At 33.6% G+C, this 57,671-nt stretch carries 52 protein-coding genes and 1 tRNA gene (1 of these 53 cut by a window edge); 15 read left to right on the top strand and 38 right to left on the bottom strand.

Translation table 11 applies throughout. The features are described from left to right. Window positions 1–754: 754 nt before the first annotated feature. The 16 genes from DDF69_RS12850 to DDF69_RS12770 all read right to left on the bottom strand — a co-directional run bounded on the left by DDF69_RS12850 (window position 755) and on the right by DDF69_RS12770 (window position 15,948). Window positions 755–1,612 (bottom strand): EboA domain-containing protein, encoded by an 858-nt coding sequence (locus tag DDF69_RS12850; protein WP_114821131.1) that lies wholly within the window; start codon window positions 1,610–1,612, stop codon window positions 755–757. A 107-nt stretch (window positions 1,613–1,719) separates the two neighbouring features. Then, complete coding sequence (locus tag DDF69_RS12845; RefSeq protein WP_162800927.1) at window positions 1,720–2,583, bottom strand: hypothetical protein; 864 nt, start codon at window positions 2,581–2,583, stop codon at window positions 1,720–1,722. 58 nt (window positions 2,584–2,641) lie between these two features. Then, on the bottom strand, window positions 2,642–3,220 hold the full coding sequence (locus DDF69_RS12840; RefSeq protein WP_114821129.1) for a hypothetical protein: 579 nt from the start codon (window positions 3,218–3,220) through the stop codon (window positions 2,642–2,644). Then, window positions 3,207–3,755 carry a hypothetical protein gene (locus DDF69_RS12835; protein WP_114821128.1) on the bottom strand — a complete coding sequence of 183 codons (549 nt, stop codon included), beginning with the start codon at window positions 3,753–3,755 and terminating at the stop codon, window positions 3,207–3,209. The genes DDF69_RS12840 and DDF69_RS12835 overlap by 14 nt, the downstream gene beginning before the upstream one ends. Before the next feature lie 22 nt (window positions 3,756–3,777). Then, window positions 3,778–4,335: a hypothetical protein gene (locus DDF69_RS12830; RefSeq protein WP_114821127.1), complete on the bottom strand. Its 558-nt coding sequence runs from the start codon at window positions 4,333–4,335 to the stop codon at window positions 3,778–3,780. A gap of 48 nt (window positions 4,336–4,383) precedes the next feature. Beyond that, entirely contained in the window at window positions 4,384–4,974 is a 591-nt protein-coding gene (locus DDF69_RS12825; protein WP_114821126.1) for a hypothetical protein, read from the bottom strand. Between the two features lie 43 nt (window positions 4,975–5,017). Continuing rightward, window positions 5,018–5,527 carry a hypothetical protein gene (locus DDF69_RS12820; RefSeq protein ID WP_114821125.1) on the bottom strand — a complete coding sequence of 170 codons (510 nt, stop codon included), beginning with the start codon at window positions 5,525–5,527 and terminating at the stop codon, window positions 5,018–5,020. Window positions 5,528–5,536: 9 nt separating this feature from the next. Continuing rightward, window positions 5,537–6,397, bottom strand: coding sequence for a DUF4138 domain-containing protein (locus DDF69_RS12815; protein WP_114821124.1), 861 nt, complete (start codon window positions 6,395–6,397; stop codon window positions 5,537–5,539). Then, complete coding sequence (locus DDF69_RS12810; protein ID WP_114821123.1) at window positions 6,394–8,751, bottom strand: TraG family conjugative transposon ATPase; 2,358 nt, start codon at window positions 8,749–8,751, stop codon at window positions 6,394–6,396. The genes DDF69_RS12815 and DDF69_RS12810 overlap by 4 nt, the downstream gene beginning before the upstream one ends. Window positions 8,752–8,805: 54 nt before the next feature. After that, window positions 8,806–9,978, bottom strand: a complete 1,173-nt coding sequence (gene traM / locus DDF69_RS12805; RefSeq protein ID WP_114821122.1) for a conjugative transposon protein TraM — start codon at window positions 9,976–9,978, stop codon at window positions 8,806–8,808. Between the two features lie 3 nt (window positions 9,979–9,981). Beyond that, window positions 9,982–10,389 carry a M23 family metallopeptidase gene (locus DDF69_RS12800; RefSeq protein ID WP_162800926.1) on the bottom strand — a complete coding sequence of 136 codons (408 nt, stop codon included), beginning with the start codon at window positions 10,387–10,389 and terminating at the stop codon, window positions 9,982–9,984. A 133-nt stretch (window positions 10,390–10,522) separates the two neighbouring features. Next, the gene (locus DDF69_RS12795; RefSeq protein WP_114821120.1) at window positions 10,523–12,487 is read right to left on the bottom strand and encodes a type IV secretory system conjugative DNA transfer family protein; all 1,965 of its coding nucleotides are present in this window, start codon (window positions 12,485–12,487) and stop codon (window positions 10,523–10,525) included. Between the two features lie 51 nt (window positions 12,488–12,538). Further along, window positions 12,539–13,231 (bottom strand): hypothetical protein, encoded by a 693-nt coding sequence (locus DDF69_RS12790; RefSeq protein ID WP_114821119.1) that lies wholly within the window; start codon window positions 13,229–13,231, stop codon window positions 12,539–12,541. 48 nt (window positions 13,232–13,279) lie between these two features. Next, window positions 13,280–13,534: a hypothetical protein gene (locus DDF69_RS12785; RefSeq protein WP_162800925.1), complete on the bottom strand. Its 255-nt coding sequence runs from the start codon at window positions 13,532–13,534 to the stop codon at window positions 13,280–13,282. Between the two features lie 203 nt (window positions 13,535–13,737). Beyond that, complete coding sequence (locus DDF69_RS12780) at window positions 13,738–14,034, bottom strand: hypothetical protein (protein ID WP_114821117.1); 297 nt, start codon at window positions 14,032–14,034, stop codon at window positions 13,738–13,740. A gap of 762 nt (window positions 14,035–14,796) precedes the next feature. Further along, window positions 14,797–15,948 (bottom strand): hypothetical protein, encoded by a 1,152-nt coding sequence (locus DDF69_RS12770; RefSeq protein ID WP_162800924.1) that lies wholly within the window; start codon window positions 15,946–15,948, stop codon window positions 14,797–14,799. Between the two features lie 696 nt (window positions 15,949–16,644). Between DDF69_RS12770 and DDF69_RS22075 the strand changes: the two genes are divergently transcribed. Then, window positions 16,645–16,860, top strand: coding sequence for a hypothetical protein (locus DDF69_RS22075; protein ID WP_162800923.1), 216 nt, complete (start codon window positions 16,645–16,647; stop codon window positions 16,858–16,860). Window positions 16,861–17,003: 143 nt separating this feature from the next. Next, complete coding sequence (locus DDF69_RS12765; RefSeq protein ID WP_114821114.1) at window positions 17,004–17,216, top strand: hypothetical protein; 213 nt, start codon at window positions 17,004–17,006, stop codon at window positions 17,214–17,216. 468 nt (window positions 17,217–17,684) lie between these two features. On the opposite strand, the gene DDF69_RS12755 is transcribed toward DDF69_RS12765, so the two are convergent. From DDF69_RS12755 to DDF69_RS12730, 6 genes are all read right to left on the bottom strand, one after another. Then, entirely contained in the window at window positions 17,685–18,122 is a 438-nt protein-coding gene (locus DDF69_RS12755; protein ID WP_114821112.1) for a DoxX family protein, read from the bottom strand. 60 nt (window positions 18,123–18,182) lie between these two features. After that, window positions 18,183–18,923, bottom strand: a complete 741-nt coding sequence (locus tag DDF69_RS12750; protein ID WP_114821111.1) for a DUF2063 domain-containing protein — start codon at window positions 18,921–18,923, stop codon at window positions 18,183–18,185. Beyond that, the gene (locus DDF69_RS12745; protein WP_114821110.1) at window positions 18,913–19,749 is read right to left on the bottom strand and encodes a DUF692 domain-containing protein; all 837 of its coding nucleotides are present in this window, start codon (window positions 19,747–19,749) and stop codon (window positions 18,913–18,915) included. The genes DDF69_RS12750 and DDF69_RS12745 overlap by 11 nt, the downstream gene beginning before the upstream one ends. Before the next feature lie 70 nt (window positions 19,750–19,819). Further along, the gene (locus DDF69_RS12740) at window positions 19,820–20,125 is read right to left on the bottom strand and encodes a hypothetical protein (RefSeq protein WP_114821109.1); all 306 of its coding nucleotides are present in this window, start codon (window positions 20,123–20,125) and stop codon (window positions 19,820–19,822) included. 487 nt (window positions 20,126–20,612) lie between these two features. Then, entirely contained in the window at window positions 20,613–21,227 is a 615-nt protein-coding gene (locus DDF69_RS12735; RefSeq protein ID WP_228411986.1) for a carbonic anhydrase family protein, read from the bottom strand. 139 nt (window positions 21,228–21,366) lie between these two features. After that, the gene (locus DDF69_RS12730; protein WP_114821107.1) at window positions 21,367–22,002 is read right to left on the bottom strand and encodes a peroxiredoxin; all 636 of its coding nucleotides are present in this window, start codon (window positions 22,000–22,002) and stop codon (window positions 21,367–21,369) included. 580 nt (window positions 22,003–22,582) lie between these two features. Between DDF69_RS12730 and DDF69_RS12725 the strand changes: the two genes are divergently transcribed. The 3 genes from DDF69_RS12725 to DDF69_RS12715 all read left to right on the top strand — a co-directional run bounded on the left by DDF69_RS12725 (window position 22,583) and on the right by DDF69_RS12715 (window position 25,231). Beyond that, a complete protein-coding gene (locus tag DDF69_RS12725; protein WP_114821106.1) occupies window positions 22,583–23,800 on the top strand; it encodes a hypothetical protein in 1,218 nt (405 codons plus the stop codon). Window positions 23,801–24,154: 354 nt separating this feature from the next. After that, window positions 24,155–24,607, top strand: coding sequence for a PA2169 family four-helix-bundle protein (locus tag DDF69_RS12720; protein ID WP_114821140.1), 453 nt, complete (start codon window positions 24,155–24,157; stop codon window positions 24,605–24,607). Window positions 24,608–24,697: 90 nt separating this feature from the next. After that, window positions 24,698–25,231, top strand: a complete 534-nt coding sequence (locus DDF69_RS12715; protein WP_114821105.1) for a type 1 glutamine amidotransferase domain-containing protein — start codon at window positions 24,698–24,700, stop codon at window positions 25,229–25,231. Window positions 25,232–25,527: 296 nt separating this feature from the next. On the opposite strand, the gene DDF69_RS12710 is transcribed toward DDF69_RS12715, so the two are convergent. The 3 genes from DDF69_RS12710 to DDF69_RS12700 all read right to left on the bottom strand — a co-directional run bounded on the left by DDF69_RS12710 (window position 25,528) and on the right by DDF69_RS12700 (window position 28,443). After that, window positions 25,528–26,847: an aspartate kinase gene (locus DDF69_RS12710; protein ID WP_114821104.1), complete on the bottom strand. Its 1,320-nt coding sequence runs from the start codon at window positions 26,845–26,847 to the stop codon at window positions 25,528–25,530. Between the two features lie 271 nt (window positions 26,848–27,118). Beyond that, the gene (locus DDF69_RS12705; protein WP_114821103.1) at window positions 27,119–27,802 is read right to left on the bottom strand and encodes an MBL fold metallo-hydrolase; all 684 of its coding nucleotides are present in this window, start codon (window positions 27,800–27,802) and stop codon (window positions 27,119–27,121) included. Window positions 27,803–27,855: 53 nt separating this feature from the next. Continuing rightward, complete coding sequence (locus DDF69_RS12700) at window positions 27,856–28,443, bottom strand: Crp/Fnr family transcriptional regulator (RefSeq protein ID WP_114821139.1); 588 nt, start codon at window positions 28,441–28,443, stop codon at window positions 27,856–27,858. Window positions 28,444–29,501: 1,058 nt separating this feature from the next. Between DDF69_RS12700 and DDF69_RS12695 the strand changes: the two genes are divergently transcribed. Then, the gene (locus DDF69_RS12695; RefSeq protein WP_114821102.1) at window positions 29,502–30,326 is read left to right on the top strand and encodes a hypothetical protein; all 825 of its coding nucleotides are present in this window, start codon (window positions 29,502–29,504) and stop codon (window positions 30,324–30,326) included. A gap of 581 nt (window positions 30,327–30,907) precedes the next feature. Here DDF69_RS12695 and DDF69_RS12690 read toward each other — a convergent pair. The 4 genes from DDF69_RS12690 to DDF69_RS12675 all read right to left on the bottom strand — a co-directional run bounded on the left by DDF69_RS12690 (window position 30,908) and on the right by DDF69_RS12675 (window position 34,056). Further along, window positions 30,908–31,138, bottom strand: coding sequence for a hypothetical protein (locus tag DDF69_RS12690; RefSeq protein ID WP_114821101.1), 231 nt, complete (start codon window positions 31,136–31,138; stop codon window positions 30,908–30,910). A 260-nt stretch (window positions 31,139–31,398) separates the two neighbouring features. Continuing rightward, the gene (locus DDF69_RS12685) at window positions 31,399–33,159 is read right to left on the bottom strand and encodes a hypothetical protein (protein WP_162800922.1); all 1,761 of its coding nucleotides are present in this window, start codon (window positions 33,157–33,159) and stop codon (window positions 31,399–31,401) included. 129 nt (window positions 33,160–33,288) lie between these two features. Next, window positions 33,289–33,615 carry a hypothetical protein gene (locus tag DDF69_RS12680; RefSeq protein WP_306595443.1) on the bottom strand — a complete coding sequence of 109 codons (327 nt, stop codon included), beginning with the start codon at window positions 33,613–33,615 and terminating at the stop codon, window positions 33,289–33,291. A gap of 129 nt (window positions 33,616–33,744) precedes the next feature. Continuing rightward, the gene (locus tag DDF69_RS12675) at window positions 33,745–34,056 is read right to left on the bottom strand and encodes a helix-turn-helix domain-containing protein (protein WP_114821098.1); all 312 of its coding nucleotides are present in this window, start codon (window positions 34,054–34,056) and stop codon (window positions 33,745–33,747) included. Window positions 34,057–34,516: 460 nt separating this feature from the next. Here DDF69_RS12675 and DDF69_RS12670 point away from each other — a divergent pair, with 460 nt between their 5' ends. The 6 genes from DDF69_RS12670 (at window position 34,517) to DDF69_RS12645 (ending at window position 41,701) form a co-directional block, all read left to right on the top strand. After that, window positions 34,517–36,268 (top strand): tetratricopeptide repeat protein, encoded by a 1,752-nt coding sequence (locus DDF69_RS12670; protein ID WP_114821097.1) that lies wholly within the window; start codon window positions 34,517–34,519, stop codon window positions 36,266–36,268. 517 nt (window positions 36,269–36,785) lie between these two features. Then, window positions 36,786–37,580, top strand: a complete 795-nt coding sequence (locus DDF69_RS12665; protein WP_114821096.1) for a hypothetical protein — start codon at window positions 36,786–36,788, stop codon at window positions 37,578–37,580. A 35-nt stretch (window positions 37,581–37,615) separates the two neighbouring features. Next, window positions 37,616–38,149 carry a hypothetical protein gene (locus DDF69_RS12660; protein WP_114821095.1) on the top strand — a complete coding sequence of 178 codons (534 nt, stop codon included), beginning with the start codon at window positions 37,616–37,618 and terminating at the stop codon, window positions 38,147–38,149. A 108-nt stretch (window positions 38,150–38,257) separates the two neighbouring features. Beyond that, window positions 38,258–39,181, top strand: coding sequence for a DUF5677 domain-containing protein (locus DDF69_RS12655; protein ID WP_114821094.1), 924 nt, complete (start codon window positions 38,258–38,260; stop codon window positions 39,179–39,181). Window positions 39,182–39,196: 15 nt separating this feature from the next. Beyond that, window positions 39,197–40,708, top strand: a complete 1,512-nt coding sequence (locus DDF69_RS12650; RefSeq protein WP_114821093.1) for an LA2681 family HEPN domain-containing protein — start codon at window positions 39,197–39,199, stop codon at window positions 40,706–40,708. A 3-nt stretch (window positions 40,709–40,711) separates the two neighbouring features. After that, entirely contained in the window at window positions 40,712–41,701 is a 990-nt protein-coding gene (locus DDF69_RS12645) for a hypothetical protein (RefSeq protein ID WP_114821092.1), read from the top strand. A 334-nt stretch (window positions 41,702–42,035) separates the two neighbouring features. Here the strand turns inward: DDF69_RS12645 and DDF69_RS12640 are convergent, their stop codons facing one another. Next, a complete protein-coding gene (locus tag DDF69_RS12640; protein ID WP_114821091.1) occupies window positions 42,036–42,935 on the bottom strand; it encodes a hypothetical protein in 900 nt (299 codons plus the stop codon). 162 nt (window positions 42,936–43,097) lie between these two features. On the opposite strand from DDF69_RS12640, the gene DDF69_RS12635 reads away from it, so the two are divergent. Together DDF69_RS12635 and DDF69_RS12630 are read left to right on the top strand one after the other, a co-directional pair. Continuing rightward, the gene (locus tag DDF69_RS12635) at window positions 43,098–44,057 is read left to right on the top strand and encodes a hypothetical protein (RefSeq protein ID WP_114821090.1); all 960 of its coding nucleotides are present in this window, start codon (window positions 43,098–43,100) and stop codon (window positions 44,055–44,057) included. Beyond that, window positions 44,038–44,835, top strand: coding sequence for a hypothetical protein (locus DDF69_RS12630; protein ID WP_114821089.1), 798 nt, complete (start codon window positions 44,038–44,040; stop codon window positions 44,833–44,835). The genes DDF69_RS12635 and DDF69_RS12630 overlap by 20 nt, the downstream gene beginning before the upstream one ends. Window positions 44,836–45,143: 308 nt before the next feature. Here DDF69_RS12630 and DDF69_RS12625 read toward each other — a convergent pair whose 3' ends face one another. From DDF69_RS12625 to DDF69_RS12610, 4 genes are read right to left on the bottom strand one after another with little or no spacing between them, the layout of a single operon-like run. Next, complete coding sequence (locus DDF69_RS12625) at window positions 45,144–47,006, bottom strand: UvrD-helicase domain-containing protein (RefSeq protein ID WP_114821088.1); 1,863 nt, start codon at window positions 47,004–47,006, stop codon at window positions 45,144–45,146. Next, window positions 46,999–48,990, bottom strand: coding sequence for an ATP-dependent nuclease (locus tag DDF69_RS12620; RefSeq protein ID WP_114821087.1), 1,992 nt, complete (start codon window positions 48,988–48,990; stop codon window positions 46,999–47,001). Before DDF69_RS12620 ends, DDF69_RS12625 begins: the two co-directional genes overlap by 8 nt. Before the next feature lie 36 nt (window positions 48,991–49,026). Further along, window positions 49,027–50,802 (bottom strand): ATP-binding protein, encoded by a 1,776-nt coding sequence (locus DDF69_RS12615; protein WP_114821086.1) that lies wholly within the window; start codon window positions 50,800–50,802, stop codon window positions 49,027–49,029. After that, a complete protein-coding gene (locus tag DDF69_RS12610; RefSeq protein ID WP_114821085.1) occupies window positions 50,799–51,998 on the bottom strand; it encodes a hypothetical protein in 1,200 nt (399 codons plus the stop codon). Before DDF69_RS12610 ends, DDF69_RS12615 begins: the two co-directional genes overlap by 4 nt. 421 nt (window positions 51,999–52,419) lie before the next feature. On the opposite strand from DDF69_RS12610, the gene DDF69_RS12605 reads away from it, so the two are divergent. Then, the gene (locus DDF69_RS12605; protein ID WP_114821084.1) at window positions 52,420–53,910 is read left to right on the top strand and encodes a recombinase family protein; all 1,491 of its coding nucleotides are present in this window, start codon (window positions 52,420–52,422) and stop codon (window positions 53,908–53,910) included. Window positions 53,911–54,248: 338 nt separating this feature from the next. Here DDF69_RS12605 and DDF69_RS12595 read toward each other — a convergent pair. From DDF69_RS12595 to DDF69_RS12580, 4 genes are all read right to left on the bottom strand, one after another. Then, a tRNA-Arg gene (locus DDF69_RS12595) sits at window positions 54,249–54,320 on the bottom strand. Between the two features lie 69 nt (window positions 54,321–54,389). After that, complete coding sequence (locus DDF69_RS12590; RefSeq protein WP_114821082.1) at window positions 54,390–56,153, bottom strand: TonB-dependent receptor; 1,764 nt, start codon at window positions 56,151–56,153, stop codon at window positions 54,390–54,392. Window positions 56,154–56,188: 35 nt separating this feature from the next. Beyond that, window positions 56,189–56,680: a hypothetical protein gene (locus DDF69_RS12585; RefSeq protein ID WP_162800921.1), complete on the bottom strand. Its 492-nt coding sequence runs from the start codon at window positions 56,678–56,680 to the stop codon at window positions 56,189–56,191. A 3-nt stretch (window positions 56,681–56,683) separates the two neighbouring features. After that, window positions 56,684–57,671, bottom strand: partial view of a tetratricopeptide repeat protein gene (locus DDF69_RS12580; RefSeq protein ID WP_114821080.1) — the final stretch only. 1,976 nt of this gene lie beyond the right edge of the window; only the last 988 of its 2,964 coding nucleotides appear in the window; its start codon lies off the right edge, out of view; it ends in the stop codon at window positions 56,684–56,686.

Here is a 57,671-nt window from a genome sequence, read left to right as displayed (position 1 = left end):
AAGAATCATTTAACATTCATTCTATTTAGCTGCCTGTATTTTTACGATGATACAGGATTAAGATGGGCTCATTGAGCTCATCTTTTTTTTATTCTACCCTTAAATCAAAAACTACTTCACATGGCAATCTATAACTTCATTGATGTGGTTTTATATCTACACCTTCTATTTCTTATTACTTAAGCTATTTTAATAAGTTTGTCATCATTAAGTTGTTGATGTATACTTACTATTAATACTCAAAGTAAATAAAAGTTAGAAGGACTTCTTTAAGTATAAAAAATATATCCACATGATCAATTTCCGATTTTTAGTACTATCATATTATTCATAACACTAAATTTCATCATTTTAAGCCTTATGGTATTGAAGTCGGAATAAGCCAGGAAACTTTTTAAGGATATAGTGTATTATTAGTATGTAAGTGTACAATGAAAGATGGGCGTTATGCCCATCTTTCTTTTTTCATCCCCTATTCATTTCAGCTGCTTCTATTTATTTACTTTTACAGATATAAAAGATATTTCCAAAGCTTCTACACAAAAAAAGAGGCAAAAACCTCTTTAGATGATTTTGCCTCCCAATGAAAAGTAAAAATTTATATGCTATCCAATCCTAGAGCAATAATTGAGACACTTACAAACTCATAAGGAACGTATTAATATTTTTATTGTCAAAATCTAAATCTTACTATTTATTAGTTTAAAATACACGTTATTTTGAGATCAACAAAACTCATCATTTTGATCAATTTTTACATTTCTCTATTTTGACGGTAATATTGTTCTCCGATATAGTTCCACAAGGTAATATTGATAGGCCTTAATATATTATTGCATGTATTGGAAGCATTTTCTCTGAGCACAATAATGGCTGCGTGCTTTGACAGCCGGTCGCCTGCTTCGATGACTTTCACCAGACATGCTGTGACCTCCTTATTGACGTATCCATCCATTAAACGCCATACCTCCGGGGATACTGTTCTTCCTGCAGCCCATTCTTCGCGAATATACTGAGTAACGATAAAAACCAGCTTTTCATTTTTGCGCAGATCCAAATTGGTGATCTTATACAGTGGACGTTGCATGAAGAGAGCCTTAAGAACTAACTGATTCCAGGAATCCACAGGCAGATATTTAGTGGCAAAAGGGTTTAAAAGGGCTATGGAATCAAAAACAGAAGTGATATTGATACTGATACCTTCTTCAACAAGAGGAACAAACTCACAGGCATTTTCAAGGAAGAAAATTCCTTTGTAGATACTGATCAGTTCACTGATATCTACTAGCTGCGTTAGTTTTTTTATGACAGCTACATTCTGATCTTCAGGAATATAAATCATCAGTAAACACCGGCAGAGCTGCTGAAGGTTCCATTGTCCGGAGGTAAGGCCCGGATACAATTGTTCAAGGTTAATTTTTTCAGATGAGCTCCATTCTGGTGAAACGGGTGAGATCATTTGGGAAATCAGTCCGAAGTTCTCGAAGAAATGGGTCTCATCTTCAAATAGCATCACTGTTTTCATCCAATCCATCTGGACATCTGAAAGCCTGGCCTGAAGTATTGAGTATACTATTTCGCAGGCATTATTTTTAAAAGTATTCTCTGTCATCTCAGAGTAGTGTTTTTTGAATTGTTATATAATTGTTGTATCTATTGGAGTTTCAAGTATTCATTCTTTGTGCCTACTCTATCACTCAAAGCGCTTAATAAGATTGATTATTTTCCTCTTATTTTATTAACAATTTTTCCGGCTGTATCATAAGCTTTTCCAGGTGCGCCTCTTAGAACAGAACCGGCCTTATTACTAAATCTGTTACCTGACTCAGGATCTACCAGAAGATTCGCAAATTGTGGAACTTTTAATATCATAAGGATCATAATTACCTGAAAAGCAACAGAAAGGAGAACATTAGTAAATGCTGTATTTCCAACAGGTAAAAGAACGATAATCACCTTCATAATCGTTAATATGGGTTCCCATAACAGTATTGACAAGAATCCGAAGAACCATGACTTCAGAATTCTTTCATTAGATATAATCAGTGAAAACGGTAAAGCAAACATTCCCAAAATATAATAGATGAATATCATCAATAATTGTCTCATTAATATATATCCCCCAACAACAGAAGCAACAAAGTAAATAATGATGTGGATAAATTCTAAAAAAGGATTGACCTGCAGCAGATCATATACTCCATTTCCGTCTGCTCCTGTTCCCTGCACATGGGTGATCCCGCTTTGAAAGGCCTGTTCAAAATCAGCAGGGCTACGTCCTGTCACTCTATAGGCGCCGTGTTTTACAATTTCTGATACAATATCCACTGTATCAAATAATAATAATTTTACCAATGGAATGTATAATGTAATAGCCATAAGAGTGAGAATAGGCCTTAAAAGAGCATCCCGGCCCATTTTTTCATCCGGATCAGACATTGCTTTCATTACTTTATACCCTACGAAAACAAAAGTAAGTGTAACAGCCATGAGAAGAACATAGGGTCTCGACTCGTTAATAAAGAGATCAATTCTACCTTGAAGAATTGATCTGTATTGATTTAAAATTTCTTGTATTGTCATTTACTTTGTATTTTTAAACATCACTGCTTTTTGCATGTTGCTCATCTTACTCCTGCTATTATTTTATTAAGACTTTATTGATTACCGACAGAGACTGCAGATCCTTTTTTATAGACAAAACAGCGGCTCTGATTTTCAAAATCCTTGTTAACAGTTTTCCAAAAACTGTATAAACCTGTCCCAAACCTCCGGAAAGGATTCCTGATGCTAAATATCTGTAATAGTCAGATTGGGCTTCTTCCAAATATCTGTTTTCAGTGGCCAGATCGTCGGATTTCTTTCCCAGTGAATGTTTAATAAATAATGGATTGTATTTTATGATGCTTATTACCTTTCTGAGATCCTGTATATCATTTTTGGTGCTTTCAATCGTAGCAATGGCAGCAGCAGCAAGCGCGAGGCTTTGTACACTTTTAATGCTTTTTTTGTCATCAATCTCTTTTTCCAGTTTTATAAGTTTTTCAAACAACTTATTTTGTTCGTCTTTGAGATAAATTTCTCCCCCTAATCCTAGAACAATTCCAGCTTTGCTTGCTGCAACGGTATAATCATTAATATCAAAAGACCAGGTCTGAGTGTAAAAAAAACTAAAGCTAAAAAGCAGCAAAAACGCGGATATTGATTTAATATGTTTCATCTTCCAGTGTTACTCGTATTACTTTGTCTAGTGCCTGCTGAATAAGGCGCAGCCTTTCTCCTTCAGGAATATAGTTCGCAGCATCCAGATAATTGGTGATATTTTCTTTCTCCGAATCAAATTTTGTTTTGAATCTTCTTCTTACCAAAACATTGGAAAGTTTACCACTTGAAAGCGGGGAAACAGCCACTATCGGATACTTATACTTTATATAATCATAGCTTGTTCCGGATACAAAGTTCAGGATATCGCTTTTTTTTGAAGTTAAACCTGATGAGATACGGGTAAGCTCCTGATTAGGTTCTATATAAATATCTTTTGTTCTTTTCATAAGACCTGTTTTTAGTGCCGCATACCCATTCAGCTTTCTATGCGCTGTGGCCATATCCTTGTAATACTCCTTTGACAGAAGATCATTAGCTGACCAGCTCCATGTCCAATTAATTACAATCTGAGCTTTGAAGAATACAGACAACAATAACAGTCCTGCGAAAAATGTCCTAACACCAAGTGATTTGATGTATAATTTATTCATGACTTTAAAAATTTTAGATTAACTATTTAGCAGACTGCTGCACTAATTTCCTCTTGAGGGTACTTCCTTTGATATTATCTTCTACCCTATCAAGCTTGCGGTTAATTGCAGACAGTGAGGATCTCAGGTCTTCATACAGATTAAATTTTTCTCCCATAATGGCAGCTTTTTCACCATTTAAAAAATGGGAAGACATATTCTCAATCTGTCTGTCTGCTGAAAGCAAATACACTCTGTTTTCTTTCTTTTTTGAATAATACAGGAAAGAAAGCTGCTCATTATCCTGTCTGAGTTGACGGGCTCTGTCTTTAACATTGTTGATGATACCATCTACTGTAAACAGCCAGGCAACAGATCCAGGATAATAAATAAGCCTTTTTCTATATTCTTTTAAAAAATCCTTAGTCCTTTGTTCGGTTGTTTCTTCCCTTCCCTTCAAAGCATATTTTTCAAAAATAATTGCACCTGATCCAAGATTGGAAGGAACATCTGAAATCGGACCGATAGGGTTATTGGAAACCGGTTGAGAGTAAGCTCTAATCGAAGTCAATAGTAACAGAACTATCAGAAACCTAAACATATTGAAATAACTTTATCATTGTGTTACAAACAAAATAGTATCGAAAAACTAGAATACAATTTCAAGTTTCTTGATCAACTGGATAAGTTCCGGGCTGCTCTGTATCAGAAATGCCAAAGCAGGCAAAGCCATCACACCGAAAACTTCCTTATCATTTTTAGAATATACTCTTAATAACTGATCGCGAATTCTATAAATTTCCTGTCTCTCAGATGCCTTTATTTTGGAGACATCAACATACTGGAGGGAAACAAGTGCTGCCTTATTTAATGCTAAAGATTGTAAATAATTATTCTTAACATTGGTTATATAGGGAAGTTTTTTAAACTTGTTCAATATAACCGGCCCTGCACCTAAAGCTCCGGTCTTTACAGAATTAGCAATAAAGCTGTTTTGCTTATCAAATTGAGCTGACTTTTTATAATTCCTTTCTAAAAATTCTTCATCGTTCTTAATCATTTCTTCCAGGTAATCATTTTGAAGCTTTAGCTGTATAGCTCTTGCCGCCGTATGCCCAGCAATTTCTAAAAGCTTTTTCCTGGTATCTGAATCGGTATTATTCAAATGAATGGCAAGATGTACAAACTGAGCTGAAAACAGCTGAAATGTAAAAAAACACAAGATGGTTAATACTTTCATAATACTGTATTATTAAAACTTATTATAGATGTAAATATTGAAGTTACTTAGGGATAAGACCTAATCTGTAGAATAGATTACTTTGTTCTGCCTCATATTTCATTGCTTCCAGTTCCTGAATCAGAAAATTTAACGTATTCATAAATCCTGCATCCAGCTTTTCTCTGTTCCCGCGGTTAATGTTTATCCCTACCCCTGCTATAAATGCTTCTTCCAATATGCTGTTCGCAGCTTTAATATATGCCAGTTTCTTTCTGCACTTGCTTTTCTTAATGGGATTATAATAAGGGTTGCAGACGTTGGAGTACCTGGCAAAGTTGATAAGGTCTTTTTTAGAAATGGTAGTCCTCGCTGCATTTTCAACTTCATTGATCGCTGCAATCTGGCCCAGCTCATCCAGGCTTTTTTTGGTAGCTTTTTCATAATCATCAGTGGCATTGTTCTCTAAATACCTTTCCAATAGACCTATGGGATCAATGTAGGGTAACTGTCCTTTATACTGCAATGAAAAAAACAGAAATAGCAGAATCAGGTATTTCATAAGTGAATACATTAAATATCTTTATATATATTCGGGAAACAAAAGTTTCTTTCTGGGAATACGGATATTGACGCTTCTGCCTCCGGCATATTCCCCTACCTCAAGACTTAATATCTCATCTTCGTTTAATGTGAATTTGTCGAAGATGAAGGTAATAACCCTTGTTTCACCCAGTTTAATATTTCGCTGCTCTCCACAGATTTTAACGGGAGTCAGTATTCTTTCCTGATAGACATAATCTTTTTTTGCCGCATTATTATTTTTAAGTTTTGATCTGAAAAGAATCTGGTCTATATCCAGAGTGATTTTAGACGTATTATAGATTTCTACGCGCAAGACAATTTTATTCTGAAAGTTCCTGTAATAGATTCCGTTTAAGGTCAGGTTCAATCCATCATTATTATCTTTAATCTTTACGGTAGAAGGAGCACTTTCAGAGAGCATACACAATTCCTGAAGATCCTGTGCCGTCTTTTCTTCCTTTTCAGCTTTATAAATACTTTCCTTTGCAAAATAATCTATGGTGGTAATGGTTTCAATGGCCTTATAGGTTGTGATATCCGGATTTCTGTTATAGTTCATATCAATAGAATAATAGCTTCCTTTGCCATTAATCACGGTAAGATTCGCCTGCTGGCTCTTTAAGTTCTCCAATTCTTCACCGGTATGCTTTAATTTGAGCATATTTCCAATGGTGTCTGCAACGAAAAAAGTAGATCCTACATCCACATACTTTATTTTTTCATCAAAAATAATGTGGGTTGTCTTCACATCTGAAACATCAATGGCCTGACGCTGATATAAGGGTTCCAATATTTCCTGGGCGAAAGCTCCCTGAGAACAGATAAAAAATAAAATAAATAATATAATGTGTTTTTTCATTTCTTTTGAGAATTTAAATCAATAAAATCGTTAATAGCCACCGACATGTTTCCTTTGGCTTCGTATATTCCCCGGATTACTTTGTTTTCGTCGGCATTGGAAGAATAGCAGGCATATCTTTCGGGAGATACTTTTACTTTATATACATTAGACATGCTTCCTACTTTAACGTACACCTCTCCTTTGTCTGTAGAATAAAGTTTTTGAAGATCAGCTTCACTCAGTGATAAATATTTGGAAAACTTATCTTTAGATGCCATTTTCTTTTTATGGGAAAGCATGATCAAGGTATCTGTGTTATTCACCATAGCAGGCCCGGCAGCAGTATCTAAAATATCTTCCAGATCCTGGGTTGCAATAGCAACTTCTCCATAAAACTTACGGACGGTCTTGTACAAATACTTAATGAATTCAGCCATTTCTCCTTTGGAAATAGGCTTCCAGCACTCGTCTATAAATATTGATTTCTTTACTCCCGGAATCTTTTGTATTTTAGTCATCACCAGATTAATACACAACATGGTAACTAAAGGGAACAATGTAGGGTGGTCTTTGATATTGTCCATTTCGAATACAATGAAACGCTCGTGAATCAGGTTGGCAGGTTCTGCTGCATTGAGTATATCTTTATAATGTCCATCGTAAAAATCTCTAAGAGAGAGTTTAAAGCTGACCTTGTCAAAATAAGTTGATTCTTCTTCAACAGCGGTATTTTCTGAGATAAATTCATAGAAAGTAGACATACTTGGAAAAACATCATTATTGACGACATGCTCGTAATAAAGATCCAGATAGCTGGATAATATTTGTTTTTCTTCTCTTGAAGCTCCCTCTTCTCCTTTCCACAAGAAAAAGATCAGTGACAGGAGAAAGGTTTTCTTATCTATGTTAATTTCATCTTCATCATAGTAATAGAAAGGATTGAATTGTAAAGGTGAGTTTAAGTCATACGTAAAGTAAACACCTTCCACCAATTCGCATAACTTTTTATAGGAGTTTCCTATATCTATCATGACGATATGGTGACCCTGCTCATAATACTGGCTTGCAATATGATTGATCAAAAAGGATTTCCCGGTTCCTGAAGGCCCGAAAATTAATCTGTTTCTGTTTACGATGATTCCTTTTTTGACAGGCTCATCCCATAAGTCCAGACGTAAAGGAGATTCGTTTTTACGGTCACAGAAAAGAATTCCATCTTTATTGCTCTCGTAATAGGACTCAAAATTCAGTAATGAAGAGGTTTGCTCGGATATACCGATAAATTTATGATTCTCCGAAATATAAGCAGGTGCGCCGGGGCAATTGTTCATATATAAATCATTCAGAGCATACTTTACCTGGTAAGGAGTAATTCCCAGATCCCTGAAAGCATTTTCCAGTAAGTTGACATCATGTTCCAATCTCTTTTGCGAAACATTCCAGACGATAACACTGAAATGCTGATAAACAAACACAAGTTCCCTTTCCAACACATCTTCTACAAGATCTTCTACCTGAGAATAAGTCACCTGATTTTCTCTTGAAAGAATCGCCATACTTTTAAACTGATTCATCTTGGTCTTCAGGGAAGAAAAAACTTTTTCCGAATCCTCAATAAAAATCACCTGATTATAGATATGGTTTACATCCAGACCTGTAGAGACCGGCTGTATAAAAGGAATTCTGAAATCGGTTTTGGGTGTGGAATATTCAATGCTTTTGATGGTACTGTTAATGGTAATAGGAAGCTGGTTATTGGAAGATATCGTATACAATTCTGCAAATTTATTTCCTACCTGTAAGTTCTTATCAAAAAATATATCTCTCAGGTTCGTCTCCCCTTCCTTTGAGAGAGACAAATACTTCCCTAAAAGATTAATAATCTGATTATTATTCAACCTTTCTACGGTGAAAAAGCTTTCTTTTGTTAAAAATGAAAGACTTGATTCTACGCCCTTGATAAAATCATCTATTCCATCTAAAAATTTATTATACTGACTGGAATTATTAAGGATACTTACTTTACTTTTAGAGTCCTTTATGATGGTGAGATAACACTCGTGGCTCATGGTCGGCTTTTCATGGAAAAACCTGTTATCACTCGATGCTAAAAAATTAGGACTGTCCGATACTTGCTCTGTGATAGAGTCTACAAAAAAGAAATCCTGTTTCTGCAGAATTGTTCCGGCAGGCAGAGATCTGATTACTTTATCAAAAATAACACTGATCTGTTCAATCTGATCGCTGTCAAGCGAATATATCTGAGGAAGCATCACCTTATACACTAAGCCAACATCTCCCTTTTTACTGATTAACAAATCATCATCTACTGCCAATATGTTAAATGCTTTTTTGATATCTATATCTTTCATAATCTTAGGAAATAATTATTAAATCATTTTACTTTACTTTCGCAATAAGAGACTCTAATTAAAACCGGAGCCATTATTTACGGATCTTATATTGATCCACAGCTGGTATTTTTTAGGTAAAAACACTCTCTTTTTCTCGAACACTTCTTTGCTTATTTCTTTTCCTGCTGATAAAATGGCCAGGTTTCTGGCCTCTTTTAAATCTATCCCGGTATTGGCTCCACCGCCTAAAACAGAACTGCCTGCATTGGTTCCTCTTTTAATGGCATAATCAAAGACATCCTGCGATACGGTGGATGGAATTTTCAGCCAGGAATGATTATTCATATGAATACCTTCTCTTCCGTCATAGTCATAAACTCTGAAGTTTAACAGATACAGGACATTATCTTTTTTATAACTTTCAATATCAATACTGATCCGGTCTTCCTTTAGAGATATCCTTCCATAAACAATGGTATTCTTAGGGATTACCAGCCCACCCGGCACATCTGAAAGCCTCATATCTTCTTTTATTCTGATAGGGATAATATTTTTATCCAATATTCTCTTCTGTTCTATGGTTTCTGAAGGAATCAGCTGTAAGATCTTATTATTGTTTCCTCCTGTTGTTCCCTGGAAAAAATTCTTTTGATCACGAACTTCATTCTTAACCAAATCCTTTTTATTTTCCCTGGTTTCTAAAGTATCTTCCAAGCCCGCGGCATTACGGGACGCAGCACCTTGCGTTAAGCCTGCACGAATTTTATCCTGAAGCTCAAATATTTTGCTAAGGCTACTTTCACTGCCGGAACCATAATCGGAACCATATCCGGAACTATACCCGGAACCGGAAGAGTAGCTTCTTCCCGGTGAAGCGATATTGGATAAAGCTTTCATATAGCGTTCCTGCCTTTTGGTATAATCATTTTCTTCCGTTTTGCCATCAAAATTCTGAAACTGTCCCTGCAATAATTTTTCATCTTCAGGAAGCTCTGTATCTATACCATACTTTCCATCCTTTGAAAAGTATTTCTTTAAATCCCTTTCATCCTGATTATAAATTTCCAATTTTGACTTCTCTTCAAGCTGCTTCTCATCCACATTAGGAGTTACAATCAACTTGTCATCTGACTCTTTCATTTTCGGGAATAATATCAGACTCATAATCAAAGTAAGAATACCCAGAGCAGCCACGAAAACAACTCCAATAATGATCTTCTTTTTTTTATCCAGATTTGCAAACATATTTTATAAACTATTTTTACACATAATATTCAGAAACAATAAGGGGTCAATTCTTTTCCCTTCAACTATTATTTCATAATGTAGATGTGGACCTGTAGAATGTCCTGTATTTCCGCTCAATCCTATCAACTGTCCGGGTGTTACATATTCACCTTTCCCAACAAACAAAGACATTAAATGTCCGTACCGGGTTCTGAAACCTCCCTGGTTATCAATTAAGATTGTATTTCCATATCCTTTTTCAAAGGTTGAACTTAATACGATACCGTAATAGGTAGAGAATACAGCAGTTCCGCTAGGTACAGAGAAATCAACGCCCTGATGCTTTTTAAGTACTCTATCAATAGGATGTTTTCTATACCCATAATGGGATGAGACAATTTTCTTATAGGATTCAACCGGCGGTATCATCGTTTGTGATTTAAATTTCTGATAAGGAAATAGGATAAAAAAAATAAAACACACAGGAAGCATCCTGTTTCTTTTACTAAGCCTTACCTCCATAATACGTTATCATCATTTTATATTTTTTCAATTACAGTAATCAATTCTGTTGAGTTTCCACATCTGAGGATGGATCACTGTCCATATGAGCTTCTTCCTCCTGGGAAATTCTGTACAATTCGTTTTCAATAAGAATATCAACCTCTTTTACAATTCTTTCAAAGTTTCCATTTAAAACCTCATTGATCATTTCTCCTTCTATAACTGTCGGGATCTCCTTCTTGATCTGATCTGTACGTTTCTCTACTTTTATTTTTCCTCTGAAAATTTTTCTGTTAATTTCTTCTCCGAAATTATCGGCAATAACCCCTACAAATTCTCCCTGAGAAAGCTGGGATATTGCGGATACCGGAATGGCATACTCTAAATTCTCGTTGATAGAATATGAGTTATTGGTATCAATGGTTACATTTTTTAATTTTTGTTTTTTCTTTCCGAATATTTCCTGAAGCTTGCTTGCAGTCTCACTTCTTACTGAACCACTAAAAATATTACCTACGATATTAAATATTGTTTCAGCTACTTTATCCCCGTAATCGCGCTTCAGCTGTTCAAGATCCTGCATTCCTATGGTTGTAGAAACTTTGTTGGATCTGGCGGTTGCAATCAGATTATCTAACCCCATAAAATACATGGTTGGCAGCTCATCGAGGATCACGGAACAAGGTTGTCTTCCCTGCTGATTAATTTCTTTCAGAAGCTGGGTAACCACAAGCCCTAAAGCAGGAGAATTTGTGGTCTGGGTACTTGGTGAGTTGGCAATAATTAATATGCATGGACTTTCCGGATTATTGATGCTTAATGAAATATTCTCTTCAGGAAAAACATTATTACCCATTACCCAAAACAATTCCTTGGTTGCCAACTGAGACAGCGGTATTCTCGCAGATGCTGTCTGACCAGAAAGCTGCTCGTAAGCCTGCTTGGCTAATGCATCTGCAAAGGGAGTCATAAAGAATCTCAGTTCAGCATATTTCCCAAAAACCTTAAATACTTTTTCATCCGGCAAAGAAGCTAAAGATATGGCATGAGGCAGTGTACAAAACTTCCCGTCTTCATAAATTCTCAGGAAATAAATACAGGCAGCGAAATAAGAAATCGCTGATTGTGCAAAGAAGTCTTTTTCCGTAATCCATTCCTTATTCAGATTGAATAAGATGGTTTGTGATGCTTCGATGGCATCTGCTGCTTTTCTTATCAATTGAGGATCCAGAGGGTTCACAAAATTTGATTTCTCCAGATCATCTAACGAAACCACACAAAAACGAGGTTCAATTTTGTATTGCTCTTTATAGTATTCATAAAAAGCAAATGTTTCCTTTGCCAATGCGGGAAATTTGAAATCATACACCATCATCGAAAATTGCTTTTGAATATGCTGTCGTATATATTCTTCAACTACCGAGTAAGATTTTCCTGATCCCGGAGTTCCCAGAACCATAGTAGCCCTGAAAGGATTCACTACATTAATCACCCCGTTTTCTGTTTTAAAATTTACAGAATAAGGATTTTTCTTAACGACTTTCTCTTGTTCAAAGATTTGATTTTTATCATTAAACTCATCCTTCTTATCATAAAAATTGAAGTATTTTCTAAATTTTAAAAACCCAACGATATAAACAATATAAGAAACAAAAGATATGATGGTATAAGAGATTATCTCAATCTTCACAACCGATATACTTAGGAAAATGATAAGAGATGATCCTACTATGACAACATTCCTCATAAAAGAAGAATTTTCTCCTACTTCTCTCTTCACTTCAAAGCCAAAGCAACAAAAGGTAACAATAGCAAGACTTACAGTTCGCAGTATTAAAGGATTTTTAATTAACGGGAAGATTACAAATAACTTGATGATGAATATATTGATATATTCGCTACCCAATCCCTTCTCAACTACATAACTGTATTTAGAATAATAAATATCTACCAAAATCAATAGTATACTTATTAAAAAGGAAAATATAATTAAAATATCTAAAGAATATTTGTCATTTTTCATTATACATAAATTATAACAGAATTCCGATTGAAATTCCGGATTATCACCCTATTAATTATCCTCTGTCTTCTGAGAACCTTCTGTTTCCTCTTGTCGGTTATTGACCGCTTCCCGGGCCGAATTATCTTCAAGTCCTTTGCTTTTGAACAGATAGTTTTCAACAAGTAAACCATGAGGATTATTTTCAGTTCTTGCCACATTATATACATCAAATGAGGCATAGAACAGGTTTTTTGTACTCACGTTCTGATCCACTCTGGAAACACTCAGTTTTCCATAAACAGAGGCGTGATAAGGGTATTCTTTTTCATTAACTTTTATGGAATCTATATCCAGTTTTTGAACAAGATTCTGAGATTGTATCCTCGCAAAATGTCCGTTTGCTTTAAGCGATAAATACAATTGTTTTCCGGAATTTCCGATCAGATAAAGAGCCTCATTGATATTCTTATCGTAACTAAACTGATCATATCCAAAAAATAACCTGTGAAGCACTTTAATATGATTCTTAATCTCAGGCAGTCTGTAATTTTCATAGTCCTGATCGTTATTCATAGAGTTTGCAATCGCAGCCTGCCCTTTTTCAGTAATAACATATATCTTTTTGGTAAAAACCTTACTTACATAAACCGCCCAGAATGAACTGGAAATGATTGCTATTATTGTGATAAAAAAGCTGAGAAACAGTGCTTTTTTAACTAAAGAATAAGTAGAAGGAATCTCACGTAATTTTTTTAAATCCATTGTTTTTTTAATATTGATAAATGATGATACAGATAACAGAAAAGCATTCTATCTGAATATTTTAACTTTAAAAGAAGCTTTTCTACAGTTTTCACATAAAGGATATTGATTTTCATCTTTATTTTCTGATAGAGGAGCAATATTAACCAACTTAACATCCTGGTCACTTTTGCATTTTACACACAACATTTTATTGAACAGGTTATTTTTAGTTTTCGATGCATTATTTCCAGGTTCTCCTGAAGCTAACTTCACTTTTTCTTCTTCATTATTTGAAGGTTCAAGAAAAGATTTAAATTCCATAGGTAAAATAAAGACGTTCTTAACAGGCATACGATGAGAATATATGCCGCAAACAAAATTTCAGGAAGAAATTGCAAAAAAATAATATTGAAGATTATATGTTTTAAAAATATCCAATATTCCTGCAGAGATCGTAGTGTTGAGTTTAGATTTAAGCTATGAACTCCTTAAAGTGTATAGCTTAAACCTAAAGAGCTGTTTTTCTAAATGAATACATGAGTAATAACATCAACCAAGCCAAAAATAGCTAAACCTATTACAAAACGGACAAAATTCTTTTGAGCCTGTTCGTTACCCTGCATATACTGAACAAATATCAGAAAAGCCCCCACAACTGCAAAAGCTGCCACCCCTGCATTCAATGAAGTTTTTAGAGTGGTTGTCCATCCGGAAATTTTTGCATCAATTGTTCCTGCACCTCCTGCTTGAGAATATAATAAATTACCTATAGGCAACAATAATGCGATCAAATTCCTTCTATTAAATTTCAAATTTTTCATTTCTATTCTATTTTAAAACTAAATTTTAATTTTTGTTTGTTTATGTTTATTTGTAATCGGAATATGTGTTGAAAATGTAGTATCCTATTTTTTTGTTTTAAATTCCCTGTTATCTTTTGAATTGTTACTAATCAAATTTTCTAGTTTTTCATCAAATCTGATACATTGTACTCCCATCTTAAAATCAAAAAAGTATTCCTTAAACTCTCCTTTTCTGGGATATTTTTTTATGATGTATAAATACAGTACGGGAATTACCAAAAACACTAATGATAAGAGTACCTTTTTAAAGACAATAAAAAGAAACAGCATCAGACATATAACAATTATCATCGCTGTAATTACGGGATAACCAAAGATTAAAGGGACCCTTTCTAAGGTTTTTGGGGTTTTATATTCCATATAAATGTGTTTATTTTACCAGAAAAAGTTCTTTACATCACAAAAAATCACTTATGAAATCTGGTCTGATCGTAAAGAATGGCAGGCTGATCAGGAAGCATATCCCTATTTTCTCAGCCTGCACATTACCCTAACCTATATTGAGTGAATACTAAAGGGCTTTAAAATTGCAAAACTTTTCAGACTTAGCAGCGACAGGTTTATCTCACAACTTCTGTCCATCCTGCTTTTTACTGTCCTGCTGTGAATCCTTTGAGTGTATAGCAAATTAATGATCATCTAGAAATACTATTTTTAAATCCAACAGTACCTTATCAATAAGTACCATTTTTGCTTGTGTTTTTATTGATTCAATATCTCTTAACGCATTTTTGGAGATCTTGGAGGAAGTGCAGGAGCTGACTCAACTTTACCTCTGGGAGGAATTGCAGGAGCCTGATTTGCTTTAGTTCTAGAAGGAACCGGAGGCGCTTGATCAACTTTACCTTTAGGAGGAAGTGCAGGAGCGTTAGGATCAACTTTAGGGGATCTAGGAGGGAGTGCAGGAGCAACCTGAATGTTATCCATTCCTTTTGAATGAGACGCCTGAGCTCTAACTCCCTGTTCTCTATTTCTTTGTGGTTGATTCTTAGTTTCAGTAAACATTGAAAGATTTCCTCTCATATTATTTTTATCGGTAGAGAATACATTTTCTTTATATTTATGTTTACTTGAGTGAAGCTCCCCTTTATTATCACGATATGCATACAACCCCTCTTCCTCTTCTGTGTTTTGATTTTCCACACTCTCACGTGGATTAACTTTCGCAGAAACAGACTCCTGTTTACCAGATTTCTTTTCAAGTGTATTTTCAATCTCTTTCTCAAGACTCTTCATTACTTTACCAATCCCATCAGGTGTTAAAATTCCAATATTAGTAGCCGGATTTCTGCTTTTGGTAAATACTTGAATATTTTCCTTACTGTCATCAACAAAAATATTATGAACAGTATGCAGCTCTTTATCTTTTAATCTTTGATTTTCTTCATATTTTTGTATTTCTGTATTCTTATCTTCAGCCATTTTAGTACGATTAGTATTAATGGGAACAGAAATTATTGAAATATCCTTTAAATGAGTTAAGCCATTCATTTCATATACTGCTTTAATCGCATTCGGAAACATAGAGGCCGTTAATACAACAACATCAACACCCTGACCTTTGCTTTTACCAGCTAATTCATTCAAACCCTCTGCATCAAAAAAATCAAATGTATGAGCTTTATATTTAGGATTATTCTTAGCCTTTAAGACATCGATCTTTGCGGAATCCGCTAAAGCCTCCTGAACTGCATGTTTAGATTCCTCTGAAAGAGGTCCTCTACCCATAAGCTCCTTCATTAACTGCTTTTTTGTTAATCCGGGAATGTCATGATCTTCGTACTCCCCTGTATATCTAATCATAGTATTATGAAGATGGCCATCGAATTGTGTGTTATCGAAGTCTAAAAAGACATTTGTTTTTGTTTTCATTTTTTGTACTGATTTTATTAATACTGATTTTTTGAAAATAGCTCCCCAATACATTTATTTTAAGCAGAACATCTGTTGCGCAACGTGTAATTAAAATCCGTTATTGTTTAACTATTAATCATTGGCAAAATTAGGAGGTGTTAGAATCCACTGAAAATTAATACCGTAAGAATAAACCGTTACGCCTGTAGTTTTTATTCGTGTTGATGAGCTGAAAAAAAATGACATTACCTTCAGCAGATACACTTAAGAGACCCTGTGTTTTTGTAGCTCACTACTCACCTCTAAAATATACAATCAATGATTCATGATGGATTTAAAAAGCTATTATAAGAAGATTACCTATTACATAAAATGTAATTAAAACGACCTATTTTTTAATTATTAATAATTTGCAAAATTAGGGGATCCGATAATTCGCAAGAAAATAAAACTGTAAGAATAAACAGGGAATCATGTAGTTTTTATTCGTGCTGATAAGTAAAAAATCATACTGTATCTCTGAGGTTATTATATTATTCGTCAGTAGTTTAATCTATGTACAAAACCACCCCATATATTTTCATCCCGGCAGTATAATAACTACAACTAATCACCTGTATTTCAAATATTTAATCAATAATTTTACCCACTATATAATAGACCATTGATCTTGAATAATATAACGATTCAAACTGGCTAAAAATAAAAGATACTATGAACGATTTACTTACTATTGCAATTGTAACTGCATCCGTTGTTCTCTTTTCCTATTTAATGACGAGTCTCAGAACCAATAACAATTTGCGGGAAAAACTATTACTTCAACCCAAACAAATGACAGCAATCAAAACGAAAGTATTGCATATTCTTTTTAAAAGGAACCTCAGGCATGGAAAAATTACTTTCAAACATCAAAACCACAGAAGATAAACCAACAGATCCGTTTCTTTGATAATCAGAAAAAATTATTGACTTAACCCTTCTTCGCGGGCTCAGTCTGACAACGCTTGAAAATGTTGATTGGTATTCAGATTGTCACCTGAGCCTGTCGAAGGGGGATCTATAATAAACCTTTGTTAACCATTGATCTCTCTTACGCTTCTCCCTATATAAAAGCGGAATTAGCCAGCCTGGGACCCTGGGGCAAAGGTGCCCATACAGAAAACGAAACTTTAGAAATTGAAGCTCTGACTATAGCAACACAACGGACAGCCTTATTCATCCTTAAGTATGTAAACTGCAGAAAGAAAGAAAGAAAGAAAGAAAGAAAGAAAGACAATAAATAATGTCATCCATGTAGTTTTATATCTACTGGCTTTTATCTTCAAATGATAACAATTTCCCTAAATTTACCATTATAAAAATCACTTATAAATATTTTTCTTCACACCAATAGTGCTTTGGGTTCAATAATCTGAAACAATTTTCAAAAAAAAATCTGTAACTGAACTAACCTTACCAGCAATGGTATGTTTTTTAGATGAGAGTGAACCCAAGCCCTATTAAAACTGATTTTTATATTTCTATAAATAACCTTTTTTCAGAGAATTACAAATCATATCGCCGTAAAAGATTATAAAAAAAGCAAGTGTAAGAACGCCTGCTTTTTTCATTTTATGATAATCTAACAAATAGTATGAATCTCTTCTGGTAATAGTTGCTTCGACAGGCTCAGCATGACAACGTCCAAAAATTTCAGTTGGTATACGGGTTGTCACCCTGAGCCTGCCGAAGGGGGATCTATAAGGATAGATTCAGTTTTTAATTCTGTTTAGTTTTAGAAATTGATCTAAGCTGCATTTTCCAGCTCCAAAAGATAAAAGAGTAAGGAGCATCATAATATAATACAATGGGATTTCCAAACCATTATCTCCCGCATCAAAACCATTACCCCAATGTACAGTAACAATTGCAACAATCATCGTGATGATCAAAGGAATTGAAATCCATCTGTTAAGCAGGCCTAAGGTTAACAGAATTGCTCCCAAAAGCTCTGTTCCTGTTGCTACATAAGCATTCAATACAGGTAAAGGAATGTTTATACTTTCAAACCACTCCGCAATACTGCCGATATCTTTCAACTTCATTATTGCCGGATTAAAAAAGCCATATGCCAGCACTAAACGTAAACCTAATAAAACAAAATCTTTTATTCTATAAGATCTATTAATTATTTCGTGTATTTTTTTCATTTTAATGTAATAATGTTAAGAAAAGACCATAACAATGATCCTTTATAAAAGTAAATCAGGCTATATCCGATATCCCAAAAAAATAGTATTCTGCAGTGCAAACTGTTCAAAATCCTGATATAATTTCACGATTTTTTCCCTGTCGTTATCATATCCGGCCAATAATTCTATGAAATCCTTTCTGCTAAAGCAGCCTTCATTGGCTTTTAAAATAATTTCCACAAAAGGATATGAGAGATCGTTGAACTGTATTTGTTTTGTATAATAGTCCCGATGTACAGAAACAAAATACTGACCTCTGTCTTCTTCTGTAATTTCTTTCCCATTTTTTAGGTGAATAGGATATTCTGTAGATAAAATCTTAATTTCCGGGTTAGGGATAATGCCATTTTCCTGTGATTTTTTTTCTCTGCCGAATTCATCAATGGGCCAATCCTCCATCATAAAAACTTCAATCTCCAGCCATTCATACTGTAGAAGAGTGACAAGAAAGGAAAACTTTTTCTTAAAAGGAAAACCATGTTGCTGATAATAGTCTGAAAATTCCTGCGGAAGCTTCCATACCTGAGGAGTCTGACATTGGTGATGTTCAAAAAAATGCGTTACCATTTTTTTCCATCTTCTTTTACCTATCAGTTCCCTTGTCATAGGAAATGCTCTTTTCAATGTGTCTTTTATCACATTATACACCAGTTTTCGGTAGTGAAATGTATGCTCCTGAATACTGGTTTGAGGTTCAAGTAAGCCGGTTCTGCAATACAAAGCAAGGTCTTTTTGAAGAGAAGATGTTTTATTGACCATATTCAGTATCCCAATGAAGTTCTAAGATTTCGTTTTTTAATAATTTCAGAGTATCAATTTCATATTGTAAGTTTTCCAGCTCCGGAATATTAAAATCCCTTTCCAGAAGGATAGGAATATCTTTGCCTGTTTTCTCTATAACCCATGCCAATAGGTTATATACAGGATCAATAATATCTTCTCCATGGGTATCTATAATTAAATGATCATTGACCTGATAATGGCCTGCCATATGAATGTATTTCACCTTATCCAGGGGCATCCTCTGGATAAATTTTTCAGCATCATACTTGAAATTAAAGGCATTAACATACACATTGTTTACATCCAGCAGCAATTCGCAGCCGGTTCTCCTGACAATTTCATTGATGAAATCTGACTCTGACATTTCAGCTTTTAAAACTGTATAATAGCTTCCGTTTTCCAAAATCAGTGGTCTTTTTAAAATATCCTGGACCTGAAGAATATTTTCAGAAACGCACTCTATTGCCTCCTGGGTGAAAGGGATCGGCAGCAAATCATACAAATGGGCATTATCCACTTTAGAAAAAGTAAGATGTTCGGAATACAATACAGCCTCAGTGTCTTCCAAAAACTGCTTTACCTGTTTCACAAAACCCTTATCTATTCCTTCGGGGCTGCCTACAGAGAGAGACAATCCATGACAGTAAAGTGGATATTTTTCCAGTACCTGCTTTAATTCCTTCTTCCAGTATCCTCCGATTCCCATCCAGTTTTCGGGTGCTACTTCCACAAAATCAGGTTGTAAAACATCTGTATTTAAAAATGTTTTCGAGAATTCTTTTCTATAACCAATTCCTACCATAATCTTTTATTTGCCGATGGTCCTTAAAAAATCAACAGACCTGTTATACAAGTCTGCCGATCCCAAAAAACTATTTCGTTGATGCTGTTTTTGTTTTTTGTGTTTTTTTAGCACCATTCTTAGTTTTTTTACCTCCACATTTTCCTTCCTTAGTTTTGGTTTCTGTTTTCTTACCTCCGCATTTCCCTTCCCCACATTTTCCTTCTGAAGTTTTTTTACCTCCGCACTTGGCTTCACCGCTTTTCTCCGCTTTATTTCCACAAGCAGCGTCAGAAGAATGTGTTTCCATTGATCTTACAGTCGCAAAAGCAGCGTTGGTTCCTAACGTAAACGCTCCCAAAGTAAGAGCTCCTAATAAAATTGATGGTTTTTTCATTATTTAAATTTTAAAAATTATGTAATATCATTGCTTCTTGTCATGTAATTATAAGCTTCATCATCAATTGTATTTGTATGATGTTATATGTAAATCTTTATTTCTGATCCACTTTAAATACTTACAATTATCTTCATGTATAAGGTAGAATTCATCTGTATTTTTACCGTCGGTAATCAGCATTTTTTTATCCTGGTATGAGAACCATAAAGGCAAATTCTCATTTTGTAAAAATATACCATTCAGCTATGTTCAAAAAAAATGTTCTGTAGATATAAGTTGTTGAGTCAACATAATACGACTACATGATTGTAGTTAATAAAGAATCACTGAGTAAATATTAAATTATTGTGAGACTGAAACTCAAGAAATAAAAAATCCGGAGAAAACAGTTCTCCAGATTTGGTATTGTTAATTTTATGTCAACTAATTTCAGGGAGAATTATTATATTGAAAATATCAATTCGAAACAAATTAACAGTCTGAACTATTTTACAAACTGTAATGCTCCATCGGTAAGCCTATGAAATGTTCCGACAATTTTGATCTTTCCATTATCCTCCATTTCCTTAAGGATCGGACTTTTCTTTCGTATATCACTGAGTACCAGTCTGACATTATTTTCAGAAACAAACTTTACAAACTCATTATTTTTTGAATTTTTCATTCCCGTAAAATCCAGACTAATATTCACTGCCGGTCTTATTTTATAAAGCGTCCCTGTAATATCACCCAACTGAGTATTGTCAATGGCTGCTTTTACAGCTCTGCAATGTTCATGTCCCATCACCATGACAAGTTTGGCACCTGTTACTACACAAGCAAACTCAATACTTCCCAATAAATCTTCATCTACAAAATTTCCGGCTACTCTTTCCACAAAAATATCTCCCAAACTCTGATCAAAAATATCCTCCACAGGAACATGGTTATCCAAACAGCTTATAACCACAGCTTTAGAAAACTGGCCAGGTACAGGCTTTCCTGTTTGTTTTGTATAATCTCTCATTCTTGCCACTCCATTCTGGAATCTTTTATTTCCTTCGATTAAATCTTTCAGAATCTCTTCACCGATTAATTTATGCTGCTGGTCTCTTGTCATAACATGAAAAGAATTATCTGATTGGCTTTCTCTATTTTCTGTTTTTTTACATAAAATTGTTAATCCACAAGCTAACAGCACTAATAAAATTTTTCCTTTCCCATTCATAACATCAGATGTGTTTTTTTATTTACTTTTATTATTTATCGGGCTGAGGCGTATACCTTAGATAAGATGTAATTTCTCTAACTCCTTTGGGAAATAATTTTATTGCATCCTCTGTAGAAATACTCGGAAGAATAATTACTTCATCACCAGCCTTCCAGTTGACAGGGGTTGCTATAGTACAGGTATCCACCAATTGTAAAGAATCCAGAACGCGTAGTATTTCATCGAAATTCCGGCCTGTAGATGCAGGGTAGGTAATAATTAAACGAACTTTTCTGTTCGGATCAACTATCAACAGGGAGCGGACGGTTGCTGTGGCGGACGCATTTGGATGGATAAAGTCATAAAGCTTTGAAATGACAAGATTATGATCAGCAATGATCGGAAACTGAACAGAAGTCATTTGTGTTTCATTAATATCTTTTATCCAGTTCTGATGATCCTCTACTCCATCAACACTTAATGCAATCACTTTAGTATTTCGTTTAGTAAATTCAGATTGCAACTTTGCCGTCATTCCCAACTCCGTAGTACACACAGGAGTAAAATCCGCAGGGTGAGAAAATAAAATCCCCCATGAATTCCCAAGATATTTATAGAAATCTATTGGACCAGCCGACGAATCAGCCTGAAAATCCGGTGCAGTATCACCTAATTTAATTGACATATTTTTTTATTTTAAAATTGTTATTATTTGATTGTTGCTGTCTATAGAATTGTATTCTTTGATCAACTTCAGCTTTTTTTTACTGACCTGCTTCTGGCATCTTATGTCAGAATAACAAGTCCCGAATTCTGCCAGATTAATTCTATCAGGAATATTATTAAGCCTTTTCGCTCATTCGCTTAGTTGTAAACAGACTATAATGCTCTTGAGAGAATTCTCACCTCTTATAGTTTGAGCTGCAGTTTAAATACTATTGTTTTGTTAACGGTTTTGAAAGCATATGCAAAACTATTTAAAAACCAGTACATTGAATAATTTGATTCGTAAACATTGCACTATAATGATGTAAATATTAATTGCAGGATTCAGCAAAATATTGAGGTATTCAATAGTAATAATTTTGTACTATAAAAAACCTAAAACACACCCCTAGAAACAAAAAGTGAAAAAAATAAATTCTATTGTTAACGAAGATGCTTTTTGTTAACAAAAGTTCACTAAAATGTGAGTGTATTATTTTTTTTAACCAAAAAATAATATTATATTTGACTGAACCACAAACACATAAAATAATACTTGCATGAAAACAAAATTTACACAATTGAGTATCATTCTTATTTCAGGAATTTCTTTTGCCCAAGTAGGAATCAACACCGCCACACCTAAAACAATAATGGATGTATCAGCTAAAAGAGACAATTCAGGGCTGATTACAGACAATGCACAAACTTACGGGTTGCAGGCTCCGAGGCTTACAAGGGCTGAGCTCACCGTAAATACAGCGACCTATAATAGTGATCAGAGAGGGGCTTTAATTTACATTACTGATGTTACCGGTGGAGATAATGCAGGACAGCGTGTAAATATCAATTCCATGGGTTACTATTACTTTGACGGATCGGTATGGCAAAAGCTATTGGAAGCTGGCAATACAATTGCTCCCGCCATTACTGCATTACAGTGTAACTCTGCTTACCTTAATCCTTCAACTTATACTGCGGGTACACCCTTCAATGGTAACCTAAGAGTTACCTATAGCCAGGGAAACGGAGGGAGCTATAGCGCAGGAACTCCATTTACAGTGAACGGGTTAACCTTCCAGCTTAGACCGGGAACGCTTGAATTTGGAGATGGGGAATTGGTCTTTTCTGTTTCCGGAACTCCTACCAATGATAATAATATGACTCTTCCTATCAACACTGCTGCAGTTCCTTTCTTAACAGCAGCACAAAACTGTACGGCTACAGTAGGAAACAGCAGTCGCGCTGATATTACACCTGTTGCCGTGATGGGCTACCCTTCTTTAACAACCGATGCCAACGGAAAACAAGCCTATACACTAGCGCTCCCTACCCCAGATGGTAAATATTCTATCAGGGTCATATTTGACACCACAAGTGGGACCACTGCTGCAGTTCCTAATGTTCAATTATATAATAATACAGGGGCTACGGTTAATCTGTACTGGAATTATAATACCGAATATGGCGGTTATATTGGTGGTGCTGTAACGACAACCAATATTACGTCAGGAGTATGGGGAGGTATGGCAGATGCAACAGCTAACTGGTTCCCTCAGGGCACAGGAGCAGTAGGAAATGCTTATTGGGGAAATATTGGGATTATAGACGGCTCCGGTGGAGGACCTGAACACAGAAGATATACCTGGATAGACAGTAACCCTACTTCAAAAACGGCGTATACCGCAACGATTATGGTAGGTGCACCTACTACAGGGAGTGCTCAGCCTAATCTCTCAAAAATATTTATAAAGCTGGAACAGGTGAAAGCACAATAATCAATTATGTATTCATCTGCAAAGATAAATGTGCTGAACATCTTTTGAGTTTTTCTGTATTGAATAATTCCACTCAAACGGCACCAATGAAACAAGAGGCTGTATTGAAAGTTTTTATACTTTGATACAGCTTCTTTCTTATTACTTAAAACGACAAATTATTCCTTAGATAAGTAATGATCACCATGCGTGTCTTATTCTTTTTACTCCGATCGGTTTGATATGCCTGTGATACTCCGGTTTTCCAGATCAATCTATAATTTTAAGATTTCTTTAAGTACCACATCTCACGAAAAAGCCTGTTTAAGGCATAATGCTTGTAAAGTTTATACTACCATCTTAAAAATATACAGTATGAACAACGAACAAACAGTTTCAGTATTAAATGATTTACTGAACATTACAAATGACAGAATTCAGGGATTTTCTAAAGTAGAAGACAAGGTATGGGAACAATATCCTTTGCTAAGGAAAGACTATGACACCATGGTATCGCAGTCAAGGATAATGAAAAATCAACTTACAGATCTGATCGTGCAAAGAGGAGGTACGCCGGATCAGTCGGGATCTGCAGCAGGAGCCATACACAGAGCCTGGATTGATGTGAAAAACTCTTTTGCAGGAGATACAGCCGGCTCTACACTTGGAAATGTAGTATATGGTGAGAACGCTGCTATTGATGCGTATCAGGATGCCCTTGATAGTGGTGACTTATGTCCTGAAAGTTCCCGTGTGGTTCTTGATCAGCTTCATCAGCTAAAAGCTTCCCATGATAAATTTCAGAATCTTGAGGATCTGAAGAGCTGATAAATATCTGCTTCCTGAAACTTTCAAAGGATCATCAGCTGGTATGCTAAAATTTTATCAGCTGTTTTTTAACATCAAAAAAAAAGAATTATGTCAAAGAAAATTGCAATACTGGCTACTCACGGCTTTGAAGAGAGTGAGTTAAGCTCCCCTAAACAATATCTTGAAGAGCAAGGTTGGACCACACACATTATAAGCCCGGAAAGTGGCAGCATTAAGGCCTGGGCAGAAAAAGAATGGGGAAAAGAGTACCCTGTAGATAGAAATTTAAATCAGGCCAATGCTTCAGATTATGATGCATTGGTATTACCGGGTGGAGTTATCAATCCTGATCAGTTGCGAACCAATGAACAGGCAATTTCTTTTGTGAAAGATTTCTTTACCGGGCATAAGCCTGTAGGAGCTATCTGCCACGGACCTCAGGTTCTTATCAATGCAGGAGTTGTACAGGGAAGGAACCTAACCTCCGTTCACTCTATCAGTCAGGATTTAAAAAATGCGGGGGCTCACTGGGAAGACCGTGAAGTTGTTGTAGATTCCGGGCTTGTAACAAGCAGAACGCCTGAGGACCTTCCCGCTTTCAATGCGAAACTGGTAGAAGAAATCAACGAAGGAAAGCATTGATATAGGATAGTATATTAAGCAAAACATAACGGGAAAGGATGCCATAGTGCATCCTTTTTCATTTGTTTCTTTATGTATGCATAAAAAAGCCTCCCGTGTCAATAGGGAGGCAAAAGTTCAAAATGAATTATTAGTAAAGTGATGTGGTGTTAAATAAGTCTTCTCTTAAAAACCTGCTTTAACACTAACAATGCCTATGCCATATACATCACCGTTTAAAGAAATCTAAATTTTTGTGGTACATTTTAGTATCACTCATCAGAATAACCCTTTATTTTTTTCTGGCCAGCTTATTTCTAAAATAATCTGTTATGCAAAGACCTTAAAGCTTCTACTTTAAAAACAGACGGAACCAGTAATGAAATATTATTCTCACTTCCACCATAGGAAATCATTCGGATGGGAATATGCTTTACTGCTTCTGAGACAATGGTCGCATAGCCGTGATTATTTTTTCTGAAGTCTCCCACAATGCATACAATAGACTGTTCACCGTCTATTTCAACTGCCGAGAAGGTATTTAATTCTCTTACAATCTCAGAAAGGTTATCCGTTTGGTCGATGGTAAGCGAAACAGCTACTTCAGAAGTAGTAATCATGTCTATAGGAGTCTTGTACCTTTCAAAAACTTCAAAAACCCTTCTCAAAAATCCATACGCCATCAGCATACGGGAAGATTGAATACGGATTGCCGTAATACCATCCTTGGCAGCAATGGCTACAATCTGGTTCTGATTGGTGATTTCTCCTGAAATCAATGTTCCCGCAGCAGAGGGATTCATTGTATCCAATAATCTTACAGGAACATTATATTTTCTCGCAGGAAAAACACTTTGAGGGTGCAGAATTTTTGCTCCAAAATAAGATAATTCTGCTGCTTCATCAAAACTCAGTCGGGCTATAGATTTTGTATTCTGGACGTATCTGGGGTCATTATTATGAAATCCATCAATATCAGTCCAGATCTGAATCTCTTCTGTCTGCAATGCTGCTCCTAATAATGAGGCGGTGTAATCTGAACCTCCCCTTTGCAGATTATCGATTTCGCCCTGGGCATTTCTGCATATATACCCCTGAGTAATAAATAAGGTTTCTTCCTGGTATTTTGCAATTTCAAGACCTGCCTGCTTTCTTATTTCGTCAATGTTGGGTTCCTTATCCTCATCAATGACCATAAAATCCAATGCTGATAATAATACAGAAGATACTTCTTTTTCCTTTAAATATAAATGAAACAGCGTTGTTGAAATAATCTCACCTTGTGCAAGTATGATACGTTCGGCACTGGAATTGAAATTTTTATGTTTAAACTGATAAAAAAGATCAAAAATTTTGTCAATAAAAGCTAATGCTTCCAGAAGCCCTTTCTCTGTTTTAAACAATTCATTTACAAATTTTATATATTTCTGATGGAGTACATCAATATGCTTATAAGCGGCTTCAACATCTTTACTTTCATATAACTCTGATAATTTCACCAAATCATTTGTGGTACCGGAAACAGCTGATAAAACAACCAGGTGTTTATCCGATTCCTGAGATCTGATAATTGGTAATAACTGTTCAATTCGTTCCGGACTTCCTACCGAAGTTCCACCAAATTTCAATACTTTCATAATAAATTAAATTGTTAAATTTTTATCAAAAAAAAAGAGCCTGTCGTGATGACAAGCTCCTCGTTTATTTAATTTCTAACCCACAGGAAAATGACTCACGACGTTGGACGTAAGTACTGTTTCTTTCCCTTTTTTAAGTTAGACAATATCATTTTCTTTTTTTGCTGTGCAAATATACAGCTTTTTGACAATCTTTATTAGAAAGCATCATTAAATTTTAAAAAAATTGGATAAAAGCAATAAAACGCCTTACATTACAATCGTTTTATCCTTAACGAGCGTTACTGCATTGAGCCGCAAACTGCTCAAATTTCCTGTCTGTGTTGAACATCACCGGTCCGTGACCAAAGCAAATAATAGCAGGGTTTAGTTCTGCTAACTTCTGTAACGATTCAATATTACGATTCCGATCGGAAGTAAATAGGCTGGGCGGAAGCCGCAGACCCGTTGCTGTAGTGAGAAGGTTCATATTGGTAGCCGCATCTCCGATGATCAGTACACCATCCTGCTCACGAAATAAAGAGATATGACCCGCTGAATGTCCGGGGGTTTCTATTACTCTAAAGTTTCCGATTCTATCATTTTCAATAATGGTCCGTTCAACTTGATGTCCCTGCCCTGCCCAGTATTTTTGCTGTAACTTTGCTACCCAATGCTGCGGAGCTGGATAATCGTGGGTTACCAAACCTGTTTCGGTTCTAAAAACTTCCCCGGGATGGCAGAGTAAGGGTAATGCAAATTCAGCACATATCTGGTCACTACAACCCTGATGGTCTGCATGCGCATGAGTGAGTACATGTTGATAAACGGGAATTTTCTGAATGACCTTCTTTACAGTGGTGTATGAATTCCGTATACCGGAATCTACCAGCACCCCTTCAATAATATAGCAGTTGATACTGTTTCTCGGCATCAGTGAAATCTGAAATACTTCCGGAGCAATTTTACGTAGCATATTTTTTTGTGTAAAGCTACATTACTCATCAGGACAATATAAGGACATTTGTCCTATACTATATTGTGGCTGTGTAGTTGTCTTTTCGCCCTTGTAAGCGATCGCTGGGTGATGCCCAGGTAGGATGCCAGGTCCTGTGTTGCAACTCTCCGAACAAGCATGGGCTCGTTAGAAAGAACATGTTGATATTTATCCACAGCAGATCTGTTATTATAATTCAGCAGATAACGTTCCTTTTGGCTATACTCTTTTTCCATCAGCGATTTTATAACGTTATTCCAGGCGGGTATCCGGGTAAGCAGATTCTGGAAATCCTGGAAATTTATCCGATGGATTACGCTGTTTTCTATCGTCCTGATGCTCCTTATGGAATTTTCCTGTTTTACAAATTCCTGAAATGAGGTAATAAATTCATTTTCAAATTTGAAACAGGTTACATTTTCATTGCCTTCCTTGTCAAGAACATATGCTTTTACAGCACCTGTGGCAATAAATCCGATATAACGGCAGGATTCGTTCTCACGAATAAAAAAATCATTTTTTTTTAAGTCAGTTGGTTTGAAAAACTGCACAGAAAAGTGGATTTCCTCCGCTGATAGTTCTCCTGTTGAGGATAGGTAATTTTCAAACAAATCGCTCATTGCTCTATTTTGTACTTTTATTTTCTTCTTAACTTTATATGGACGATATACCAAATCCAATATTCAAAACTAATAATTATTATTTACTCAAAAAAGACTAATGCACTTTTCGCTTTATTTTCAGTTTATCCAGAGACCTTTAGATTGTTTGTAAATGATAAACTTTCCAGCTACAGACAGTTTGTAGCAGCACTGTAATTTCTTTCTATAGCTATTGGGAAAACTATTGTTATCCCATAGCAGACCATTTTTTAGAACGTAGACTCCGACCACACACCCATAGGGTTTAAAGCTGAAAAACAAAACGTTACGCTAATCCGTATACATAATGTATACCATGCTTCTACCGGCTATTTACCAGATGTATACTGTGTTTTCTTTCATGATTTTGATAATCTGCGGATCTTTGTCCAAGAATTAATAAATATAAAATAGAAGGTCATTTCATTATAAATTCAAAGACACTTATTTGATATTTATTATACAATACTTTTTAAAATTAAGTTTATATGAACAAAATAATAAAACAAATCCCCTTTCTATTGGAAAATTATCCAAGAGATAATTATTAAATATTTTATCCAAGCCGCATCTGTCGACGTTGGATATCATCAGATTGAACAATACTCGTTGGAAATAAAATAAAGCAATTAAATATAGGGATAGATGATTCCACAATTTCAATCCGGTACAGGGCTGAGTAAGTGAAAGCACCCTTTAACAATATAACCGTAAGTTCCCTCATTCAAAATGGCTGTGATAAGGATCTATTTTGTATTACAGCCGCAAAATCTCATAGGTTATGCAGCACTTTGAGATTTTAAAACGGTAATAATCAGGAAAAAGGCATGTATTTCTATTGTTAATACTTGATCAGGATAACGTTCCTTTTTCCTCTTTTTTAATTAATCTGTTAAAACAACAAAAAAATGAATTTTTTATCTCCCAGTTCACATTCACAACTCCATATGTATTAACATTAAATTCTAATTCCCCGAGAAAGGAAAATGAAAACAATTCCTTTCTCTTTTTTACAAGTAAAATTTAAACAATAAATAATGAAAAAAATAGTAACTATTCTAGCATTTTCAGCCATAATAAATAGTTATGGACAAGTAGGAATCAATACTGCAGAACCTAAACAGGAACTGGATATAAATGGTGATCTATTAGTAAGAAATACCTTAAGATTTCCTGATTCCGGAAATCCGGATATGGGTAATGGAGGGGCCAATGGTCAGTTTTTGGTTTCAACAGGTGACACCACAGCTCCAAGATGGACAACTGTAAACATTCCAGTTGTACCCCCTGGATCATACTATCTGGCTAATGCAGAATCGATATCTGATTTAGGAATCAATGGAGACGGTAATCAAGGAGTAACTCTATCCGGGAGTTCTGACAGTGGTACTATACCATATAATGAAGGAATGGACATCAGTGCTACGAATGCCGGCGAACAGGTATGGTATCCCTTAGACGGGCTTAAAACTAACATGACAATTCCCGGAACAGCCAATGATAACAAAGTATCAATAACATTACAAACCATCATACAATTTGTTGGAAATCTGCCCACAGCCAATTCTTATACGAGTTTTGCGATAGGAGTTTTCATAGATAATAAACTGCATGCTGTAAGACTTGGATTTTTTGGTTATGATGTGATTGACGGGTTCCAGACAGAAACGGTTGCCACAACAATAAATAACTTATCTGCAGGACAGCATACTATCAGGGTAGCTGTAGCGAGACGTTACAATTATTTAGGTGGGAATCTGGATTTATATGTCGGAAAGAAACCTGCTACAGCAACAAACACAAGTGATTTTACGAACAGAAGTTCTATCACCATTCAATCTTATGTAAAAAATACTGATTAATCAGGTAGGCAATAGTGAAAATTATATTTTATGGTTTTAGGTCTAGCGTTATAGAAATCTAAGTCGCTAGAAATGCGAAGTTCAAAAGAGCTTCGCATTTTTTAATTGATTTTTAGCACTTTGACTGGCAAGGCGCTGGTATTGTTCTCACAATTTTAAGCAAGCCATATTTTCCCATAAATCTACAGCTGCCTGAAGAAGAAACAGATAGTCACCCTGGAGATAATCTGTTAGCAGAAACTTAAAATATCAAGGTATTTCTCAAGTAAAAGTATAGTATTGATTCTACATATTCCATCAAACATTAGCATCTGTTCAATAGCTTAAACCTTATAAACAGAGAAAACTGAAGACCAGAAATATTTTTAATAGTTGATATAAATTTCAGCAAAATTTGAATTGTCAGCTAAAGTTGGCTTTCAATCTTACCCCATTTTGCTTAATCAAACCCAGACATCCCTTAATCTTTAAATACTGAGACAATACTCTTTTTAGCGGCTTAAAATATTTTTTCATCAGGTTCTGATTTTTGGAGAAATATAAATTATGTGTGGATCGATCTATAACAAACCCATTTTTCCTTAAAATACTGTATATTTTTCAAAGAAGGGTGTACATTTTTTTCTTATAACAATTACTGTAACAGAATCATTTAATAATATCAGAGAAATTACCATCTTTACATACCATCTATTAATAATAACAGTAATGCTGTCATCATTTTCAATGATGCATCCAGCATTTTCTTTCAGCTTTGTAACAGTATTGACTCTTGTTTCCCCTTTCAGCGAATAATAAAATAAGTCTTTCAATAGATTTAGATATTTTTAGTTGAACATAGATTGCAGCATCTTTATTTCCAATAGCTTTAGGGCTTATTCAGATTGGTATTACCGAGAGACACAGAACTATTCATTGAACTTCATATGTTCTCTGCTCCATGATTAAGGTATAAGACAGGAATGTGACTGGTAATCAAAGCCTCATAGACTATATTTATCTATGAGGCTATACTGAGAAATTATTGCGATGCTTACCCTTAAAATTATATTATCATGAAGGCTTATGCTGATTATTTTTTCAACCTGTTTTCTTCTGCTTTTTTTACAGCCCAGGCCATCATATTAGCAAAAACGGTGGAGTTATAAATGGTTACCCCATCGTCATAACCTGTACGCGGTCTGACAGTAAAATCAGGATTAATAGCAAATACATAAGCAGTTGTAGATGAACCTGCATGGGCAGTAGGCCCGGTATTAGGCACATCCGCTCCGGTACTCAGATTAGAAAGCCATCCGCCGTCACCAACGAAAATTACATTATAACTTGCTGTTCGGAAAAATGTAGCTGCATTTCCGCCGCTTGCATTTGATGTGGAGTAAATAATAGCATCATTAACAGGAAGATTCGAAATTCTTATCGTAGTACTTCCTACATCTGCTCCCCAATATAATCCTCGTACATCACCAAAAACTCCATTTGTAATTTCATCATCAATGCCCTGAATAGTGTAATAATAAGCAGAACCGGTATTGGCCGTTGTTGATCCCGAAGCATCAATATTGGACATTCCATACAACTTTCGAAAGAAACGCTCAACGCTTGTATTTTCAGATATCATCATAATAACACCACCTTTTTTAGCATAATTTGCCAAGGCAGTGGCCAAATCATCTGTAATATCCAAATGATATCCTATTAGTACAATATCAGGATTATTATTAAGTCCGGTTATTGCGGCTGAAGCACTATATGCAGTAGAAAAATTATATCCTTCCACTTTTATCTTACTATTTTCTGCAGCTCCAAAATTAACAGGAGCAGATAAAAACGCGCGGGAAGCTGATGTTTCTCCTACATAGCCCAGTGAAAAAGAGGAACTCCCTATCTGGAGAAAAGTTTTTGTGGGGACAACAACTATAACATTTACACTGCAGGTTGTTTCTACAGTTCCCTGACTATCCGATGTAATTGTCATTGCTTTAACAGTTGTAGAAGTTGGTGTTCCTGTTCCGTAAAGTGTTACATTCTGCTGCCCAATAGATGTGAATGAACCCATTCCAGTGAAAGAAATACCGTCTACTGTATTGGTAGTAATAGTATAACTCCCCATCACGGAAACATTTACCGGTAAAGTAATTGTGTTACTTGCTGTTAAGGCAGTACCAACTTTATAAACCCCATTAACAGTTGCACTACCACAGCTCATTGTATAAGTGGCCGCTGCAGACATAACATTTACCTGCACAGGAGGAGTACAATTTACATCAATTCCGTTTGCATTAATATTCAGAGTGTCTACCTGAACAGCTACAGGCTTCCCCTGTCCAGGAACCTGTATTGTATACTCACCAGTATTGAGAAATGTTCCTGAAGTGAAAAAACTATATCCATTGGTTGTTGTAGCCATGATGGTATATTCTCCCGGTTTTGTAACCACCACGGGGATAGTGAGAAAATTGGAATTCGTAAGTTCTCTGCCTTCTACATATGAGCCTCTTACAGTTACTACAGAGCAGTCAAAGGTGAAAGCAGATTTTCCAAGGGCGCCACAAAGGCTTTTCCATTCCATATCTGCATAATTCCAATAATTATAGCAGTCTTCGCTGGTATTATAAATAAGTAAACTGTTTTGGGTAATTCCCATATTGGGAGTGAGTTGCGTATCACGTTCTGTTTCAGTATAACGCTGAATAATAATACCATTGTATCTGTCAGGATTTGCATTAGCCGGATCTTTTCTTTCGGAGACATGCAAACCGGAATAACTGGCTGGTTTATCAGTATTGATACCGACCTGTGCAAAGGAAAATAGATTTAATAATGTGGTCAAGATTATTAAAATGTTTTTTTTTGTTACCATCTTGTTTTTAGAATTTTTAGCTTTTAAAAAGAAGAAAGATCTTTCTTGTAGCTCTTTCTCTGGATTATATAATTAATGTGTGTACTACCAGAATTTACATTAGTTGCTATTATTCGGGAAATTTCCACTTCTATATTTTTGAAACCATTTGTATAAGGTTGTTTTGGGGATTCTGTATTTAGCAATTACCTCAGCTCTGGTTACCTCTCCATTTTCGATCTTACCAAGGATAAATTCAATGATTTCCAGTGTATAAATATTCTTTCTGAACTTCGGCAATAGTGTTTTTCCCGATTTGTTATTATTTTCTTTGGAGGGCGGTGAATACAGAATCAAATGTTGGGTATAAATTCTAAAAAAATCATATTCCAGTAATTTGCACCACTTCAGCAGCACATCTGTAGACATCGCTTCCTGTTGATACATTTTATCAATTTCAGAAACTGAATACCCAAAAAAATTAGTTATTCTTAATGAACTTATTTCACACTCCTTACAACGCATTTTGATATAGGACCCAATATGTATATGGTTATAATTGATCATCTGATTTTTTTATTTTATTAAAAATCTTTTCTTCCAGGCAGTTACTGTGTTTCTACTGACATTAAAATGGGCAGCAAGCTGCAGATTATTCATCTTATTTTTTTTCTGAAATTCAAGCATTTTTAAAATACTTGCTTTATCATACGACTTATGTTTCTGGTTATTAACATTATGCTTTCTCCAAAGGATACTATTAAGTTTAATAACGTCTAATGCAGATAAAACACTTTTACTAAGAATATTTTGACATTGTTTCATTTTATTGGGAAACTGTTCAAGAATAATATCATGATAAATTTGCTTGTAGTTGGGTCTATCCATTTTAGAATAATTTTAAATGTAATCTGTAGTAATTTTAGTGTATTTACCACCTTCCTGAAAAAAAATTGATAAGTGAGATACCAGTATCTGTATACTGTTTATTGATCTTTTAAAATAAAATCTATTGTTTAGAATATTATTTCACATTTAGTCGTTTTTTATAGATATAAATTCTTAATTTTAATAGATTAATAGTAAAAACATTATTTAAATGAAAGAAGTATGATCTGTTCCTAACTTCTATGCAAAGTTCCGCAGACGATTTTGAAGAGAAAAGAAACCAAAGTATACTTAGAGTGCACAGAGCGAAAAAACTGGTATACATTCCGTATACAATTTAATATAACTCAATAACCATCAATACGTTAGTGAAAAACCGTGAATTAAATCATTTAGTAAAAAAGTATAATTTCTTATATTTTTGTAGTAAAAATGAGTTCATTTTGTAAATATGTAAGTAATGCAACGTTTTTATTTTCTATTGTTGATTTTCATACTAGGTGTTACCAATAAATGTTATGCTCAAAGTGATACAGATTGGGAACAACAGGAAACGTATGCCTATTTATTCGGGAGAGATTTCGAAAAAGCCAAAGATAATATAGAAAGTAAGTTTTTGAATTCAACTGATCATTCTAAGAAGATCATAGGGATGGTATATCTTGTAGATTATTATACCAAATTAAAAAAGTACCCGGAAGCCAAACAAACCTTGGAAAAAGCATCCCGGTTACTTTCAGAGGATAAGGAAGAAATATTAACAGCCTACCTTGATTACGGCTACGCAAGTTATTATGCAGGCCTTAATGATAAATACCTCTTCAGAAAATATGTAAACAGCAGCATCAATATCTTCGAAAAGCAGAACAACAACAATTTTATTCTTGCCGTTTTAGCGTATTTGAAAGTAACTTTTTATGTTCAGCATCATATAAAAAATGACGTTCGAAAATATTATTTAGAGTTAACCAGATATGCACAGCGCTCCAAAAATCCAATAGCAATAAGTTCATCCTATACAAACCTGAGCAGTTATTATATAAAACAATTGGCAAATACAAACAATGAGGATTATAGAAAAATGGCTGCAAATGCGCTGCAGGTTTCTTATCAATATGCAGAAAAGATAAAATTTCAAGCGGCACGCGAAAGATGCCTGGTAAAATACTATTTACAATATGGAGAACTTTACAAAAATCAGCAGGCAGAAAGTCAGAAGGCTTATGCTAAAGCACTGCAAATAGCAGCCAACGAGCCTAAGCTTTCTTACTTTACCCCTCTTATATACAACAATATAGGCACTTATTATTATACATCAGGAGAATACAAAACTGCAGAAAAATATCTGTTAAAAGCCTATAATTTATCTAAAGATAATGATGATACCAACGCTTTGAATCTTGTAATGATCATCGATAATCTTGCCAATCTCTATGGAAGTATGAAAGATTATGATAAAGTAATAAAGTATACCAAAGAAGGTCGTGATATTACAAATAAATACTATGAATCATTGTTTAATAATTATAATTCTACTTATGAAGTAATTTACCAGTCCGAAAAAAAAGAAGGTTTTCAGCTGCGACAATTAAAGAATAAAAGCATTATCCTTTTTATTATTATTACTGTATCCCTCATAGGTATGGCTCTTTTACTGTACTATTATCGTAACAGATTAAAATTGAAACTTCGCAAAATGAATATAATTAGAAGGGAGAAAGTAGAAATAGAGCAATCATTTATCAGGGAAAAAGAGGAGAAGAATAAGGTAAGAGAAGAATTACAATTAACAAAAACAAGAAAGGAAAAATTATACCGGCAAATACTTGCGACTTCTTTACAGTTGGAGCAAAAGAATAATTTTCTACATAATCTGTCGACAAAAGTAAGCAATCAGGAAGATATCAATATAGAAAGAGAATTAAAAGAAGACAAAATTATTTCAGATGATGTTAAAAATATTAAGATTTTATTTGAGGAGATTCATCCCGGTTTTTACAGAAAATTAATAGAAATTTCAGGCAGGAAGCTCACAGATTTAGATCTGAAATACGCCGGATATATCTATTTGCATATGAATAACAGAGATATATCTCAGCTACTTAAAACTGATCCTAACACGGTGAAAATACAAAAATACAGACTAAAACAAAAGATAGGTTTGCCTAAGGATCAGGACCTGAATTTGTTCCTGCAAAACTTAAGTTTTTAATATTCCACTCCTATGGCAGAGTTCAAATATGAGAATAGATTCAGAAACTTTTAAAAAGTCTTCCGGTCAATTGATGAACATTGGAAATGTTTATAATATACAATTCAACTAATCAATGGAAACAAACCGGACACTATATGCAATTCTCTATATCTTGAGTTTGAATGAAAAATAGTTTACAAAAAAAAAACGGACAAAAAACTAAAAAATGTTTTGTCCGTCTGAGTGACCTCAGCGGTGCATTTTTCGAAAAATTTTGTGGAGGATTTGAATAAACTTGCAGAACTTTCGACAATCATCTATAATCAAAAATAGAATATCGCATATTATTTTTTTAAACCAAGTATATAAATTTAAATAACTCCTATATATCTTTATCAGCAAAATTAAATTATTAAAACAATATAAAACTATATCTTTTTGACGATAGCGATAATTTTATCAAATTTTGAAGCGGATAAATATTGGATTAATAAATTTTTTGATAAAAAAAATGTAAATTTATTAAAACTATAATATGCAAACCATAGACGAGTTAAAGAATATACATAAAGAGATAATCAATGATTTTGAGGATATTACGCGTGATTTACCTATATTGCTAAAGAGTTCTTTCGAGTATACAAGTGAAGTCTGTTTTATGTACATAAACAGTACACATTTAATCTTCGATGCCATTTTAAATGCGGTAAATTCTGAAAACTACTATTCTATCAATATCTTATATCGTTCTTTGACTGAACATTTTTTGAGATTTAATTTTTATTTTTTCAACTTTGCCCTTAATGGAAAATCCGATTCTTATTCTCACAAATTCAGAACAGCATTAGAATTCAACGATAAATTTTTGATACTAAAATCAAAGAATTCGATAGAGACAAATCTAAAAATTAAAAAAAATGCTCAAGATTTAAAAGATGAACTCTATAGGAGCAATAGCAATTATGCACAGTACGATCTCCAAGAATTAGATGTGATAGCCAGAGATCTCAGCATAAAGAATATTATTAGTTTTACTGAAAAGCATATAGACAATAAGGAGTTTGATTCAGGAGGACTTTTAAAAGAAATAATAGTACAGTACTCAAAATTATCTTCGTATGTTCATGGGGGAATACTTGCACATAGAGAACATATATACTTTGCAACTGAAAATAAAATAGTCAAAAATATGACTGTGATTTTAGGCAGTTCAATTATAACATTAACTTCTATTAAGCTACAAACTTTAATGATACTTTCAGAAACAAACCCAGAATATCTTAAAGTTTATTTTAAGATTTCGAGTAACATTTATAAATTACAAGCGTAAATAAAGATTCGCCAATCCTTTAAATATAACTCAATATGGATCAAAACACTTGGTTACAAAATTTCTTGACAGAAGATGGTGTTAAACCAGAAGTCAATAAAATAGAAAATGTGAAAAATTTCACACTACTTTGGAATCTTTTTGAAAGATTCTTTTGTGATAAAGAAGGTAGTCTAAGCAAAATACAACAAAACCTAACTGACCTAAATAATAAGGGATACACATTACCTCCAAAATCATTCGATGTTCCATATAACTATTTTCGTGAGCGCTATATTACTAATAAGCAAACTAATTTGATTTTTGAAAAGCTAGATTTCCGTGATAATAAAACCGAGCAAGCTTTTAAGCAGTCTTTAAAAAATTGTTTAGAAGGTGAAACTACTGTCGATTACGATAAACTATCTGCTTTATTGATCATAACCAGTAGATTCAGAAATAATCTTTTTCATGGCTCAAAAAATATTGCTAAAATATCTGAACAAGAAGAAAGTTTTGCAAAACTAAACAATACATTAATGTTGTTGTTAGATTTTTTAAAAGGATCAGGGAAGCTTTCATCCGCATAGGAGAAATTATAATTTTTGCAATTTCTTACCAAGTCTGGTGCTAAAAAAAGTCCGATTATCATCAGAAAGAAAATAAAACAGTAAATTGTAGTAATAACTAAATACAGGATGAATAAATTTAACGACATAAAGCAATCCGAAGAATTTAACTCTTTCTCTAATGAATTTGAAAAAAACGTATCCTTTTTAGAATCATTTTCTAGCCATATTACTTACAGTGGTAAAATGATAACATTTATTTCTGATAAAAAGGTCAATTTCTTCACTACTATCTTGCTGCAAAGCTGTTGTAAAACGCTAAAAAATATAAAGAGCTGCTGTTCCAACGGAAGTTTTTCGGATGCAAATACATTAATTCGAAAACTTAGGGACGATTTGCTACTACATGTTTTTATACTGGATAATTCAACAAAAAGAAACGTATTTAAATCAGAAGAACTGGACAAACTAGATCTAAGCGATGTTGAAAAGTTCACCGCTTCATTTTCATCTATGACGATAGATACGACACTGTCCGGAGATGAAATCGCGGTCGCTGCTTGGCTCGAAAATTCAGTGGATCAATTATCATCAAGAAATAAAAGAAAACTTAGCTTTGAAAACTATATGATTTATTTTCAAAAAGATGAAAGAATAAAACAAATTTTGAAAGATTATAGCTTAGAAAATTACTGGTTCAATTTAACAGTAAAACTAAATGATTATGTCCACAATAACGGAATCAAATTTACTTCTCATAATTTAGTTAATCTACCCAATAAGAATTTAGAGGTCTTTCTCAACAACATTAACATTAGAATATCTTATATACTGACATTTTTTCTCTTACTCATACTAATGATTGATTCAACCTTAGTTCGGTCAGATGATATAATGGATTATCTCGAAAATGACATGGTTCCTCCTGAAAATATTCAATACGAAATTGCACCGTTTATACAAGAATATATAGATGAAAAAGTGATACCATTACATCCGGAACTCAAGCAATACTTGAAAGATTATAATATTAATGGAATGAACATCCGCTAACATAACTATCTAACTGTGCATCACATTTTAAACTTAAATAAAGAAATTAGCTACTTATTAGACACTTGTCAATATGGAGAAGCTAATGATGCTTTAGAAAAAGCATTAATGAATCGGAATGTAAATGATTATTTAATACTGAAAGCAATTGCAGGATTTTTTATTGATCTTGGAAATGAATCTTATGACAAGAAAAAAGTTGAGAAAGGTCTACAAATTCTATTAGATAATAAGGATAAAATAAAAAACTACGCCACAGAAGATTCCTTAAATTATTGTATAGGTAATGCATATCAATCACTTCACAAAATAGATACCGAAGATGTAAGTGAATTTTTTCCAATCCCAGAGAATATTGAAACCTTATTTGAAGCTAAGCAATACTATTTCAGAAGTTTCAAAGCTCTTGATATAAGAAAACCAAACGACTACTCCATTCAAGTCTTGACTAATCTTGGTAATAATTTGATTAATTCTGGTCGGTATGTTGAGGCGTTCCAATTATATGATAACGTTTTAAATTACAATGATAATTTTTTCTATGCCCTAGCCGCAAAAGCTGAAGGTTTATTAACAATGGTAAAATATTCACAATGCCCCATAACAATCGCTCTTTTTATTGAGGTTTACAGACTGTTTAGTGAAGCAGAAAAACATCAGATTCCTTTTGAAGCTATTAATGAAAAAATAAAAACAAGTAAATCGTATGCGTATCAATTTCTCCAAGAACAAAATTTTTGTATCTCAAAAATTCCTCATGAAGCAATTTTGAATAACGAAGAATATCAAAAACATCCTTTAAAACTTAAATTTTTCTTAGATAACTTTTTAAGTTTATCTGAACATAGCCTGTATTGCAATTGTAACGGCGCAGAAAAAGATGATATAACTATTGGCCATGGTGGTTTCCAAACAAAAAATAAAAAAATTGTACAATTAGAACTGCTGTGTAATAGGATAAAATCAGAATTCTGTTTTTCAAAAGAACTATTTTTTGATTACTCTCATGACTTAAAGACTATTGAAGAAACAGCTCATTACGAGAATTTAGTAGATGGAATTGTAAATGGTATTAAATATGAAAAGCTAAGAACAAGTTTTCGATTGTGTTTTGGAATACTTGATAAAATTGCGGAAGGCATTTGCTACATATTTGATTTTACTATGCATAGAAATGAATCTATATACTTTGAAAACTTTTGGAGCGAAAAAAGGAATAGCACAAGATGGCAAGAAATAAATCAGAAAAGGAACATTCATCTTACTGCATTGTATAGTATTGCATGTGATCTTGAAAAAAACAATGGAGAATTTGGTTTTTACAAAGAATGGAGAAATAAACTAGAACATGGAATTTTTTCAATAAATGACCGTAATTATCTAAACAGCGATTGGGAAGCAGAAAAATTTTCCTTAAAAACTGACTTGGATCATTTTGAAAAAGAAACTTTGAGGCTTTTACAACTAACACGCTCTGCAATTTTCAGCTTTGTTTTCTGTGCCCGAATTGAATTAATAGAATCTTAAAAAATGAAAACATTTACAAGTCCTGACGGTATATTTGAAATTCACATACCAATCGATTGGGATTATCAGAATGAATTACACGGTAATGAAAACGAATCGCCTTTTAGCTTTCAACCATTTAAAAATCCGATGGGATGTTTTCAAATTAGTCATTACATTAAACAGCAACCAGATAACCAAAGATTTTCAAATCAAGGTTACTTCGAGCGAAATTTAAAATTTGAAAAGACAAAAATTGATGAAAATGACGGCTTTATCTTAATACTATGGGGAACCTGGGTCAAAGAAAATTTCTTTATGGCTAAATATATCTATCGTCCATCATTGGTAGACGAACAAGTAGTTCTTAAAGAGATTTATAAAGCAGAAGAATGTCTAAAATCGTTAATTTGCATAGAGCCTCAATCTCGAGTACAGGCTATTCATTTCTACCGATATGAGAAATTTTTATCGGCTTTAGCGGCAACATTTGACCTATTAAAGCGTGCCTTACAAAATGAATTTCCCATTGAACTTATTATAGTATACGCATCGCAAATTGATGCTTATCTGCGTTTATGCATTGTTCTTAAATATCAGATTATTGAAAAATCCAATCTATTTAAGATTCAGTACCTATATCAAGATAAGACCGATAAACCAATTACAGAAAAAAGCATATATAAGAAAGCACTTGATATGAAAATTATTACAACCGAGATTTATGACTTGTTGTTTAATCTATATAATGACAGAAATAAAATTGTTCATAGATACATCATTAGTGATATTAAAACTTTCATGTTGTTTGAAATTGCTAACAGATATAAAATGATGGCAGAAGCTGTTAGGTTGATTTTAGCTGAAATCGAGAAGGAACAATTTGAGAATAAGACAGGATATTATGGAACCAAAGACCCGCTTATTGACAAAACTATTGAGCATGTTGATTTTCTAAAGTCAATGGTTAATGAAAAACATTCTACAGAGAGATTTTACAGGAAATTTTCCTGAAGAATAAATTTTTATTTGAATTTTTTTGTGTCAAATATAAATTTAAGTACATTTGTATTGTTAAACATCTTATGAGCAAGAATGCATTGTTGCAAACAATAAAATTTTTGTATCATGAACAGATGTTTACTATGCTCCTTGTGGAGACCGGTTTTTGTAAGAGCTTATACTAGAATACGTTTCGGGCGTCTAGAATATGTAACTCAACATTGCAGGTCAAGACCTGGACAACACTAATTAAAGCAAGGATTTATCCTTGCTTTTCTTTTTTCAAAAAAAAATTTTGACATTTAAATACCAAAACACATAACGATCTAAATGATTTATTTTAACATTATTCTATCCCATATCTCTTACTCATTATTTGGCGCTGCTGTAATCTTTCTCTAGAGACAGCTTCATCTACATCAATAGACTTACTTACTAGCAAATCAATTGAAGAAGCCAAAAAAGATAATAACATAGGAATATTGTCATAGATATATTCCCACATATGATTGATATCTTCCTCTGTACTAAATATGAAATTCAAATTCTGCTTTTCAGTGGCCGAAATAGGATTACGATCAGTGTATAGGTGAACAGCATTGTTAGTAAGATTGAGAAGGCTATCCCCAAAATCTTTATTAAAAATAAAATCATATAAATCATCATTATCAAAATGATTATTTAATAATTTATTTGTTTCAGCTAATAATCTTTTTTTTTCCTGATAAGTTATCTTGATAGGGTCGAAATCTTCAAGATTATTAAATTTATCGATAAAATCGGGCTCATTAAGCAACCTCATCATAATGGTAGATATTTCAAGAAAAGGTTTTCTTAATAAAGTGAAACACACAGTCATTCTCATTTTCAACGAGCAAAGTAGGCTTTCCTGTATAAAATAACATGTTTCCATAATCAGTGAAAGAATCAAATGATTATTGACTACTAGATTTAATTCATTATTCAAACCTAAATAAGTTAGACGATCAAAAATATGTTCATCTGATGTTTTCATTTTTTCAATTATATCCTCTGACAATTCAAATTTCTGCACTTTTAGTTCAATAAATCTTTCATGCAAAACCAATTCTTCAATTTGATTAATTACAAATTCACAATAATCATGCTGTTTTCTGAATCTATTTGGTAGGTAAAAATAATTTTTACTGCTGAGTAATTTTTTATTATTTCTAGAAAAGGATTCTCGAAAAGTAGCTAAGATTAATGCCAAATACTTATTTATCATGTGGAAAATCAATATTTGATAAACTTTGTTTATTAGTTCACTGTAAGTAAATTTACATTATAAAAGTAATTTATGAGACAATTTGTTGACAAAACAGGAAACTATATGTTGACTATACCCGCTGATTGATTATTTAAAAATAATATTTACGGAACAGAAAATTTGACATCAAACTGTTTTGAACTTTATGATGAGTCTATCGGAAGTTTTACCATCAGTTGTCATATTATTACGAATACTAAAGCAAATAATTCTGAAGAATTTCATACTTCAATTAATAAAAATGATAAACAATATAGAATTGATTTTAAAGAAAAATTTATTTCTGTAGATGGAAATGATGGTTACAGCTGGGAAGCTGTAATTGGTAATAAATTTTTATTATGTACCTATATTTATGAAAATGAATACAAAGATTCTATTGAGTTAAAAACTGAAATTGAAAAAGTATTATTTTGCTTGAGCAGTATTAGAATTATTGTTGATACAGAACGAGAATCTGTTTTAAATTCTTACCGGTTTAACCAGTTTATGACATCTTATGCGGCTTCCGTAGATTTACTTCAGAGAGCTTATGATAATGGTTCAGCAATAGAAATCACAGTATTACTATCAAATCAGATTGATGCGCTGTTAAGATTGATTTTAATATTAAAAATACAATTAGATAATAATTCAAATACAATTGATACCACTCTCATATATCAGCAGGAAGACGATAAACCTGTAATGGAAAAGCAGGTCTATAAAATGGCTCTTCAAAATAATATAATAAATAAGGATTTATTTGATAAATTGTATACTTTGTATGATCAAAGAAACAAAGTTATCCATCGATATATTATTACTGATCTTTTAACTAAAAGTGTTTTTCATACAGCCCATCAATACAGTCTCATCGAAAAAGAAATAGGGAAAATTGTGAAAGAATATGAACAGAAGCAATATAAAGCAAAAATAGGCATATATGGAGTTCCGGAGCCTCCTGATAAACCTCTAACATCTGTTCAACAAGATGAATTTTTAAATGCACTTAAGGAAAAGCACTCTCACATGAAAATTAATGATGAAATAACTTTTAAAAAATTTGATACCCCGAAAGATGATGAAAACATTAAATAAAAACAAGTTTGATATTTTTGTTGAGAAGCTTATGGAAGGTTTTTTACAATTGCCAAACTTTGACCTTACACGAAAAGATGAGCTGGCTCATCGATTATTTAATATTATATCCTATAAAATTGCTGATATTTCGTCTTACAAAGAGTTGGTTACAAAACACTTTATCCCAGCTACTAATAAAGCAATTTATGATGCGAAAAGAGATATTGAGAAATCTAAGTATCGGCAATATCTTGACATCAAACAGATTGACTTTAAAGATACTTTGTATGATACGATTAGACTTTCCTACGTCGGTGTTTTTCATAAACTTGAAAACTATGTTAATGAAATTACTTCTGTTACCGAAGAATTATTTGCAGAATTACACAACTCGGAGAATACTCTAAACAGCTGGACTAAGGAACGATTTAATTTTAATATAAAAGACTGGCAGCAATTTGATATTGTTCACAAAGTTAATTGGGTGGCAAATTGCGTTAAGCATAGAGACGGCTACCCCACAAAAAATCCTAAGCCAAAAAGATATCAGAATTCTAATGAGGAAGAAAAACTTAAAATAAGTGTCAAAGAGTTTGAAGATGACTGTAATTTGATCATTCCCTTCTTTCCTATTTATTTACAGTTAATGTTTCTCTTTGCACAGCATAAAATGATTACTGAAGATCTTGAAAAGAATCATGATCCGGAAGATGAGTTCACAATCGCACAAAACGAGCACCTTACAAAACTTGAATATTCGCTTAAGACTCTGCTAGAACATTTAAGAATGATATAAGACATCGCATGGATAAAATATAAGGATCATCAAGCCTTTGTTTAAGAGAGTGAGAATCTGTAATCCTTCAAAAAAATATATGCTTATTAATAATGCTGGACGAAATATTTTCACAGGTCTTTTTTAAAATACAGATCCGCTCTAGTTTAATGTTCTTCAAGTATCGCTAAATACTTCTTATATAGTGCAATGAAAATTTTATCCAACAAAATCAGCAAGGCAAATCTTATGATATAATTATCATATCTGTTATACGACAAAGCTAGCTATACCAATAATTAGTGTATAGTTCTTTATGGAGTATAAAATTAATTCTTTTGCATTAATGGATAAGTATCCTTAGTAAAAGTATTTTGTTCGTTGCCAAATCGTTTATACAAACTAATCCAGTAACGTGATGCTGCATATTCTTTCCTCCAAGGACCTCTTCTTGTCTGGATAGTAAAAATTCGGGATCTCAGAAGTATACAAGTTGTCTTTGCACGACTAACACACACATAACATAGGCGCTGATCCTCAGCCAAAGCTGTCTCATTTCCTAAATGATAGAAACTTGGAAAATGTTCTTCCTCCATTCCTAAGAGGATAACAACTTCAAACTCTAAGCCTTTTGAACTATGTCTTGTAGTAATGGTGATCTGATCTTCTGGAAATCCCAAATTTGCAAATCGTGTTATATTTACATTTTTTAAATTGCGGAGCTTAGCTTCATTTAACAACTCATCTAAATTTTCTGTCTCATTAGGATAAATCTCTGAATCTATTAGTGTATCTTTTAGATCTAAATTAGTGATGATACAAGTTAGCCATTCATAGACGTTTGCTTTGACTATATTTTCTGTTAGTACTTTGTAAAAGAATGATTTCAACCGAATATTTTCCCAATTTTTACGAAAATCATTATGATTATTTATCAGATTTTTCCAGAACTTAAACAATTCTTCAAAAGATTGTGCATCTTTATTACTACACCATGATGCACAGTCTTGTAGCCATACAACAACGGCACTGTTCTCAAAACTCCAGTTTACAATGAAAAAAGGAATTTTTTGCTGCTGCATGTAATGTGCCATGTGATGAGTCTGCGTATTGGAACTTGCAATAATCCCAATTTCATTTAATGGGATACCCTTAGCTAACAAATTCGGTATTACTTTTTTTGCCACAACTTCATATTGTGGCTCCATCTCTTCTTCACATGTAATAAAAGTAAAATCCGCAATATCATCTTTTCTCTTACCAGCTACGTATTTAGGATAGGGAGGAACGGGATTAAGTGCCTCGATTGAGGCATCAATAATGTGTTGAGAACTTCTATAATTCGAAATTAATTCAATAGTTTTTAGGTTGTCATTTCTAGTAAGCTCCAATAAAAAATCTGGATATCCGCCGTTAAATCCATAAATAGACTGATTTGTATCTCCAACTGCGTATAATTTTATTCCAGCATTAAATACCAATTCTAGAACCATTTCGTGTAATGCTTTCCCTAAATCCTGATACTCGTCTACCATTAACCATGGGAACTTGCTTCTTAGTGTTTCTCGAACATACTCTTGTTCATTTATGATTCTAGCAGACAAATTGATAATATTGGTGAAATCAATGAATTCGGTTTCCCTTATTTTTGCTTCATAGATTTCGGCAGCCTTTGCAATTAACTCGGACGACTCCATATTGACCTCACTTCGACCTCTTAATGAAAGAGATCTGTGTTTATTTATATCAGTTAGAGACAAATTATACCGTGTATCTATTTTTAATTCTTTGAGTATCGAATTGTAGATGTTTTCTTTTATTTCGTCAGGAAGAATTTTGATAGGATATTTTACATTATATTGAGGATATAGATGAGCAAACGGCTGAATAACATGTAACAAACTAAAACTATGGACTGTTCCTATGAAATCCTTGCTACTTGAAATATAACCATAACTCTTTAATCTCTTCTTTAATTCTCTCACAGATTCTCTACTAAAACTGATACAAGCTAATCCACAAGGTTTATGAATATGACTTTTTGAAAGCGTTATCGCTTTTAGAGTTAATACGCGTGTCTTACCGCTGCCAGGACCAGCAATAATTACGGAATTCTCCATCGACTGATAGGCTTCATACTGTTTATCGTCCTTTTTTATCAGTTCTAAATCTTGAAAAAATAAACTATTCATAGGAATCTTTGACTTTTTGAACTATTGCTTCGATACCCTCACTGATATAATTTGGAACCAATTCTGGAATTAACTCATCAACCAATCTTTGTGCAAAACGTCCCTTGCTTATATTACCGTCAATTTTTCTAAGAGCAGACCAATAATCTTCTGTATCAAGAGCTTCTTCAAAATTCTCTTGCATTTCATCTCCTCCCGACTTCAACTCGTTATAGATGTTTTTGAGTATTTCAATTCCGTCTTCATCAGCATTATTTATCATATCAACTTCGAGGGTGTATTGTCCTATAAAACATCCTTTATCTCTTATATCTTCTTCGTCTAACTTCTCATCTTCTGCTATAATTCCAAGTGTAGAGAGAATGTTTAAAATATTTTCGTTGCCTTTATATCCCCAAGCTCTACCTGTAGTTTCGTCCATTATATGATAAATTCGTTTAGTCTTAGGCTTCCCTTCTTTATCGAAATATTCTTCAATCTCATAATAATCTCCATCGGTAAATAATACCCACGGAATGTTAAGAGTATTAAGTAATTGAATATACGGCTTAAAATTAGTTGAATCAATATTACAAACTACAATTCCATAATTATCTAATGGCTTTTCTATCAAATCTGCAGCAGCAGGAATAAAATATTCTTCTGTAATACCCTCAGCCAATATAATCCCTTTACCAAAATAAATTTCACCACGTTTGGCATCTATATATCGCTCAATATCCTTTTTCTCTTTAACGGGAAGAGATAAAGAGACTGTTGAGAAAACTTTACTGCTATCATCTACCTTTCGAATATGAACAATATAGTTCAGTGGTGTTACGGATGTAATATAGGTGGAATGTGATGTGAATATCACAGAAGTGTTGTTATTATGAAGCACCTCTCTATATATCAACCTTTGTAATGTAGGATGTAAGTGTGCTTCAGGCTCTTCGACTGCTAAAATTGTGAATGCCTGGTGCCTGTAATTATGTTCATCCATAAAATTGTACAAAGCTTCAATGTCTTCTTTTTCTTTTTTTAAAATATAATTCCCCTTCTCACTTACTTCATATAGTTTGGACAATATTCCTTCTCCATCCTCAGCCACCAGTGAGCCAAACTGCTCAGGTTTTATTATTGGTAATATCGTTTTATCTTTCAATAAAATAAGCATCAAAGAGATGTAAAGAATATTGGCTAATCCTAAACTTAATTCAGAAACAGGTCTTTCTTTTAACCCCATATATACCTGCAAGGTGTAGAGTAACCTTTCAGTATCAATATCAAATGTTCTTAACGTTATCTGATGGTCGGTTTGGAGGCCAGATAAGGAGGCAAAGCGATTGGAAAGACTAGCTTTTATATGTACAATTTCATCTAATTCCAAAATTCCTTCAGCGGCTTCTTTAAGGGCATCTGATATTTCTTCTAAATGGTCAGAAGATATCTCATATTGTTTAACAAGTTTATATAAAGGTGAATTCCTATTTGATTTTAATTCTCTTTCAACATCCCTCAATGCTCTAATAACATAAATGTTAATATAACTTCGATCCTCATTCGTGAATTTATATTCTTCATTGTTACCTTTAAAAATAATATATTTATAGTTGATTATTTTCTCAAACTCATCTTTGTTAGGTATAAACTTGTAAGTAAGTCGTAATGTGGGAGGAGCATCTGATATGACAGCATCAACGAATTGTGCTTTAATTTTGCTGTTATGCTCGTAACCTTTAATTTCCAAATTAATCTCAATCTCTTTCCCATTTTCCATTGGATTATCAATACTATCGTGAAAATCTTCAGGAATTAGTTGTCTATCTGAATCAGAATAGTCTTTGTCCAAAATGAGTTGGATAGCTCTTAAAAAGTTGGTTTTTCCAACATTATTTTCGCCTATGATGACCTGCTTGTGATCCAATGCTACATCAACATCTAAGAAATTTCGGAAGTTTTTTATTTGAACTCTTGAGATGTATGGGTTTTTATGCTGTGCCATTATTTTACTTATATATTTTCAAATGTTACAATAAGGTCAATCCTCTTTTTTCCATTTTTTTATAATTTCTTCAAAGCCCACGTCTTTCCAGTCTTTATGCCATTCATCTTTAAATTTCACAGATTGCGATTTAGGTTGTGGATCTGGTAAATCTAATTTTACAACAGAAGGAATTAAGGTAGCATCTCCAACTATAAGACATTCACCAGAACCTAGGTTGGGTAAAATATCAGCAATAGCATTTGAGTTTTCCGGCATTAGAGCTTTGACATAACTTTGGTCATTTATATTGGTGAGCCTCAAGGATATGAAATTATTGCATTGTGAAAAAATAGTTTCAGACACTTCTGAAGGTCTTTGACTGACAACCATAAGGCTTAATCCATACTTTCTTCCTTCTTTGGCAATCCTCTCAATTGATTTTTTTGATGCTTTGTATTCTGCTCCTCCAGTTTTTGGAATATAATTATGAGCTTCCTCACAAACAATCATAAACGGAATATCATTTTGCTCATCTTTAGCGTGCTTAATTTTAGAATAATGAAACGCAAAATCAAACACCAATCTTGAAATTAAACTGACCGCAATACTCAATACTTCAAATGGAATCCCACTAAGGTCAATTATTGTAACATTAGATTTATCTAGATATCCAAGAAATTGCCTGATTACTTCTTCAAAGTCTTTTGTTTTATAAATATCTTTCTTAGAGTTTGTAGGTTTTATAATGAAATCTAATCTTTTGTCATTAAGCTTGGTTTCTAATCTCGAAATAAATCGGTCGAACTCACCATTAAATCCACCAGTTTTCGAAACTTTCACACCAAATTTCTCATGTTTACTGTTAGCAGTAGACTCCTCAAATTCGATTAAATTCCATAGTTTATCAATATTGTATTCAATTTTTTCCGTAAGTGTGGCAAAATAAGCTTTTCCAGACTCCTGATATACAGTTAGATTGTTAATATTATGAATATAGTTAAAGACTTCATTAATGTCAAAAAAAACAGGAGTATCATAATTTACTTTGTCTTTTAAAGTTGGATTGTGTTTTTCTTTATTAAGAATAACTGCCCTTTTGAATTGTGAAACTTGATTATGATGGTTGTTTTCATTTCCTTCGATAAATAATGATTCCAATTCTTCAGAGTTCATCAGCCAATACGGTAATTTTAAGCTTTCTGCATCAAGGTTATTCAGATTAAATTTTTCGTCACTATGGAGATCAAAAGCAGACTTGTATTCCGAATGAATGTCAAATATAATTATATGTGCATTTTTTTGTTGAGCGGCATTTTGATTCTTTTTTTTATCTATACCTACTGCATCCTGAAGTATTTTTGCCACCGTGCACGATTTTCCGGATCCAGTTGAACCAACAAGTGCTATATGCTTCCCGAAAAATTTGTTCGCATCAATTTTAAAATCGATAGTTTTATTTTGAACTAGCTTTCCGAACGGAAAGTTAAAGTCCTTATTAGAATCATAGATTAGCTTAATGGTAGAATCCTCAACAATAGAAACAGGCTCTGTAGGGCTGGGGATAACAGCACTACCTCTATGGAATTCTTCATTTTCAATATAACCTATTGGCTGTGTTTGAATAAAAAACTTCAAACCCGTATCAGAAGCATTTGACTTTATATTCTGAATAACTGCTATTACTTTATTTAAATTCCCTTCATCAATTTCCAGATACTTTCCAATTTGGAAATCTTTCTTATGTGTTTCAAATATCTTTTCGTCATTGATTTCGATTAATATTGCGTTAGGAGAACTCTCCAATACTTTACCTATTTTAGTTGTACTCATAAACCAGATGTTAATGATAATAAATATTTTATTTCGTTTATTTCTTGCGTTTTTAATTTTTCGATATTACAACCTATCGTATTTTCAAAAGAAAAGTCCTGATCAGATATAATAATTGCATCATCAAAACCTGCTTCATTTACTATGGAATCAAACTCATTTTCATGATTACATAATTTCAACTTGAACTCAATAGTTCCATCCTTAATAACTTTAAGAGGATCTCTAAGGAAACGAACGCTATTAAACGTACCTGCAACTAGTCCTCTTTCTAAGGTGAGTTTTTTCTGGTCGAGAGATTTCCATATACTGTTTAGCATATCTTCACTACAGACAAGACTAAAAACAGGACATTGATTTAATCGTATTTTACTATTGTATTTCGTTACATAATCTTGCACTAGTAATGGAATATTACGTTCAAAATCTTTTATATAATTTGCATCTAGAATTACAACTCTTTTCCGAGAATTGTTGTTTAATACTTCTCCTATTTGTCTCCGTCGTTGCTTTAAAAACTTAGTATAATCTTGTAGTTCTTTTGTCCATCTACTTATAGCAGTTTTCTTTTTATTTTTAAGTTCCTTTAAAAAATCTACTTTCTTAATTTTTCGCTTTTGCTCATCATGCTGAATGCTTAATTCGGCTATAGCATGGATTGCATTAGGATAAAATATTTCAGTTGCATCTTCAGTTGTAAATCCTTCATTTGAAAGACATACAATAACTGCTTTTTCAGTATCTGACAGAGAAGCTCCAAATTCTACTTTGAACCGTTTCAAAAATTCATCACCTCCATTAAAACCAGAAAGTTCAGCTATATATTTTTGTAAATCTGCTGCTTTCGAATCTAATATAGAGTCTAATTCAGTTTTCGTTAGTATTTTTTCTGAACCTACAGTTTCATTAGGGAAGTGTGCATGAAGTCGATAATTTATATTTGCTGTTGGATTATTTTTGTAGTGACAAAACATCTGCAATACCGGTTTGTAAATACTTGAGGGTGTAAATTTTTGCTTACTCTCATGGTATTTACATTGTACTGCTTCTTGTCCAGTAGGGGTACTGACATCAATGTCTTCTATTATTCCCTCAACGGTGATTTCATCATTGTCTGACGAAAGTAATAATTTATGGAACGTTATTATGAATTGATAAATAAATCCTTGTATTGTATAGTCTGCTGTTCTGCTCATAATATTAATATCTCTTATGATAATTGAGAAATAGATAGCTGGAACGATAAGATAAATCCAATAGAAATCTTAGTAGATTTGGTATAATAAATCATGGCTTTTTAGTAGTTTTAGATTTATGGCAAGGAATGGAGAAAAACACCCAACAAATTGCAATTCATACAAATATAATCAAATAAAATATCTATAAATTACGGAAAACCGTAATTTAATCAAAATTCAAAATTTAATTATTATGAAGAATTCTGTTGAAGGAGAAATATCAATCGAATTACAAATTAAACTTAGGTTTGAATTTTAAAAAACTTTTAATTACTCCTGATAAGAACAAGTCAATTTCTAGATTTTTCTTTATTAAATTAATTCTTCTTAAAATATAAAAGCCATTCTTAAAACGTTAACATTTTATAATCTTATATTTATGAAATCAGCGTATTTATATGTTCGTGTAAGTACAGACGAACAAAAAAGAAAAGGTTACTCCTTGCCTGAGCAGGAGGACAGATTATTGAAATATTGTAAATACAACAATATCGAGATCAAAGGAATTTATCGTGAAGACTATTCTGCTAAAAATTTCAATCGACCAGAGTGGAAGGAATTATTCTCTGAAATTAAAAAGAAGTCATCAGGAGAAGATAAAAATATATTATTTATAAAATGGGATCGATTTAGTCGTAATGTCGAATATGCTTACGAAATGATTGGAAAACTTCGGAAGTACAAAACAACTGCAATGGCTATCGATCAGCCTATTGATTTCTCCGTACCGGAAAGCACAGTTATGCTGGCTGTATATTTAGCTGTTCCAGAGGCAGAAAATACTCGAAGAGCTCAAAATACTTCTAATGGTATTCGTCGAGCTAAGTTAATGGGTAGATATCCAAATAAAGCTCCCATAGGATTTATCAACGTAACATTAATTGATGGTAAAAAAGCTATTGTACCTAAAGAACCTGAAGCAGAAATTATAAAATGGGCTTTCAAGCAAGTTACTCAAAATCATCATAAAATATCTGAAATCAGTAAAATAGCTAATGAGAAAGGATTGATATGTTCACGATCATACTTTTTCCGGATTTTGCGCAATCCAATTTATTGTGGACTCATATCCGTTAAACTTAATTCTAATGAAAGACAGATGATAACGGGATTACACGAACCATTAATATCTGAGTCATTATTTTATCAAGTTCAGTCTGTCATTAATACAAAAAGAAAAACGACAGCTAAAAGAGATGATTTAAAAGAAATGTTTTTTCTTCGAGGTTTTTTAACTTGTCCTGTTTGTGGTCGAAAACTTACCGGGAGTTTTTCAAAAGGTAAGCAGAATAGATATCCCTATTACCATTGCTATAATCGCTGTAAAACTAGAATTGGCACAGTTTTACTTAATGATTGTTATCAAAATAAACTTCAAGAATTAATACTATCAGATAACACAATTGAATTATTTAAGAATATTTTGGAAGATCAGAATATAAAGACTCAGAAAGCAAGCTATTTATATGCTCAACATTTAGTAGAGAGAAAAATAAAAGAGGAAAAGTTAACTCTTTCACGAGGCAGAAAATTATTTATAGCAGGAATCTTGAAGATTGATGATTATAATGAATTAAAAAAGGAAAGTCAAGTCAACGCAAAAAATCTGGAAAAAGAAGATCGTGACATCACTCATAAATTAAGAATAATCGATAAGATGAATCAAATAGAAGATAAAACATTCTTTGATATTTTTCATAAATTTTCCGACTTTGATACTTCAGATAAAAAGCATCTTGTGAATCTTATTCCTCCTGTTGATATTGATTATAAAACTGGAGACCTTTCATTAGAACTTAAGTCAGCATTTTCAGAAATACTATCAAAAAAATTTAACCGAAAAAACAATAAGAAAAATGAACTTCATTGATAGAAATGTTTCAATTGAACAAGCGATTATTATTCTAGCAAAGAATGGTGTTCAGGTAAATGAGAAGGAAGCTAAAGTTATATTAGAATTACTATATTTAATAGCAAAAACCTACAATAAGTCAAAAGAGAAAAAAAGCTCTAACCTTAAGGAGAATTCGAACTCTTAATGATCGTAGATTACAAGCCTATTGTGGCACTTTCAGCCTGCTTATTTCAAACAGACTCAATCTTTTACGTTTAAAATATCGAACACAAAACATCAAATTTTAAAAATCTGATAAAGAGATATTTATGAATAAAAAAAAGAGACAACTAATAAATAGTTGTCTCCTTAAGTGACCGCAGAAGGATTCGAACCCTCACTGTCGGAGCCGAAATCCGAAGTTCTATCCATTAAACTATGCAGCCGTATTCATAAGTAATGAATGATAAGTAATGAGTAATACCTGATTACTTATCATCATTGCCTTTTAGGTTTTAGAAAGTAATCTTCACACCTCCCAGAATCTGTGCACCCAGGACTTTATATCCTTTGTATGTCTGGTACTTTGAGCTCAGAAGATTATTTCCGAGTGCGAAAATACTGAAATTTTTGTGAATTTTATACTCTGCGGAAAGATTTAAATCAGCATAACCGCCAACTTTATCATTCGTATTCTCCGTAGACTGGAAGATTACATTCGGAGCCCCTACACCTTCAATAGCGTAAGAGTTTGTTGTTCTGTCACTTGCAAAGATCCCTTTGAATCCTAACAATAACTTCTTGTCAAGCATCGTATATTTTGCTCCGATGCTCGCATTGAATAAAGGAACGTTATAAATATTATCGTAGTTCTTAAGATCATACTTGGTAAACCTTAATTCTCCATCTATAATAAGATTGGCCAATGGGAAATACTGTATACTCCCTTTAATGTCGCTTACATTTCCATCATCATAAACGGCAGAGAATGTATTGGCAAAATTATAGGCAGAACGGTTTACAGACGTGTTATCGAAAAGACCATTCGCCTTAAAGAACATAATGTCTCTCATCTTTCCATAACCTGCAGAGAAGTCGTATTTCAGCGTTTCATCAATATCTCCTCTCAATCCTACATAAAAATGATATTTCGTCTCTGTTGGCTTTAAAAACTGGTCAGAAAGGATGAATGGATTGGTCTGTAACATATCACCATAAGTGTTCAGTTTCAAACCTCCGTCTACCCCTCCGTAGAATTTAAATTCATTGGCTGCTGCAAACTGAAACTCTGCCTGCGGGAACCAGTAAGTTTTATTATTTTTTTGCTGCTCCAGCTGGTCATTGGAATTTTTAGCATTCAGGAAAGAGAATGAAGATCCTAACATCAAATAAGAATCTCCTTTTCTGAATGTAACTTTCGGAGACAGACTGGTATTGAAGAAATTGGAAGAGTTTTTATCTCTGATGGCAAAATCGGTCTTCACCGCATCAATACCTACTCCCAGATCAGCGTTCAGGTTGATTCCTGATTTTCCTAATTCAACAGCATGTTTGGAGAAATTGGCAAGGATGGAAACCTGGTTTTCCGAAGCATCAAAATGATCTTTCAGGAATGATGATTTTACCCTTACATCATTTAAGATTTCATTGGAATAAAAATCATAGTAACCGTTTACCTTAAACTGATTTACTTTTTGTTTCAGATCAAGCTCTCCCGTAGGCTGCATGGCATAGATTCCATAATAATTATAGCTGTCTAAACCATACTCAGCATTAAGGTTGAACTTCCCTTTTTCTCCGTAAGAATTTAAGAAAGCTCCGATATTAGCTGAAGTCTGCCCGGATTTCCAGTCGTAATCTTTTTTAAGACCATTCGTAGACAAAACATGAACATCTGCTCCTACTTCAAGCTTGTTTTGAAGGGTTTTTGAAATGTTTCCGTCTACCAGAACTTTCCCGTAATTACCCATTCCGAACTGGAAATAGTTATTCTGTGCCGTTCCATCAAATTTCGGGGCCACATCTTCTCCCTGAATGGTTGACGTTTTGAAGTCAGAAACAGCCGGAACATCCGTGATGGTATACTTCACAGGAGTCTGCGATTTCTCCTCCGGCGGATAGTTTTTGATGGTTTCCACAGAAGTTTTCTTCTTCTCGATCTTCTTCACTTCCGGCTCTCTCTTTTTATTAAGAACCAGTTTTTCCTCCTTGATCTGGGAAAACGCCACCGACGAGAACCCTAAAAATAATATGGATAATAATTGAATTTTCTTGTTCATATTTTCTTTATTTGAAAAAAATATATAACGGGCTTTTATTTATTGGAAGCCATATAACTGCCTAATAAAGCTTTCCCCGACTGTTTTGAAAAAGTTCTTCCCAGTCTGAATATATTAAACAGCCAAAGGCTTTGATAAACTTGTAATTTGTATTGATAATTTTTTGTTTCACTGTTCTCTGCTACATCATAGCTGTAAGAAATATCATACGGAAATCCTGAAGGCAATAATCCCACGGTAAGCATACTTCCAATCATTGGGTTTCCGCAGGGAGGAGTACGGGTCGTCATCGGATGCAGTATTATCTTTGCTGCATCGGTACTGTCTTCTACAATTTCATAAATATTGGAGTGTTTTAAAATTTTAAATTCTTTCTCAAGATCCTTATTCACCACAAAAACTTTTTGCTTTTTGAAATCTGCTTTTGCATGGTTATATTCCTTTGGATATGCACTGTACGAAGGAATGCAGCTCCAGAGAGAAGCAGAAATTAAAAAAGAATATATGGCCATCTTAAACACCTTCATTTCCTACTTCTTAATCTGCTTTTTAACTTCTTTGGCTTCCGCTACGATCTCAGGGAAATCTTTGTAGTTCGCAATGATCTGATCACAGGTATAACTTGCCTGATAGTTGTCTTTCAGACCGATATAGTTTTTCGCCATCAATACCAGGGCTTTTGCACCCCAGAATTCTTCCGAAGCATAGTTGTTGGCAAGTTTAAAGATCGTTTCATTGGAAGACTTGAAAGCTTTTCCTTTGTTCTGATAATACGCTTTAGCATATAAAGCCTCTGCAGCAACCGAAGTATTGGATGATTTTTCAAGAGAAACATAAGCCGCCTGTGCCTCTTTATCTTTTCCTGAGTTCATCAGACTTCTTGCTTTAATCACTTTCGCCGTTTCAATAACCGCTGCTGAGTTTTTAGAATTGGCAATGACTGCATTGGCTAATTTTTCCGCTTCAGAGAAATTGTTTTCTTCTGCATACAGTTTCATCAGCTCCACATTTGCATAGTTTTTAATGCTGATGTTGGAAGAGTTTTTAATGCCCTCAAGGTACTTTTTAGCTTCCGCAGTATTCCCCTGTGCAAGGAAGATCTGAGCTAAACGAGTTTGTGCATCATCCTGGTAATCATTCTGAATTCCAGCCACTTCCTGAAGTACAAGTAAAGCTTTGGTTGAATTATTAGTCTGGTAATAACTTTCTCCTAATTCGTACTTAGCCTGGTACAATCCTTCCCCTGTCGGATTCTGTGTCAGATACTTTTCGTAGTAAGAAATGGCGTTCTTATAATCTTTCTTCGCGAATAACTGCTTCCCTGTAGATAAGTTGATCTCATCAATTTCAGCAGCATCTACATTTACCCCAATATTTCTAGCGAAAGTTTCATAACCTGAAACGTCTCCGTTTTTCGTAAAGATTGGTTTTGCAGCCTGAACTACTTTCTGAGCATAAGCCGTATTTTTATACTGCTCACCGAGATATTTCAATTCAGAAAGTGCTTTATCATTCTGA

The sequence above is a fragment of the Chryseobacterium sp. KLBC 52 genome, from assembly GCF_003347605.1.
Taxonomy (GTDB): Bacteria; Bacteroidota; Bacteroidia; order Flavobacteriales; family Weeksellaceae; genus Chryseobacterium.
Note: the sequence above shows the minus strand (reverse complement) of the source record. Positions and strands in the feature narration are given on the sequence as shown.

Coding starts and splice junctions, on each gene's coding strand:
- DDF69_RS12795 (WP_114821120.1), bottom strand. CDS start 12,487: ATGAAAAATGACAAATATTCTTTAGATATTTTAATTATATTTTCCTTT.
- DDF69_RS12780 (WP_114821117.1), bottom strand. CDS start 14,034: ATGAAAAATTTGAAATTTAATAGAAGGAATTTGATCGCATTATTGTTG.
- DDF69_RS12655 (WP_114821094.1), top strand. CDS start 38,258: ATGAATAAATTTAACGACATAAAGCAATCCGAAGAATTTAACTCTTTC.
- DDF69_RS12695 (WP_114821102.1), top strand. CDS start 29,502: ATGAAAAAAATAGTAACTATTCTAGCATTTTCAGCCATAATAAATAGT.
- DDF69_RS12640 (WP_114821091.1), bottom strand. CDS start 42,935: ATGATAAATAAGTATTTGGCATTAATCTTAGCTACTTTTCGAGAATCC.
- DDF69_RS12755 (WP_114821112.1), bottom strand. CDS start 18,122: ATGAAAAAAATACACGAAATAATTAATAGATCTTATAGAATAAAAGAT.
- DDF69_RS12800 (WP_162800926.1), bottom strand. CDS start 10,389: ATGATACCGCCGGTTGAATCCTATAAGAAAATTGTCTCATCCCATTAT.
- DDF69_RS12750 (WP_114821111.1), bottom strand. CDS start 18,923: ATGGTCAATAAAACATCTTCTCTTCAAAAAGACCTTGCTTTGTATTGC.
- DDF69_RS12710 (WP_114821104.1), bottom strand. CDS start 26,847: ATGAAAGTATTGAAATTTGGTGGAACTTCGGTAGGAAGTCCGGAACGA.
- DDF69_RS12820 (WP_114821125.1), bottom strand. CDS start 5,527: ATGTATTCACTTATGAAATACCTGATTCTGCTATTTCTGTTTTTTTCA.
- DDF69_RS12680 (WP_306595443.1), bottom strand. CDS start 33,615: ATGTATCAACAGGAAGCGATGTCTACAGATGTGCTGCTGAAGTGGTGC.
- DDF69_RS12615 (WP_114821086.1), bottom strand. CDS start 50,802: ATGAGTACAACTAAAATAGGTAAAGTATTGGAGAGTTCTCCTAACGCA.
- DDF69_RS12585 (WP_162800921.1), bottom strand. CDS start 56,680: ATGAAGGTGTTTAAGATGGCCATATATTCTTTTTTAATTTCTGCTTCT.
- DDF69_RS12830 (WP_114821127.1), bottom strand. CDS start 4,335: ATGTTTAGGTTTCTGATAGTTCTGTTACTATTGACTTCGATTAGAGCT.
- DDF69_RS12625 (WP_114821088.1), bottom strand. CDS start 47,006: ATGAATAGTTTATTTTTTCAAGATTTAGAACTGATAAAAAAGGACGAT.
- DDF69_RS12645 (WP_114821092.1), top strand. CDS start 40,712: ATGAAAACATTTACAAGTCCTGACGGTATATTTGAAATTCACATACCA.
- DDF69_RS12675 (WP_114821098.1), bottom strand. CDS start 34,056: ATGGATAGACCCAACTACAAGCAAATTTATCATGATATTATTCTTGAA.
- DDF69_RS12720 (WP_114821140.1), top strand. CDS start 24,155: ATGAACAACGAACAAACAGTTTCAGTATTAAATGATTTACTGAACATT.
- DDF69_RS12740 (WP_114821109.1), bottom strand. CDS start 20,125: ATGAAAAAACCATCAATTTTATTAGGAGCTCTTACTTTGGGAGCGTTT.
- DDF69_RS12850 (WP_114821131.1), bottom strand. CDS start 1,612: ATGACAGAGAATACTTTTAAAAATAATGCCTGCGAAATAGTATACTCA.
- DDF69_RS12725 (WP_114821106.1), top strand. CDS start 22,583: ATGAAAACAAAATTTACACAATTGAGTATCATTCTTATTTCAGGAATT.
- DDF69_RS12630 (WP_114821089.1), top strand. CDS start 44,038: ATGATGAAAACATTAAATAAAAACAAGTTTGATATTTTTGTTGAGAAG.
- DDF69_RS12665 (WP_114821096.1), top strand. CDS start 36,786: ATGCAAACCATAGACGAGTTAAAGAATATACATAAAGAGATAATCAAT.
- DDF69_RS12810 (WP_114821123.1), bottom strand. CDS start 8,751: ATGAAAGATATAGATATCAAAAAAGCATTTAACATATTGGCAGTAGAT.
- DDF69_RS12590 (WP_114821082.1), bottom strand. CDS start 56,153: ATGAACAAGAAAATTCAATTATTATCCATATTATTTTTAGGGTTCTCG.
- DDF69_RS12770 (WP_162800924.1), bottom strand. CDS start 15,948: ATGAAAACAAAAACAAATGTCTTTTTAGACTTCGATAACACACAATTC.
- DDF69_RS12815 (WP_114821124.1), bottom strand. CDS start 6,397: ATGAAAAAACACATTATATTATTTATTTTATTTTTTATCTGTTCTCAG.
- DDF69_RS12610 (WP_114821085.1), bottom strand. CDS start 51,998: ATGAGCAGAACAGCAGACTATACAATACAAGGATTTATTTATCAATTC.
- DDF69_RS12705 (WP_114821103.1), bottom strand. CDS start 27,802: ATGCTACGTAAAATTGCTCCGGAAGTATTTCAGATTTCACTGATGCCG.
- DDF69_RS12700 (WP_114821139.1), bottom strand. CDS start 28,443: ATGAGCGATTTGTTTGAAAATTACCTATCCTCAACAGGAGAACTATCA.
- DDF69_RS22075 (WP_162800923.1), top strand. CDS start 16,645: ATGAACGATTTACTTACTATTGCAATTGTAACTGCATCCGTTGTTCTC.
- DDF69_RS12840 (WP_114821129.1), bottom strand. CDS start 3,220: ATGAAACATATTAAATCAATATCCGCGTTTTTGCTGCTTTTTAGCTTT.
- DDF69_RS12745 (WP_114821110.1), bottom strand. CDS start 19,749: ATGGTAGGAATTGGTTATAGAAAAGAATTCTCGAAAACATTTTTAAAT.
- DDF69_RS12660 (WP_114821095.1), top strand. CDS start 37,616: ATGGATCAAAACACTTGGTTACAAAATTTCTTGACAGAAGATGGTGTT.
- DDF69_RS12790 (WP_114821119.1), bottom strand. CDS start 13,231: ATGGATTTAAAAAAATTACGTGAGATTCCTTCTACTTATTCTTTAGTT.
- DDF69_RS12670 (WP_114821097.1), top strand. CDS start 34,517: ATGCAACGTTTTTATTTTCTATTGTTGATTTTCATACTAGGTGTTACC.
- DDF69_RS12620 (WP_114821087.1), bottom strand. CDS start 48,990: ATGGCACAGCATAAAAACCCATACATCTCAAGAGTTCAAATAAAAAAC.
- DDF69_RS12845 (WP_162800927.1), bottom strand. CDS start 2,583: ATGACAATACAAGAAATTTTAAATCAATACAGATCAATTCTTCAAGGT.
- DDF69_RS12730 (WP_114821107.1), bottom strand. CDS start 22,002: ATGTCAATTAAATTAGGTGATACTGCACCGGATTTTCAGGCTGATTCG.
- DDF69_RS12735 (WP_228411986.1), bottom strand. CDS start 21,227: ATGACAAGAGACCAGCAGCATAAATTAATCGGTGAAGAGATTCTGAAA.
- DDF69_RS12835 (WP_114821128.1), bottom strand. CDS start 3,755: ATGAATAAATTATACATCAAATCACTTGGTGTTAGGACATTTTTCGCA.
- DDF69_RS12605 (WP_114821084.1), top strand. CDS start 52,420: ATGAAATCAGCGTATTTATATGTTCGTGTAAGTACAGACGAACAAAAA.
- DDF69_RS12785 (WP_162800925.1), bottom strand. CDS start 13,534: ATGGAATTTAAATCTTTTCTTGAACCTTCAAATAATGAAGAAGAAAAA.
- DDF69_RS12825 (WP_114821126.1), bottom strand. CDS start 4,974: ATGAAAGTATTAACCATCTTGTGTTTTTTTACATTTCAGCTGTTTTCA.
- DDF69_RS12715 (WP_114821105.1), top strand. CDS start 24,698: ATGTCAAAGAAAATTGCAATACTGGCTACTCACGGCTTTGAAGAGAGT.
- traM (WP_114821122.1), bottom strand. CDS start 9,978: ATGTTTGCAAATCTGGATAAAAAAAAGAAGATCATTATTGGAGTTGTT.